The organism is Inquilinus sp. OTU3971, from assembly GCF_038440215.1.
The window spans coordinates 1-49,519 of the sequence record NZ_JASATH010000035.1 but is presented as its reverse complement, the minus strand read 5'-3'; the positions used below and the strand labels follow the sequence as shown (position 1 = coordinate 49,519).

Below are 49,519 nucleotides of genomic sequence, written 5' to 3'. Positions count from 1 at the left end.
TCTGACGGCGGGCGTTTGCGGAGGGCACCTCGATGCCGTCTGAAACGACCGCCCGCGTCGCCATGATCTCCGGCGCCGGCCGCGGCATCGGGGCCGAGGTCGCGACAGCATTGGCCCGCGCCGGCTGGCGGCTCAGTCTCGGTGTCCGCGACCCGGCGCGGCTGACGCCGCCGCCCGACGGCGCCCTGGTCCATCGCTTCGACGCCCGCGACCCGGATTCCGAACGCCTGTGGGTCGAGGCCACGGCCGAGCGGTTCGGCCGGATCGACGCGGTCATCGCCAATGCCGGCATCATGATCCCGAAGACGGTGATCGCGGCCGACGACGCCGACCTCGACGATCTGATCCAGGTCAACGTCAAGTCGCCGCTGCGGCTGGTGCGGGCCGCTTGGCCGCATCTCGTCGCTTCCGGCCACGGCCGGGTCGTCACCATCGCCTCGCTGTCGGGCAAGCGGGTGAAATCGGCGACCTCCGGCCTCTACGCCGTCAGCAAGTTCGCGGCGCTGGCGATGACCCATGCGATCCGCCATGCCGGTTGGGACGAGGGCGTGCGCGCCACCGCGATCTGCCCCGGCTTCGTCGCCACCGACATGGCCGCGGGCCTCGCCAAACGGCCGCCCGAGGCGATGACCCAGCCGCAGGACGTGGCGCGCATCGTCGCCTTCCTGCTGGACCTGCCGGACACGGCGAGCATCGCCGAGATCCCGATCAATTCGACCCTGGAGGACAGCTGGTGAGCCCGATGCGTTTGATCGTCGTGCGGGGAGGCCGCTGATGGGGCTGCAGGTCGACAGCGTCGAGCCGGATGCCGTGCTGCCGCAGCGGGCCGATGTGGTCATCGTCGGCGGCGGCATCATCGGCACCAGCGCCGCCTTGGCCCTGGCGCAGCGCGGCGTCTCGGTGGCGCTGTGCGAGAAGGGTCACATCGCCGGCGAGCAGTCGAGCCGCAACTGGGGCTGGTGCCGCAAGACCCGGCGCGATCCGCGGGAGATCCCGCTGATCATCGAGAGCATGCGGCTGTGGGAGGCCATGAACCAGACGGTGGAGGCCGAGACCGGCTTCCGCCAGAGCGGCATTCTGTTCGCGGTCGAGACCGACAAGGAGATCGCGGAATACGAGGCCTGGCTGGAGCATGCGCGGCCGTACCAGCTCGACGCCCGGCTGATCAGCGCCGCCGAGTTCGACCGGCTGATGCCGGGCGCCGGCGGGCGCTGGAAGGCGGCGTTGTACTCCGCCTCCGATGGGCGGGCTGAGCCGCAGCGCGCCGCCCCCGCCATCGCCCGCGCCGCGCGCCGGGTCGGCGCCGTGATCCTGACCGACTGCGCCGTCCGCGGCGTCGACCGGGCCGGCGGGCGCATCGCCGGCGTGGTCACCGAACGCGGCCGCATCGCCTGCGACAGCGTGATCGTGGCCGGCGGCGCCTGGTCGCGGCGCTTCCTGAAGGATCTCGGCCTGACCCTGCCGCAGCTCAAGGTCCGGGCCAGCGTGCAGCGCACGGCGCCGCTGGAGGGCGCGCCGGAGACCGCGATGTGGTCGAAGGAGTTCGCGCTGCGCAAGCGCCAGGACGGCGGCTACACCATCGCCAACGGCAACTCCAACATCGCCCCGCTGGTGCCGGACAGCGTCCGCTTCTTCAACGACTTCCTGCCGGCGCTGCGCATGGAATGGTCGGGGCTGAAGATCCGGCTCGACGACCGCTTCCTGCAGGAATGGCGCGAGGCGGCGCCGGTGCCGCTGGACCAGGCCTCGCCCTATGAGAAGGTGCGGGTGCTGGACCCGGAGCCGGACCGCCAGGCCAACCGCAAGGCGATGGCCGCCCTGGCGAAGCAGTTCCCGGCCTTCGCCGGGGCCAAGGTGGTGCAGGAATGGGCCGGGCTGATCGACGTCACGCCCGACGCGGTGCCGGTGATCTCGACGGTCGAGGCGGTGCCGGGGCTGGTGGTGGCGACCGGCTTCTCCGGCCACGGCTTCGGCATCGGCCCCGGCGCCGGGCACCTGGCTGCCGACCTGGTGACCGGCGCCCGGCCGATCGTCGACCCCAAGGATTTCCGCTTCTCGCGCTTTACCGATGGATCGAGACCCCGGCCGATGGCCGGGGTGTGAGACGGCCGGGCAGGGAGACGGGCGCAGACCCACCCCCGCCGGGTTTTGGAGGCCACGAACAAGGGAGCTTCACCATGATCGACAAGGATCTTCCGTTCACCCAGACCACCCGTCGCCGCCTGCTGGCCGCGGGACTCGCCGCCGGCACGGCGGTCTGGCTCGGCCCCGGCCAGGGCTGGGTCAAGGCCGCGCGGGCGGCGGGACCGCCGGCCAAGCCGGCCGGTCAGGCCGTGATCGGCCTGTCGCAGGAGCCGACGGTGTTCAACCCGCTGATGCTGCACATCGAGGTCGACGAGGCTGTCTACTTCAATCTGTTCAGCGCGCTGTGGCAGGTCGACCCCAAGGGCCAGTTCATCCCCGATCTCGCCGCCGAAGTGCCGACCCTGGAGAATGGCGGCATCTCGGCCGACGGCCTGACCTGGCGCATCAAGCTGCGCGACAACGTCAAATGGCATGACGGCACGCCGTTCACGGCCGAGGACGTGAAGTTCTCGATCGACCTGATCAACAACCCGAAGTTCCGCGCCGGCCGGCGGGCGGGGCACGAGCTGGTGCGCGACATCACCGTGGTCAGTCCGACCGAGCTGAGCTGGAAGCTGGAGAAGCCCTACGCGCCCTATCCGTCGATCCTGTCCTGGACCTTCATCGTGCCGAAGCACCTGATGGAGAAGGAGGCCGACCCCAACGCCTCGACCTTCGCCAGCAAGCCGGTCGGCACCGGGCCGTTCAAATGGGTCGAGCGCGTGCCTGGCGACCACATCACCCTCGCCGCGCATGAGGGGTACCATTTGGACGGCCCCTATCTCGAGCGGCTGGTCGTCAAGTACATCCCCGACCTGACCGTCCTGTTCACCCAGTTCACCACCGGCGACATCGACTATATCGGCCTGCAGGGCATCACCGCCGACCATTACGAGGAGGCCAAGGGCTTGGCCGACCGTGACGTCTCGCCGGTGCCGCAGGCCTTCATCGAGAACATCGCGCTGAACCTCGGGATGCCGGTGTTCCAGGACCCGGCGGTGCGCGAGGCGCTGTACGCCGCGATGGACAAGCAGAGCATCATCGACAGCATCTATTACGGCCTGCCGACGCCGTCCGAATCCTTCCTGCCGAAGCAGTCCTGGGCGTTCAACCCGGACCTGCCGAAGCAGAGCTACGATCCGGACAAGGCCAAGCAGATCCTGGACGCGGCCGGCTGGGTCCCGGGCGGTGACGGCATCCGCGAGAAGAACGGCGTGCGGCTTGAATTCGTCAACTCCACCACCGCCGGCAACCATGTGCGCGAGCAGGCGCAGCAGCTGCTGCAGCAGAACTGGCTCGACATCGGCGTCAAGATGACCATCAACAACCTGCCCCCTGCGGTGATGTGGGGCGACTACTGGATGCAGTCGAAGTTCGAGACGGCGATGGTCGGGATCTACTTCATGGTCGGCCCCGACCCGGATGCGACCGACTATTTCTCCAGCCGCTCGATCGGCGCCAAGGGCGGCGGCGGCCAGAACACGACGCAATACGAGAGCGCCGATGTCGACAGGCTGCTGGCCGAGGGCGCGTCGACGGTCGATGTCGCCAAGCGCAAGGCGGCCTATCTGAAGATGCAGGAGTTCACGCGCAAGGACCTGCCCTACCTGCCGATCTTCCAATACGCCATGGTCCAGGGCGTGAAGAAGGGGCTGACCGGCTTCACCCCCAACGTCAACGTCCAGGAGAATTGCTGGAACGCCCACACCTGGTACTGGGCGAGCTGAGGCGCCCGCCGCCCGGGGACGGAGAACGCCATGGCGCAATTCCTGTTCGGCCGCGCGCTGCAGAGCCTGCTGCTGCTCTGGCTCGTGTCGATGATCGGCTTCGCCATCCTGCACCTGACCCCGGGCGGCCCGCTGTCGCAATTCGCCCTGGTCCCGGGCATGACCCAGGCGCGGCTGGCAGAGATCGCCCATGAGATGGGCCTCGACCGCTCCCTGCCGGTGCAATACTGGGAATGGGCCAGCCGGCTCCTGACCGGCGACTGGGGGCGGTCCTACCGCGACCAGTCGCCGGTGCTGGCCGTCATCGGCTCGCACCTCTTCGCCACGGTCGAGCTGATGGCGACGGCGATCCTGATCGCGGTGCTGCTCGGCGTCTGGATCGGCGTCATGGGGGCGGTCCGGCGCTATTCCTTCGCCGACATGCTGGCGACGGTCGGCGCCATGGTCGCCTTGTCGATCCCGACCTTCTGGTTCGGCCTGGTCGTGATCTACATCTTCTCGGTGCGGCTGCAATGGCTGCCGGCCGGCAACATGTACACGGTCGGCGACGGATCGCTGGTCGACTTCCTGCACCATCTGATCGCGCCGGCCCTGGTGCTGGCGCTGGTCGAGGTGGCGGTGTGGAGCCGCTACATGCGCGCCTCGATGATCGATGTGATCAACCAGGACTACATCCGCACCGCTCGCGCCAAGGGGCTGCCGGAGAAGCGGGTGCTGATCCGCCACGCGCTGCGCAACGCCCTCCTGCCGATGATCACCCTGGCCGGGCTGGAGCTGCCGACGCTGCTGGGCGGGGCCCTGGTGACCGAGACGGTGTTCACCTGGCCCGGCATGGGCCGGCTGTTCCTCGATTCCCTCGGCTACCGCGACTATCCGGTGGTGATGGGGATCCTGATGGTCTCGGCCCTGCTGGTGCTGCTCGGCAACCTCTTGGCCGACATCCTCTGCGCGGTCGCCGACCCGCGCATCCGGCTGGATTGAGGGGAGGGGAGCATGACCCTGGCCGCCGCCGATCCCAATGCCGCCGCTGCCGAGACCACCCGCCGTACCGGGAACCGCGGCTGGCGCCGCTTCCGCCGGCACCGGCTGGCGATGGTCGGCGTCGCCTGCATCCTGCTGCTGGTGCTGGCCTGCGTCGCCGGACCCTGGCTGCTGCCCTTCGACGATCTGCGCATCGACATGCGGGCCCGCTTCGCGCCGCCGCTGACCGGCTGGCACCTGTTCGGCACCGACCCGCTCGGCCGCGACCTCTGCGCCCGCCTCTTGATGGCCGGGCGGATCTCGCTCTCCGTCGCCTTCGCCGCGATGGTGATCAGCACGATCGTCGGCTCCGCCGTCGGCGTGGTGGCGGGGTATTACGGCCGGGCGGTCGGTGCGGTGCTGATGCGCCTGGTCGACGCCATGCTGTGCTTCCCCGCCGTGTTCCTGCTGCTGACCCTGGCGGCGCTGCTGAAACCCGATCCCGTCACCATCACCCTGATCATCGCCGCGACCAGCTGGATGGAGGTGGCGCGCGTGGTCGAAAGCCAGATCCGCACGCTGCGCGAGCGCGACTTCACCCTGGCGGCGGAGATGATGGGCGCGTCCGACGCCCGCATCATGGTCGACGAGCTGCTGCGCAACGCCATCGGCCCGATCGTTGTCGCCGCCACCCTGACGGTGGCCCGCGCCATCCTGATGGAGGCCTATATCAGCTTCCTCGGCTACGGCATCCAGCCGCCGACGGCGAGCTGGGGCAACATGCTGAACAACGCCCAGCAATACCTGACCTCGGCGCCCTGGCTGGCCCTGGTCCCGGGCATCGCCATCACCCTGGCGGTGACCAGCTTCAACTTCATCGGCGACGGGCTGCGCGACGCGCTCGACGCCCGGCTGGAATCGTGATGACGGATGCCCCGATCCTCGAAGTCCGCGACCTGGCCGTCACCTTCCGCGGCGAAGCCGGGGCGGTGACGGTGGTCAACGACGTCTCCTTCTCCGTCCGGCGCGGCGAGACCCTGGCGCTGGTCGGCGAATCCGGCTCGGGCAAGAGCGTCACCAGCCTGGCGGTGCTGCGGCTGCTGCCGCCGGCGCCGCGCTGCACCATCGCTGGCTCGGTCCGCTTCACCGGGCATGGCGGACAAAGCCGCGAGCTGCTGCAGCTCGACACCGAGGCGATGCGGGCGGTGCGCGGCGACGAGATCTCGATGATCTTCCAGGAGCCGATGACCTCGCTGAACCCGGTGCACCGGATCGGCGACCAGATCGCCGAGGCGGTGACCTACCATCGCGGCCTCGGCCGCAAGCAGGCGCTGGCAAGGGCGGAGGAGTTGCTGGAGCTGGTCGGCATCCCGGAGCCGCGGCGGCGGCTGGCCGCCTATCCGCACCATTTGTCGGGCGGCATGCGCCAGCGCGTCATGATCGCCATGGCGTTGGCCTGCGACCCCAGCCTGCTGATCGCCGACGAGCCGACCACGGCGCTGGACGTGACGGTCCAGGCCGGGATCATCGACCTGCTGAAGTCGCTGCAGGCCAAGACCGGCATGGCCATCATCTTCGTCACCCATAATCTCGGCGTGGTGGCGGAGATCGCGGACAGCGTCATGGTCATGTATGCCGGCCGGATCGTCGAGCGCGGCGACGCCGTCGGGCTGCTGCAGCGGCCGCGCATGCCCTACACCCAGGGGCTGCTGCGCTCGGTGCCGCGGATCGACCGGCTGGATTTCGGCGGCGGCGTGCTGCCGGCCATTCCCGGCAGCGTGCCCGATCCCGGCCGGCTGCCGCCCGGCTGCTCCTTCCACCCACGCTGCTTCCATGCCCGGCCCGGCGCCTGCGACGCCGCGGTGCCGGCGCTGGAGGAGGCGGATGGCCGGGTGGTGCGCTGCCTTCGCTGGCGCGAGATCGAGGCGGGCGCATGATGGCCACACTGCCCCCCATCCTCGAGCTGCAGGATCTCAGCAAGTCCTTCCCGGTCGGCGGCACGCTGTTCGGGCGCGAGCGGCTGCAGGTGCGGGCGGTCGACCGCGTCTCCTTCACGGTGACACAGGGCGAGGTGCTGGGCCTGGTCGGCGAATCCGGCTCGGGCAAGAGCACGCTGGGCCGCACCCTCTTGCGGCTGATGCGGCCGACCGGCGGGCGCGTGCTGTTCGAGGGCACCGACATCACCGATCTCGGCCGCCGTCAGCTGAAGCCGATCCGGCCGCGGCTGCAGTTCGTGTTCCAGGACCCGGCGGCGTCGCTGAACCCGCGCATGACCGTCGGCCGCATCGTCGCCATGCCGCTCAGGGTGCAGAAGGCCGCGCCCCCGGCGGCGGAGCGGGCCGCGCGGGTGGCGGCGGCGCTGGAGACCGTCGGTCTGTCCGCCGGCCATGCCGAGCGCTTCCCGCACGAATTCTCCGGCGGCCAGCGCCAGCGCATCGGCATCGCCCGGGCACTGGTGACCGAGCCGCGGCTGCTGGTGGCGGACGAGCCGGTCTCCGCCCTCGACGTCTCGGTCCAGGCGCAGATCATCAACCTGTTGATGGAGGTGAAGCGGCGGCTGGACCTGACCATCGTCTTCATCAGCCACGACCTGGCGGTGGTGGGCCAGATCTGTGACCGGGTGGCGGTGATGTATCTCGGCCGGATCGTCGAGATCGCCCCGGCCCGGGCGCTGTTCGAGATGCCGCGCCATCCCTACACCGAGGCGCTGCTGTCCGCCGCGCCAATCCCGGACCCGACGCTGCGCCGCCAGCGCATCCTCTTGAAGGGCGAGCTGCCGAGCCCGCTGTCGCCGCCCTCGGGATGCGCCTTCCGCACCCGCTGCCGCTATGCCCTGCCGGCCTGCGCCGAGGCCGCTCCGCCGCTGCAGGCGGTCGGCGACGGCCATCTCAGCGCCTGCATCCGGCCCGAGCTGACCCTGGCCTCGCCGCTGGCGCCGGCCACTGCCTGCGCCGGCTGACCACATTCTGTGCAACCTGCCCCGCGGATGCCGGCAAGAAGGGCGGATCGGGCCGTTTCCGGCCTCTCCACGGCTGGCACAGGCCTTGCTTCGAATTTGAGACGAAAGTGAGGTCCCGCCATGACCGACATCACCACCGTCAAGACCGAACGCAACATCCTGTTCCCGATCGTGCTGGCGCTGGTCGCCGGCGTCGCCACCGGCGTCCTCTGGTGCTACGCCAACCCGATCCAGCTGGTGCCCGGCGTCATCCAGTGGCGCATCTTCGCCTTCCTGCCGCCGCTGGTCGGCATCCTGTTCGGGTTCCGCAGCGGCTTCATCTGCGGCTATGTCGGATCGCTGGTCTGGTCGCTGCTGGCCGGCACCTTCATCCCGGCCCACACGCTGATCGTCGACGGCATCATGGTCGGGCTGACCGGCGCCGTGCCCGGCCTGCTGTTCGACCCGGCCCGCAAGCCGATCGACACCGCCGGCCTGGCGAAGATCGCCGCCACCTGCCTGGTCGTCGGCCTCGCGATGGTCGCCGCCGTGGCGGCCAGCCTGGCGTTCCTCGGCATCTTCCCGTTCTGGTGGGGGCTGCTGTATCTCGGCCTGTCGGACATCGTGCCGATGATCATCGGCACGCCGCTCCTGGTGAAGCCGGCGCTGAAGATCCTGGCCGGGTCGGGCCTGGCCGCCGGCATCACCCGGTTCTGAGGGCCCGCGCCGGACCGTGCTCGAACTCGAAGCGCTGAGCGTGGGCTTCGCCCCGGCGAAGCCCGCCATCCTGCCCACCTCGTTCCGGATCGAACCCGGCGGGCGCCTGCTGCTGTGCGGCGCCAACGGCTCCGGCAAGTCGACCCTGCTGGCCGCGGCCGCCGGGGTGATCCCGAAGCTGGCCCGGCCGCCGCTCCTGGCCGGCTCCGTCCGCCTCGGCGGCGCCGAGCTGGGCGGCCTGCCGCGGACCGAGCTGTTCCGCCGCGTCGGCATCGTGTTCCAGAACCTCGATGATCAGCTCTGGGACCTCGGGGTCGAGGATCTGATCGCCTTCCCGCTGGAAAGCCGCGGCCTGCCGGGCCTGCGGGTGCGGGACCGGGTGCTGCAGCTGGTCGCGGCCCTGTCGCTCGACGCCCTGCTCGGCCGCCGGGTGCTGACCCTGTCCGGCGGCGAACGGCGGATGGTCGCCCTGGCCGCCGCGCTGGCGACGAAGCCGGAGCTGCTGGTGCTGGACGAGCCGACCACCGGCCTCGACCCGGCGGCGCGGCAGCGCCTGGCCGGGCTGCTCGGCCGGCTGGGCCAGGATCTCCCCTTGCTGCTGGCGGCGGAGCAGGACGCCGGCGCGCTGGCCGCGGTCGCCGATGCCGTGCTGCTGCAGAAAGACGGCGCCGCGGGCATGCCGCGGCCGATGGCCGAAGCCGCGGCCGACGACCGGCTGTGGCTCGACCACGGGCTGCTGCCGCTGCGGCGCCGGGCCGGCAGCCGTCGCCGGGGCGCCGGGACCGGCCGGACCCTGGTCGAGGCGACCGGCCTGGTCAGCCGCCTGCGCCGCGGCGACGGCCGGCCGGTGCTGGACGGCGTCGACCTGGCCGTCCGCGCCGGCGAGGTCGTCGGGCTGATCGGGCCGAACGGCACCGGCAAGACCACCCTGTTCCAGTCGATCCTGGGCCTGTCGCCGCTGACGGCCGGGCGCATCGCCTTGGATGGCGAGGATGCCGGCGGCTGGACCGTCGCGCGCCGCGCCCGCCGCATCGCCTATGTGCCGCAGAATGTCCGGCGCATCCTGTTCAACCTGACCGTTCTTGACGAGGCCGCCTTCGCGGTTTCCGGCAATCCACGCGCGGTCGGCGGCGCCGATGTCCGTGCCAAGGCACAGGCGGCGCTGATGCGCTTCGGCCTCGACCGCCGGGCGGGGGACAGCCCCTTCGCCCTGTCGGCGCGCGAGCAGGCGGTGCTGGGCCTGGCCTGCGCCGCGGCGACGGAGGCGGAGCTGGTGATCCTCGACGAGCCGCTGCTGGCGCGCGACCTCGCCGGCCGGGCGCTGCTGGACCGCTTCCTCGACGATCTGCGCGGCCGCGGCGGCGGCGCCCTCCTGGTCTCGCACGATCTGGAGCTGGTCGACGACGTCGCCGACCGGCTGCTGGTCATGGATGGCGGCAAGATCCGCCATGACGGGCCGCCGGAGGCGGGCTGGCGCTCCACCGCCTTCGCCGCGCTGGGCTGGCCGGCACCGCTGCCGGACTCGGTGGAGGCGGTGGCATGAGCCTGCTGCTGCGGCTGAACTTCTTCCTGAAGCTGCTCGCGGCCGCCATCGTTACGGCCATCGCCTGGATCGTCGGCACGCCCGTGCCGGCGCTGCTGCTGATGGCGGCGGTCCTGGCCGTGCTGCTGGCGCTGCGGCTGCCCGGGCTGCGCTTCTATCTGAAGGGCGCGGCGATCCTGTTCGCCCTGGTCTTCGCCACCTGGCTGCTCAATCTCTGGCTGCAGGGCGCGCCGCCGGCCGAGGCCACGGCAACCGCGCTGCGCATGGCGGCGCGGCTGGTGGCGACGACCGGCGCCTTCTTCTTCGTCATGGAGACGTCGAGCCCAGGCTCGATCCTGGCCGCGGCCAGCGCCCTGCGCCTGCCTTCCATGGCGACGCTGGTGCTGGCCCTGATCTTCGGCCTGATCCCGATGCTGCGCGACGAGTTCGAGCGCATCGGCGAGGCCCAGCGCGCCCGCGGCATGGAGCTGGACGACGTGCCGCTGTGGACCCGGCTGCGCTATGGTCTGGCCCGCGGCGTGCCGCTGCTGGTGCAGAGCATCCGCATGGCCCAGGCGATTGCGACCTCGCTGTCGGTCTACGGCTTCGACCCGGCGGTGCGGCGCACGAGCTGGCGCCGGGTCGGGGTGCTGGTGGAGGAGCGGCTGCCGGCCGCCGGGAACGGAGACAGGATTTGACGGAGCAGACCAAGCCGAGCTGGCGCGTCGATGTGGCAGGGTTGGCCGTCGATCTGCCGATCGTGCCGATCAAGCCGGATTTCGCCATCTCGCTCCTGATGGTGATCGATGCCGGCGTCGCCTTCGGCGCCCATATCGGCCGCGCCTTGGCGGAGCGGCTGGCGCCGCTCAAGCCCGATGTCGTCGTCGGTGCCGCCACCCTCGGCATCCCGGTCGCGATCGAGGTCAGCCGCCATCTCGGCCTCGACCGCTACGTCATCCTGCAGAAATCGCCCAAGATCCATCTCGGCGATGCGCTGGTGCAGAGCATCACCTCGATCACCTCGAAGGGCGAGCAGCGGCTGCTGCTGGACCGCGCCGCGGTGCCGCTGCTGGCCGGCAGGCGGGTCGTGGTGGTGGACGACGTGGTCGCGACCGGCTCCAGCCTGGCCGGGTCGCTGGCGCTGGTGCGGGCCGCCGGCGCCGAGGTGGCCGGCATCGGCGTGATCCTGACCGAGGCGCATGACTGGGAACCGGTGCTGGGTACCGACGCCGCCCTGGTCACGGCGCTCGGCCACATCCCGCAGTTCCGCCCCGGAGCGCAGGGCTGGGAGCCGATCCCCGGGACGATGTGAGAAGCGGATTCCGCGGGGCCGACCACCTGACTCGGCTCAGGCCAGATCGCCGCCATCGATGCCGATGACGTGGCCGCTGACATAGGACGCGGCGTCGCTGGTCAGGAACACCACGACGGCCGCGACCTCCTCCGGCGTGCCGGCCCGGCGCATCGGATAGGGCGCGACCAGCTGCTCGGTCGTCACCTGCCAGTCGCGCCGCACCCGCTCCAGCATCGGCGTCTCGATGGCGCCGGGGGCCAGGGCGTTGATGCGCACGTCGCGGCCATATTCCTGGGCCGCGGCCCGGGTCATGTGGATCACCGCGGCCTTGGTGGCGCCATAGGCGACGATGTTCGGGAAGGCGTGGCGGCCGCCGATCGACGCCATGTTGATCATGGCGCCCTTGGCCCGCGCCAGATGCGGCAGCTCGTATTTCATCGCGACGAAGACGCCGCGCAGATTGGTCGCGACCTGGTCGTCGAAGCCGGCGATGTCGGTGTCGGTGATCGGCGCCGGCGGCAGGTCGATGCCTGCATTGTTGAAAGCGATGTCCAGCCGGCCCCAGCGCGTCACCGTCTCGGCGACGAAGCGCTCCATCTGGGCCGCGTCGCGGACATCGGCGCGGGTGTAGGCGACGTCGCCGCCCTCCCAGCGAATGCGCGCCTCGACCTCCTTGCCCAGCGCCTCGCGCCGGCCGTTGAACGCCACCTTGGCGCCGGCCCGCGCCAGAGCGGCCGCGGTCACGGCACCGATGCCGGAGGTACCGCCGGTGACGATCGCCACCTTGCCGGCGAGCATGCCCGGCATCTCGGCGGCCGATGCCGTTGCGGAAAGGGTGGCCCCACCGGCGGCGATCGCCCCGGCCAGGACGGTGCGGCGCGGCAGTGCCGCCGGATCGAAGGTCTCTTCCATGGTCGCCTCCCTGCTGGTTGATGCGGGACAGCCTACCGGCCGCGATTATCCCGAAAAATCGGCGCTGTCTTTCTGAGCTTTTAAGTTTCGATTTATAATCGGCGCATGACCGCGCCCGACCCCTTCACCGGCCTGTCCGCCTTCCTCGCCGTGGCCGAGGCGGGCGGCTTCACCGGGGCGGCGGCGCGGCTCGGCGTGTCGCCGGCGGCGGTCAGCCAGGCGGTGAAGGCGCTGGAGGGCCGGCTGGGGACGCTGCTCTTCGTCCGAACCACGCGCCGGGTCGGGTTGACCGAGGCCGGCGCCGCGCTGCTGGCGCGGGTCGGGCCGGCGACGGCGGAGATCGCGGCGGCGATCGAGGCGGCCGGGGCCATGGGATCGGTGCCGGCGGGGCTGCTGCGCCTGACCGTGCCGCGCATGGCGGTGCCGCTGGTGGTCGAGCCAGTGGTGGCGGCGCTGCGGCGCAGCCATCCCCGCATCGCGGTCGAGATCGCGGTCGACGACGCCGCGGTCGACGTCACCGCCCGCGGCTACGACGCCGGCATCCGGATCGGCGAATATGTCGAGCGCGACATGGTGGCGGTGCGGCTGACCCGCGACATCGCCTGGTCGGTGGTCGGCAGCCCGGCCTATCTCGACGCCCGCGGGCGGCCCGAGCGCCCAGAGGACCTGACCCGGCACGAGGCGATCCGCTACCGCTTCCCGGCCTCCGGCGCGATCTATCGCTGGGAGTTCGAGCGCGACGGCCGCGCCCTGACGGTCGACCCGCCGGGCAGCCTGATCGTCAACGACGGCGGGCTGCTGTTCGCCTTCGCCCGGGCCGGGCTCGGCCTGTCGTATGTCGCCGACATCGCCGTCGCGGCGGAGCTTGCCTCCGGAGAGTTGGAGCAGGTGCTGCGGCCGTTCCTGCCGCGGACGCCGGGCCTGTTCCTGTACTTCCCGCGGCGGGCGCAGGGCCAGCCGAAGCTGCGCGCCTTGATCGACGTGGCGCGGGCGGTGCTGAAGCCGCGACGCTGACGAGGGCAAGGAAAGCGGATCCTGCCGCTTCGCTTCGCGGTTATCGTTCCGCTTCCGAGCTGAAATATCATGAATAGTTTTGATCTATTTTTATCAGCGTGACGGATGCGACCTTATTTCCGTTGTGGTTCCAGGGAATGTCATTTATCGCCAATCAGGCTATGCTTGATGTGTCTTGTGAGTCATTGTCGATTATTTTAACGAAGATATCGTCGATCGCGCACGGTCGGCGGAGGCCGGCGCTTGCCGGTCCATGGGGAGGAAGCGATCCGGTTCCCGCTGTCAAAGGACCTTTGGATCCGCGATGAATGAGCTCAGCCTTTTGCGTTCCGCCCCCCTGCGTTCGGATCATGTGCTGGTGGTCGAAGACGATCCCGGCACCCGGTCCCTGATCGTGCGCATCCTGCGCGAGAACGGGCTGCACGCCACCGGCGTCGGCGACGGCCGCGAGATGTGGCATTCGATCGAGGCGGCGCCGGTCGACCTGCTGATCCTCGACGTCATGCTGCCGGGCGCCGACGGGCTCGACCTCTGCCGCGCCTTCCGGGCCCGAAGCCCGGTGCCGATCATCATGGTCAGCGCCCGCGGCGAGGAGATGGACCGCGTGATCGGCCTCGAGGTCGGGGCCGACGACTACATCAGCAAGCCCTTCGGCCGGCGCGAGCTGCTGGCGCGGGTGCGCGCGGCGCTGCGCCGGGGCGCGGCGCTGGAGCCGTTCCCCGGGCGTCCCGCCCGCGAGGTGCTGCGCTTCGCCGGATGGGCACTCGACCGGCGCCGGCGACAGCTGACCGACCCCGGCGGGACCGAGGTCGAGCTGTCCGGCGCCGAGCACGACCTGCTGGTCAGCTTCCTGGAGCATCCGCAGCGCGTGATCGGCCGCGAGCGCCTGCTGGAACTGTCGCGCACGCGCCTGGGCAGCCCGTCGGACCGCAGCGTCGACGTGCTGGTCAGCCGGCTGCGGCGGAAGCTCGGCGCCGGCGGGACGGAGGGCGCGCTGATCCGCACAATCCGCGGCGTCGGCTACATGTTCGCGGCGGATGTGGAGCACCGGTGACCCGCCGCACCGTCTGGCCGCGCGGCCTGCTCGGCCGCCTCACCCTCGTCGTCCTCTCCGCCGTGCTGCTGCAGTTCGTCGGCGCCTCGGTGCTGCAGGAGGCCGCCGAGCGCTCCAAATCGGGCGATGTCCACGCCGATCACCTGGCCGAGCGTCTCGCCATCGGCGAACGGGCGCTGTCCAGCGTGCCGCCCGGCCAGCGGCCGGGGCTGGCCCGGGCCCTCTCGACCGGGGACCTGATGCTGAGCTGGTCCGACCGCCCGGCCGTCGCCGCAGCGGACGCCCCGGCGCCGTGGCTGCGGAAGGTGGAGGCGCATCTGCTGAAGCAGGATCCCCGCCTGGCCGGGCGCGGCCTCACCCTGACCGTCGGCGGCGACGAGGACGGCGAACAGCCGCACCGCGTCCAGGGCGGGCTTCGTCTCGCCGACGGCTCCGTCCTCAGCTTCGACGTGACCCGGCTGCGGCACGGGCTGCCCGACATCCTGCGCAGCCTGCTCTCGACCGCGCTGCTGGCCAGTTGCCTGCTGATCGCGGCGCCGCTGCTGGTCCGCGCGCTCGGGGCGCCGCTGCGCCAGCTGGTCCGGGCGGCGGATGCGATCGGCCGCGGCCGGCCGGTCCCGGTCGCGGTCGAGGGGCCGCAGGAGGTGCGGCGCCTGGCGCGGGCCCTCAACGCCATGCAAGAGCGGCTGGCCCGGCTGATCGCCGACCAGACCCAGGCCCTGGCCGCCGTGTCGCACGACCTGCGCACGCCGATCGGCCGGCTGCGGCTGCGCACCGACCTGCTGGAAGACCGGTCGCTCCAGGCCGAGCTGCAGGCCGATCTCGACGAGATGGAGCAGATGGTCGGCTCGGTGCTGGCCTATCTCAAGGGCGACGCCGATCCGGAGCCGCCGCGCGCGGTCGACCTCGTGGCGCTGCTGACCACGCTGGTCGACGCCGCCGCCGATGCCGGACAGGACGTCGTCTATCAGGGGCCGGACCGCGCCGTGCTCCACGCCCGGCCGCTGGCGCTGAAGCGCGCCTTCGCCAACCTGATCGACAATGCGGTCGCCTATGGCGGCGCGGCACGGGTCGTGTTGCATTGCAGCGAAGCCGATATGGCAATCGCCGTCTCGGATGATGGTCCTGGCATCCCAGAGGCCGAGCTGGTCCGCGTCCTGGAACCTTTCCAGCGCCTGGAGGGATCGCGCAGCCGCGCGACCGGCGGCGTCGGTCTCGGCCTGGCCATTGCCGTTCAGGCGGTGGAGCGCGAGGGCGGGCGGCTGTCCCTGATCAACCGGCCGGGCGGCGGGCTGACCGCGGAGGTCGCCCTGCCGCGACGCTGAAACACTTTGTCACGAACCGTTTGCACATGCGAAAAACAGGATTCCCATCCTCTCAGTGCACGACCCCTCACCGATGCACTGGAGGCCAAGGATGGACGACCTCTTCCACGGGATGGCGCGATTCCGCGCCGAAGTCTTCCCGTTGCAGCAGCCGCTCTACCAGAAGCTCGCGACCGACGGCCAGCAGCCCCAGGCGCTGGTGATCTCCTGCGCCGATTCCCGGGTGGTGCCGGAGCTGATCACCCAGAGCGGCCCGGGCCAGATCTTCTGCTGCCGCAACGCCGGCAACATCGTGCCGCCCTTCTCCCAGGCCAATGGCGGCGTGTCCTCGGCGATCGAATACGCGGTGGTGGCGCTCGGCGTCCGCGACATCGTCGTCTGCGGCCATTCCGACTGCGGCGCGATGAAGGCGCTGCTGCACCCCGAAGCGCTGCGGGACATGCCGAACGTCGCCGCCTGGCTGCGCCACAGCCACGCCGCCCACCGGGTGGTGTGCGAGGCCTATCCGCCGGACCGCGGCGAGCGCGAGACGCTGCGCTCGCTGGCGCTGGAGAACGTGGTGGCGCAGCTGAATCATCTGCGCACCCACCCCTCGGTCGCATCCAGGATCGCCCAGGGCCGGCTGCGCCTGCACGGCTGGTTCTTCGAGCTCGAGACCGGCGAGATCCATGCCTATGACGGCGCCGCCGGCAGGTTCGGCCGGATCGACGGCGCAGGCGGCCTGCCGGTCGCGCTGCCCCCGATGCCGCGCCTGGCGGCGGAGTAGGCGGCATGGCGCGCTTCCTTCCATCCTCGCTGGCCCGCGACCTGCCGGCCTCGATCGTCGTCGTCCTGGTCGCCCTGCCGCTGTGCATGGGTATCGCCGTCGCCTCCGGCGTGCCGGCGGAGAAAGGGCTGGTGACCGGCATCATCGGCGGCCTCGTCGTCGGCCTGCTGGCCGGCTCGCCGCTCCAGGTCAGCGGCCCGGCCGCCGGCCTCGCGGTGATCGTGTTCCAGCTGGTGCAGGATTTCGGCCTCGCCATGCTGGGCCCGATCCTGGTGCTGGCCGGGCTGCTGCAGCTCGGCGCCGGCGTGCTGCGCCTGGGCAAATGGTTCCGCGCCATCTCCCCCGCCGTGGTGCACGGCATGCTGGCCGGCATCGGCGTGCTGATCGTAGCGGCGCAGCTGCAGGTCCTGTTCGGCCGCACGCCGCTGCCGGACGGGCTGCAGAATCTGGCGGCGATTCCGGCGGCCCTCCTCGGCCTGCTGCCGCTGCAATGGTCGTCCGCCACCGCGGCGGTGCTGGCCGGCGGCGCCACCATCCTGGCGATGGTGCTGTGGGAGAGGCTGCGGCCGCGATCGCTCCGCCTCGTTCCCGGCGCCCTGGTCGGCGTCGTCGCCGGAACCACCCTGGCGGTGATCCTGGCGCTGCCGGTCCAGCGCGTGGACGTGCCCGATGCGATCCTGGCCAGCATATCGGTCCCGACGATGGCCGACCTGTCGCGGCTGGGCGAAAGCGGCATCCTGGCCGCGGCGCTGGTCATCGCCGTGATCGCCAGCGCCGAGACGCTGCTCTCGGCCGCCGCGGTCGACCGGATGCATGACGGCGTCCGCACCGACTACGACCGCGAGCTGTCGGCCCAGGGCGTCGGCAACCTGTTGTGCGGCCTGGCCGGCGCCTTGCCGATGACCGGGGTGATCGTGCGCAGCTCGGCCAATGTCCAGGCCGGCGCCGTCACCCGGCTGTCGACGATCCTGCACGGCGCCTGGATCCTGGCCGCCGTCGCCCTGCTGCCCTGGCTGCTGCGCGAGGTGCCGATGGCGTCGCTGGCCGGCGTGCTGGTGGTCACCGGCTGGCGGCTGGTCAGCCTGAAGCATGTCCGCGAGCTGCTGCATCGGCACGGCGTGCTGCCGGCGGCGATCTGGGCGGCGACCGTGGTCATGGTGGTGGCGACCGACCTCCTGACCGGCGTCCTGGTCGGGTTGGCGCTCTCGCTGTTGGAGGTGGTGCCGCATCTGCGCCGCATGCCGCTGCGCATCCGGCGCCGGGACCTGCCTTCGGGCGAGACCGAGCTGCGGCTGGAGGGTGCGGCCACTTTCCTGCAGCTGCCGGCCCTCTTGCGCGCGCTGGAGGCGCTGCCGCCGGGCACGACCGTGCGGCTCGATGCCGGCGGGCTGGCCCAGATCGACCACACCAGCATGGAGATGATCGCCGACTGGGCCGAACGCCGCACCGCCTCGGGCGCGCGGGTGGAGCTGCACGAGCCGCCGGCCCCGCCGCACGGGCAGCGCCTGGCGGCGGCGCTCGGAGCCTGAGGCTCCTCACCGGCGTGCGATGAGGTCCTTCAGCCCCTGTGCGATCTGCTGCTGCAGGAACGGCTTGCTCCACACCGGTCGGCCGCGATGCAGCAGCTCGATCTCCGCCTCCGACCGGCCGGTGACGAAGGCGAAGGGGATGTTGCGCTCCTCGAGGACGTCGGCGGCGGCGTAGACCTCCGTACCGCCGAGCCCGATGTCGAGGAGTGCTGCGTCCAGCCGCTCCGAGCTGGCGATCCGGACCGCCTCGCGCAGCGTGCTGACCGGGCCGACCACCTCGAGCCCGGCCGATCGGACGATGTCCTCGAGCATCGTGGCGATCCAGGTGTCGTCCTCGACGATCAGGACCCGCGGCAGGGGCTCTCGGCTCTCCATGCCACCTCCTTTCACCCAGCGCCTCGCGCACCGGAACCGGCGGCGAGGACCTTCCTTCCTCTACCAACAGGAGATGAACGGAAACCTATCCACAGCTCGGTTCGCCAAAACGGGACGGGATGACGCGCCGAGGTTGTGATTCAAGTTTCCGGGTCGGAACCGACGGAATGATCGAGGGTTGTTCCTGTAGCCTCATGAGCCGCATGGGAGCACGGCGATGACCCTGAGCGCAGAGGATGTCGCGGCGATCCTCGGCCCGGCCGAGGAGACGCTGGTGGCCGATATCATCCGCACCGGCGCGAGCCGGGAGGAGCTGGCCCAGGCCTGGGCCTGGGTCGGCAGCGACGACGCGATGATCGGCGACGGCCGGCCGCTTCCCAGCGGCAGGGTCGCCGAGCTCGTCGAGCTGCTCGCGCCTGAGGAGGACGACGAGCCGAAGCCTGGCTCCCCGCCCGTCACGACATGATCAGGCCGCCATCGACATTGATGGTCTGGCCGGTGATGTAGGCGGCGTCGTCGCTGGCCAGGAAGGCGACCAGCCCGGCCACGTCCTCGCCGCTGCCGGCGCGGCCCATCGGGATGCCGCGCACCCATTCCGCCATCAGCTCGCCCGGCTTGTAGTCGCCCAGCAGCTTGCCCCAGGCGGCGTCGTTATAGGCCCACATGTCGGTGTCGATGATGCCGGGGCAGAAGGCGTTCACGGTGATGCCTTCCTTCGCCACCTCCTTGGCCAGGCTCTGGGTCACCCCGACCACGCCGAATTTCGAGGCGGCGTAGTGCGGCGTGAAGACGAAGCCCTGGCGCGCCTGGCCGGAGGCGGTGTTGATCAGCCGGCCGCCGCCTCCGTGCTTGCGGATCCGGCGGATCGCCTCCTGGCAGCACAGGAAGACGCCCTTGGTGTTGACCGCCAGCACCTTGTCCCATTCCGCCTCGGTCATGTCCTCGATCCGGGCGATGGTGATGACGCCGGCGTTCTGGATCGAGATGTCGACCTTGCCGAACTGCCGCTCCGCCTCGTCATAGAGGGCCGCGACCTGGGCCGGGTCGGTGACGTCGGCGACGAAGGAGGCGGTGCGGCCGCCCTCGATCCGGGCCGCGGTCTCGGCGACGCTCGGCTCGTTGGCAACCAGCAGCACGGACGCGCCCTCGGCGGCGAAGCGGCGGGCGATGGCGGCGCCGATGCCGCGGCTGGCGCCGGTGATGACGACGGTCTTGTCGGTGAAGCGGGGCATGAGGTCTCTCCCGGATATGTTTCTAGCGGGCGAAGTCGTTGTCGGACTGGGCCAGCAGCTTCTCCGCCGTGAAGCGGTCGGTGATCAGGGTGTTGATGTGGCGGCCCAGCAGGGCGCCGCGGATCGCCGCCACCTTGCGGGTGCCGCCGGCGACGCCGACGATGCGGGGGATGGTGCCGATCTCGTCCAGCGACATCGAGATCACCCGCTCGTCCAGCGGCGTCTGCACCGGGGCGCCATAGGCGCCGAAGAAGCGCAGGCAGATGTCGCCGACGCCGCCGGCCTGGGCCACCGCCTCCAGCTCCTCGCCGGTGAAGACGTTGCCGCTGTTGGCCAGCATCTTCGACGGCTCGACCGCGCCGATGCCGACCAGCGCCAGGGTGATGCGCCGCCACTGCTCGATCGTCGCCCGGACATAGGGGTCGGCCAGCAGCGCCCGCTTGGCCGAGGCCGATCCGGCGACGCCGGGGGCGGGGAGGAGCTGGGGCTGCGACCCGGTCAGCTGGGCCAGGCGGGTGGTCAGGTGGGTGGCGTGGCCCTGCACCGCGGGGTTGCCCATGCCGCCCAGCATCTGCACCACCCGCTCGGCCGCCACCCGCTTCAGCGGATTGATGGCGTCGACCATGCGCAGCAGCGACGCGCTCCAGGACGAGATGCCGATCACCTCGCCCTGGTCCAGCGTCGTCTCCAGGAAATGCGCCGCGGCGTCGCCGATCCCGGCCAGGATCGATTCCTCGCGGTCCTCGCCGCATTCGGCGACGATCGCCTCGGTCAGGCCGAAGCGGTCGCGTAGCCCCGTCTCCAGGTCGACATAGGTGCCGCGCGGCGCGTTGATGGTGATGCGGACGATCGATTCGTCCTCGGCCCGCTTCAGCAGCCGCGAGATGGTGGCCTGCGAGATGTGCAGCCGCTGCGAGATGTCGGACTGCTTCAGCCGGTCGACGTAATACATCTGCGCCACCCGGGTGATCAGGCGAAGCTCGTTGACGCGGCTCATCGGGAGGCTGCCTCGACGGTGGATTGCCCGATCGGCTGATCAGAAAATTTATGCATCACAGTCTGATTATTCAGGCTTTGGCCGGCGCCCGGTCAAGCAGAAGCTGTGCATCATTACGACCCATACTCCAGAATTCTCTCCTAATTTCGCCTGCTCTTTGTCCTTTGGACGAACGTGCGAGCCAAGCGGCTTGACGCAGTTTCGACTCACAGATAGCATGAATTTAAATCTCAGTATGAATAATTATTCAATCCGGAGGAGCGGTGCTCGATCCCAAGCCCTCAATCGTCCTCGACAGGGTCCCCGATGTGGCGCGCATCGCCGCGGCGGATGGGGCCGAGCGGACGCGCCTCCTGGCCGGGGCGGCGGCGGAGATCCGCGGCTCCGTGCTGCGCATGATCGGGCAGGCCGGGCTCGGCCATGTCGGCGGCGATCTCTCGGTGACCGACATCCTGGCGACGCTGTTCTTCGGCGTGCTCGATCTCGACCCCGCCGACCTGGCGCGGCCGAACCGCGACCGCTTCATCCTCAGCAAGGGCCATTGCGCCGCCGCGCTGTACAGCACGCTGGCGCTGCGCGGCTTCATCCCGGCGGATCTGCTGGGCAGCTTCATGGCGCCGCTCTCGGTGCTGAACGGCCATCCGAACCGTCGCAAGGTGCCGGGGGTGGAGGCCAACACCGGCCCGCTCGGCCACGGCCTGCCGATCGGCGTCGGCAGCGCCGTCGCGGCGCGGCTGTCGGACGTATCCTGGCGCACCTTCGTCGTGCTCGGCGATGGCGAGCTGCAGGAGGGCAGCAACTGGGAGGCGGCGATGTCCGCCGGCCACCGCGGCCTGGACAACTTGACCGCCATCGTCGACCGCAACCGGCTGCAGCAGGGCGCCCGCACCGAGGACACCAACCGGCTGGAGCCGCTGGCCGACAAATGGCGCGCCTTCGGTTGGGAGGTGATCGAGCTGGACGGCCACGACCACGCCGCGCTGTGGGCCGCCTTCACCGCCGCGCCGGCCGGCAAGCCGCGCTGCGTCATCGCCCGCACGATCAAGGGGAAGGGCGTGTCCTTCATGGAAGACCGTGTCGAGTGGCACCACAAGGTGCCGTCGCCGGCGCAGATCGAGCAGGCCCTGGCGGAGGTTGCGCGATGAGCGCCGATGTCGTCGCCAAGGCGGGCACCTTCGACTGCCGCAAGGCTTTCGCCGAGACGCTGACCGAGCTGGCGCGGACCGACCGGCGCATCGTCGCCGTGTGCAACGATTCCGTCGGCTCCAGCAACCTGACCGCCTTCGCGGCCGAATTCCCCGACCGGCTGGTCAATGTCGGCATCGCCGAGCAGGCCATGGTCGGCGTCGCCGCCGGCCTCGCCAATGGCGGCTTCGTGCCCTTCGTCTGCGCCGCCTCGCCCTTCCTGACCGGCCGGGCGCTGGAGCAGATCAAGGCCGACGCGGCCTACAGCTACTATCCCATCGTGCTGTGCGGCATGAGCCCGGGCATGGCCTATGGCGAGCTGGGGCCGACCCATCACTCGATCGAGGATTTGGCCTGGACCCGGGCGATCGCCGACCTGACGGTGATGGTGCCGGCCGACCCGGCCCAGACCCGCGCGGCGGTTCGCTGGGCGGCGGGAGCCGGGCGCCCGGTGTTCCTGCGCATCGGCCGCTTCCCGGTGCCGGAGGTGACGCCGGCGGGTTCCGTTTTCGATGGCGGCGCGACGCAGCAGCTGCGCGCCGGTGGCGACGTCACGCTGGTGGCGACCGGCACCATGGTGTCGCGGGCGCTGGAGGCGGCGGAGCTTCTGGCCGGCGAGGGGGTTCAAGCCCGTGTGCTGAACGTCGCCACCCTCAAGCCGCTGGACCCCGAGCCGCTGCTGCGCGCCGCGGCGGAGACCGGCCGCATCGTCACGGTCGAGGAGGCGGTGGTGCAGGGCGGGCTGGGCGGCGCCGTGGCGGAGGTCGTGGTGCAGGGCCGGCCGGTGCCGATGCGCATCCTCGGCGTCACCGGCTTCGCCCCGACCGGCAACGCCGCCTTCCTGCTGGACCATTTCGGGCTGAACGCGGCCGGCATCGCCGCCGCCGCCCGCGAGCTGGTGGCCTGACCATGACCTTCGTCCTCGCCATCGACCAGGGCACCAGCTCCACCAAGGCGCTGCTGGTCGATGCCGCGGGCGCGGTGGTGGCGCGCGGGGCAGCGCCGCTGGGCGAGACGCATCCCAAGCCGGGCTGGGTCGAGCAGGATCCGATGGCGATCTGGGACAGCGTGCGCGCGGCCGTGGCCGCCTGCCTGGACGGGCGGGATCCTCGCTCGGTCGCGGCGGTCGGCTTCAGCACCCAGCGCGAATCCCTGCTGATGTGGGACCGCCGCACCGGCGCGGCCCTGTCGCCGCTGATCAGCTGGCAGGACCAGCGCACCGGCGCCCTGTGCGAGGCGCTGCGCTCGCCCGACACCGAGCGGCTGGCGCGCGAACGCAGCGGCCTGCCGCTCGACCCGATGTTCTCGGCGGCCAAGGCGAAGTGGCTGCTCGACACGCTCGACCCGGATCGCGTCCGGGCGAAGTCCGGCGAGATCTGCCTCGGCACGGTCGATGCCTGGCTGCTCAGCCGCTTCGGCGGCGAGGCGGTGACAGAGGCCGGCAACGCCTCGCGCACCCAACTGCTGGACGTCCGCCGCGCCGCCTGGGACCCGGACCTGATGGCGCTGTTCGGCGTGCCGGAGGCGGCGCTGCCGCAGGTGGTGTCCTCGACCGGCCCGTTCCCGTCGGTCCGCGACCTCGACCCGCTGCCGGACGGCGTGCCGGTCGCCGCGGTGCTCGGCGATTCCCATGCGGCGCTGTTCGCCCATGGCGCCTTCGCCCCGGGCCAGATCAAGGCGACGATGGGCACCGGCTCCTCCGTCATGGGGCTGATCGACCGGGCCGAGGCGCTGGCCCCCGGCCTGTGCCTGACCATCGCCTGGTCGGTCGACGGCCCGGCGCTGGCGGCGGAAGGCAACATCCGCTCGGCCGGGTCGACGCTGCGCTGGGCGGCGGAGCTGCTGGGCCTGTCGACGCAGGATCTGGCGGACCTCGCGGCGGATGCCGCCAGCGACGGCGTCTACCTGGTGCCCGGCTTCAACGGGCTCGGCGCGCCGTGGTGGGACCTGAACGCGGTCGGCCTGCTGGCCGGCTTCACCCTCGGCACCGGCCGGGCCGCCATCGCCCGCGCGGCGCTGGAATCGATCCCGCACCAGATCGCCGACGTGGTCGAGGCGATCGACCGCAGCGTCGGGCAGGTGCGGGCGCTGCATGTCGATGGCGGGCCGACCCGCAACCCGGTGCTGATGCAGGCCCTGGCCGACCTCGCCGGCTGCGAGGTGCTGCGGTCGGACACGGCCGAGCTCTCGGCGCTCGGCGCGGCGCATCTGGCCGGGCTCGGCGCCGGGATCTGGGGTTGGGACCGCCTCGCGGCGCTGCCGCGCGAGCGGCACGGCTTCGCCCCGGCGATGCCGGCGGATCGGCGCCGGGGCGAGCGGGACGGCTGGCGGCGGGCGGTGCGGCGCGCCTCGGGCATGCCGCCGGAGACGGCGGGGCGCTGATCTGCCCCGACTGGTGACACGAAAAGGGATTTGAGGGATGGAAGCGCGCATCGACCGACCGGCCACCAGGACGTTCCTGCCGCGATTCAGCCTGACCAGCGGCGCCCAGGGCCCGCTGATCGGCCTGATCCTGCTCTGCGCGATCTTCTCCTTCGCCTCCGATCATTTCCTGTCGGTCCGCAACGGCCTCAACGTGCTGGACCAGGTCACCGTGCTCGGCATCCTCGCCATCGGCATGACCGCGGTGATCGTGATCGGCGGCATCGACCTGTCGGTCGGCTCGGTCCTGGCGCTGTCGATGATGGTGATGGGCTGGCTGGCGCGCGACATGGAGCTGCCGATGGCGCTGGCCATCCTGCTCGGCATCGGCGCCGGCGCAGTCTGCGGCCTCGCCTCCGGCCTGCTGATCACCATGGCGCGGCTGCCCGCCTTCATCGCCACGCTGACCATGATGTCGGTGGCCCGCGGCCTGGCCAACATCCTGACCGACGGCACCCAGATCGTCGGCTACCCGGACTGGTTCACCGCGCTCGCCACCGTGCGCAACTTCGGCTTCCTGTCGCTGACCGTGGCGCTGTTCCTGGTGCTGGTCGTGGTCAGCTGGCTGTACCTGACCTTCCGGCCCAGCGGCCGCAACCTCTACGCCATCGGCGGCAGCCGCGAGGTCGCCCGCCTGGCCGGCATCCATGTCGGCCGGGTGACGATCGCGGTCTACGCCGCGGCCGGGGCGCTGGCCGGGATCGCCGGCATGGCGCTGGCCTCGCGCCTCGACTCCTCGCAGCCCAGCGCCGGCCTCGGCTACGAGCTCGACACCATTGCCGCGGTCGTGATCGGCGGCGCCAGCCTGTCCGGCGGCGTCGGCAGCATCGGCGGCACGGTGGTCGGCGTCCTGATCATCGGCGTGCTGCGCAACGGGCTGAACCTGCTCGGCGTCTCGCCCTTCGTGCAGCAGGTGGTGATCGGCCTCGTGATCGCCGCCGCCGTCACCTTCGACACCCTCGGCCGGCGCAACCGCTGACCGGGACCACAAAGACGGAAAGACCGTCGCAACAGGAGAGGATCGACCCATGAAGACCCGTATCGCCATTGCCGCGCTGGCGCTCTTGGCCGGCACCGCCCTCGGCTCCCCCGCCTGGGCCAAGGACAAGGTGATCGGCCTGGCCGTCGCCAACCTGCAGGCCGACTTCTTCAACCAGATCAAGCAGTCGGTCGAGGCCTCGGCCAAGGAGCAGGGGATCAAGGTCGTCACCGTCGACGCCAAGGGCGATTCCGCCACCCAGGTCAGCCAGATCCAGGACCTGATCACCCAGCAGATCGACGCGCTGATCTACATTCCGGCCGGCGCCACCGCCGCCAGCGTCCCGGTCAAGGCGGCCAAGGCGGCCGGCATCCCGGTGGTCGCGGTCGACCGCAACCCGGCCGACGCGCCGGGCGACACCTTCATCGCCACCGACAGCGTCGCCGCGGCCCGCACGCTCGGCGAGTACGTCTGCAAGGTCACCGGCGGCAAGGGCAACGTCGCCGTCGTCCAGGGCCAGCTCGGCACCACGCCGGAGCAGGACCGCGACAAGGGCTTCACCGAGGCGCTGGCCAAGTGCCCGGACCTGAAGGTGGTGGCCAAGCAGGCCAGCACCATGTGGATGCAGGATGAGGGCTTCAACATCGCCCAGGACATGCTGCAGCGCGACCCGGACATCTCGGTGTTCTTCGGCCGGGCCGATGCGCTGGCGCTGGGCGCGGCCCAAGCGGTCAAGGTGGCCAATCTCGACCACAAGACCTGGATCTTCGGCTTCGACGGCGACGTCGCCGGGCTGAAGGCGGTGCAGGCCGGCACGCTGGACGCGACCATGACCCAGACCACCCAGCAGATGGGCCGGCTGGCGCTGCAGTCGGCGCTGGAGCTGGCGGACGGCAAGACCGTCCCGGCCGAGCAGCTGCAGGCGGCGACGCTGACGACCAAGGACAATGTCGCCGGCTTCATCGAGAAGCACCCCTGATGGCGGGCGCCGTTCGCGCCGCCGTGGTGGAGAGCCCCGAGGGGCTCTCCATCCGCGGCATCGGCAAGGCCTATGGCGGCATCACCGTGCTGGAGGGCGTCGACCTCGACATCCGTCCGGGCGAGGTGCTGGCCCTGTTGGGCGAGAACGGCGCCGGCAAGTCGACCCTGTCCTCGGTCATCTCCGGCCTGGTGCCACCCAGCGCCGGCACGATGTGTTGGCAGGGCCGGCCCTACGCCCCGGCCTCGCCCGGGGAGGCGATCGCCGCCGGCATCGGCCTGATCCATCAGGAGATGAAGCTGCTGCCGGACCTGACGATCGCGGAGAACGTGTTCGTCGGCCGGCTGCCGACCAGGGGCGGCCGGATCGACCGGGCGGAGATGAACCGCCGCGCAGGCGAGCAGCTGCATCGCCTGGGCCTCGACATCGCCCCGACGAAGCTGGTGCGCGAGCTGCGGGTGGCGGCGCAGCAGCAGGTCGAGATCGCCAAGGCCCTGACCCTGAACTCCCGGCTGCTGATCCTGGACGAGCCGACCGCGGCGCTGGGCGGCGAGGAGACCGAGCGGCTGTTCCAGCAGATCGAGCGGCTGAAGCGCGACGGCGTCTCTTTCATCTATATCAGCCACCGGCTGGACGAGATCGCCCGCATCGCCGACCGCGTCGCGGTGCTGCGCGACGGCCGCCTGGTCGCCACCCATGAGACGGCGCAGGTGCCGGTGAAGACTCTGGTCGAGCAGATGGTCGGCCGCAGCGTCGACCGGATGTTCCCGTCCGTCTCGGTGCCGGAGCAGCAGGCGCGGCTCGAGGTCTCCAACCTCACCGCCGCCGACGGCGCCTTCCGCGACATCAGCTTCACCGTGCGGGCGGGCGAGGTGTTCGGTATCGCCGGCATCGTCGGCGCCGGGCGGACCGAGCTGGTGCGCGGCGTCGTCGGCGCCGACCCGGTGGCGACCGGCCGGGTGACGGTGGATGGAAGGCCGGTCGATCTGCGCGGCCCGTCCGACGCGATCCGCGCCGGAATCATGCTGGTGCCGGAGGACCGCAAGCTGCAGGGCGTGGTGCTGGACCATTCGATCGCCGACAACATCGCCTATGCCAATTTCGACCGCATCGCCCCGGGTGGTTGGATCAGCCCCAGCCGGGTGCGTGGCTTCGCCGCCGAGTTGATCGCGCGGATGGGGGTGAAGGGCACGCCGGGCCAGCGCGCCGGGAATCTCTCGGGCGGCAACCAGCAGAAGGTCGTGATCGCGAAATGGATCGCGCGCGACCCCAAGGTGTTCATCCTGGACGAGCCGACGCGCGGCATCGATGTCGGCGCCCGGGCCGCGATCTACGACGTGATCGCCGGCCTCGCCGCGTCCGGCATGGCGGTGGTGGTGGTCAGCTCCGACCTTGACGAGGTGCTGGGCCTGTCGCACCGGATCATGGTGCTGGCCCGCGGCCGCAACCAGGGCATTCTCGACCGCGACCAGGCCAGCCGCGTCGCGGTGATGGAACTCGCAACCCGCTGAACCAAGGGGAACCCGTGCAGCTCTTCCGGCTCGATGATCAGATCGCCTTCGTCACCGGCGCCGGCAGCGGCATCGGCCAGCGCATCGCCGTTGGCCTGGCCGAGGCCGGCGCCGACGTCGCCTGCTTCGACCTGCCGGCGTCGGAGGCCGGCCTCGCCGACACCGCCGGCCGCGTTCGGGCGGCGGGCCGCCGGGCACTGACCCTGACCGGCGACGTGACCCAGGCGGCCGACCTGGCCGCGGCGGTGGACGCGGTCGAGGCTCAGCTCGGCGAACTCACCGTCGCGGTGAACTGCGCCGGCATCGCCAACGCCACGGCGGCGGAGGATCTGCCGGAGGCGCAATGGCAGCGCACGATCGACGTTAACCTGACCGGGGTCTTTCTGTCCGCACAGGCCGAAGCCCGCGTGATGCTGCAGCGGGGCCGCGGATCGATCGTCAACATCGCCTCGATGTCGGGCTCGATCGTCAACCGCGGCCTGCTGCAGGCGCATTACAACACCTCCAAGGCCGGGGTGATCCACCTGACCAAGAGCCTGGCGATGGAATGGGCCGACCGCGGCCTGCGGGTGAACGCGATCAGCCCCGGCTACACGCTGACGCCGATGAACCTGCGGCCCGAGGTGGCCGAGCAGCGCAAGATCTTCGAGCGCGACACGCCGATGGGCCGGATGGCGTCGGTGGACGAGCTGGTCGGCCCGGCGGTGTTCCTGGCCAGCGCCGCGTCGTCCTTCTGCACCGGCGTGGACCTGATCGTCGACGGCGGCTTCGTCTGCTGGTGAGTGGGAGAAGGGGAGGGCGGGCGAACCGCCCTCCCTATTTCACCGCGCCCGCGGTCAGGCCGCGGATGATGTAGCGCTCGAGGAAGATGCCGATGACGGCAAGCGGCGCGATCGCCGCGGTCGACAGCGCCGCCATCGCCCACCAGTTGATGCCCTGCGACCCGGTCTGGCTGGCCACCATCACCGGCAGGGTCTTGGCGTCGGTGCTGGTCAAGAGCGCGGCGAAGAAATACTCGTTCCAGCACAGCACGACCGACAGGATGAAGGCCGCCACCATGCCGGGCAGGGCCAGCGGCAGCACGATGCGCAGGAAGGCCTGCCAGACGGTGGCGCCGTCGACCCGCGCCGCCTCCTCCAGCTCGATCGGGATCGTGGCGAACTGGTCGCGCATGATCCAGATCACGATCGGCAGCACCATCAGCGCATAGATCAGGATCAGCCCGATCCGGGTGTCCAGCAGCGCCAGCTCCTTGTAGAGCACCAGGAACGGCATCGCCAAAACCACTGGCGGCAGGATCAGCTGCGACAGGAACCAGAAGGAGATGTCCTTGTTCCGCCACGGCCCGAACCGGTAGCGGAAGCGGCTGAGGCCATAGGCGGCGAGCGAGCCGATCACGACCGCCAGCACCGAGGCGCCGACCGAGACCACGATGCTGTTCTCGAAGCGCAGCAGGAACTCCTCGCGCACCGTCGAGGTCGATCCGATCGTGTCCGGCGACAGGCCGAGCGAGCGCCAGCCGCGCCAGTCCGGCTGGAAGTCGATCCAGGGAATCAGGTGGCCCCTGGTGACGTCGGCCGCGGTCTTGAACGAGGTCGTCACCGTCCAGTAGATCGGGAACAGTGAGATGAAGGCCCACAGCAGCGCCGCGGCGTAGAGCAGCGTACGGCCCGACAGGCGCTTGGCGCGCCAGGTCATGGCGCCGTTCATGTCAGCCGCCGCATCCAGCGGCTGACCAGGTTGAGCAGCGCGGTCACGAAGATGATGATCATAATGAAATAGACCTGCGCCAGCATGGTGCCGTAGCCGACATTCGATCGGTCCCGGTACTCGCGATAGATGAAGCTCGACACCGTGTCGGTGGCGCCGCCGGGCCCGCCCGACGTCACGTTGATGACGATGTCGGCCAGCTTGAGCTCGAAGATGATCCTGAGGATCACCGCGGTGACGCTGACCGGCAGCATCAGCGGGAAGGTGATCTTCCAGAACGACTGCCACGCCTTGGCGCCGTCGATCCGCGCCGCCTCCAGGATGTCGTTGGGTATGGCCTGCAGCCCGGCCAGCAGCAGGATCATGACGAAGGGAATCCAGATCCAAGCGTCCATCGCCATGATGCTGAGCCGCGCCATCCAGGGCGAGGCGAAGAAGGCGGGGTTCTCCCAGCCCAGGAACCGGGCCAGCGACGCCGCCGGGCCGAAGCGGTACTCCATGATCGACTTGCCGATCATCCAGCTGACCGCGACCGGGCTCAGCATGAACGGCAACAGGAAGGCGACGCGGAAGAACTTGCGGGCCCGGATCTCGGCGTTCAGCAGCAGGGCCAGGCCGAAGGCGATGGCGTATTGCACCAGCACCGCCAGCACGTACCAGACCATGTTGCCGAGCGCGTTCCAGTAATAGGGATCGGCCCACAGGGTGCGGAGGTTGTCGAGGCCGTTGAGCTGCCGGCCGGCGAAGGAGCTGAGGTTCCAGTCGGTGAAGGCGATGTAGAGCCCGAAAACGGTCGGGAAGATCACCATCGACACGGTGAACAGCACCGCGGGCAGCAGGAACAGCGCCCGGTGGCCGGCCTCGCCCCGGATCATCACCTGACCGGCGCCGAGCGCTACCGCCCAGGCCAGATAGGTGTAGAGCAGGGGGCGCCAGGTCTCGAAGCCGATCGCGACGATTTCGGCCGAGTCCAGCACTTGCAGCAGCGCCATCGCCGCCAGGCCGATTGTGGCGAGTCCGATCAGCCATCGCCCCGCCGCCTTGCGGCCGGCGGGGATGTGCGACGAGACGGGCTTGATGCTGTGATCGCCGGCGAGGGCGCCTATCTCCGCTTCGCTCATGCTGACTCGTAAAGTGCCGTGCGGACTGAAGTAAAGACTGTCCCCCCTCCCCCTGCGGGAGGGGGGTAGGGGGAGGGAGCTGTCGATCGAAGAGAGCCGCGGCGCCCGGACCGATGCTTCACCGCATGACAACTGTGCGAATTCCAGCCTGGCGGCACGAACCCCCTCCCCCTACCCCCCTCCCGCAAGGGGAGGGGGGACAAGGAAAGGAGCTGCCCCAGCATTGCTTCGATCACCCGGGACGTCACAACCCGAGCGATGCCCTGTACAGGGCGAGCTGCTTGTCCCGGCCGATCTGGTCGGTGAGCTTCTCCCAGGCCGCGGCGATGGCGTCGGCGCCTTGCTGGGCGCTGTTCTGGCCGGCGAAGGTCTTGGCCAGCTCGTCCTCGGCGATGCTGTAGTACTGGAAGATGCCGGGGATGCGCGGTTCGACCGCGGCATTCGGGTGGTTGTAGGAGGTCGACTGCGAGTTCAGGTAGGAACTGGTATAGGCCTCGTCATACCCGGCGGCGACCCATTCCGGGATGTTGAAATGGCTGTTCCGGTAGGGCTGAAAGCCGGAGGGATAGGCCGCGGTCCACAGCGACAGGTCCTTGCCGCCGAGATGGGCCGCGGCGCTCCAGGCCGCCTTGTGCTTGGCCGGATCGCTGTCGACCCGGGCCATGACATAGACACCCCAGCCGATATAGGCCATGTTCGGCGCGTAGTTCGGGCCGCTCGGCAGCTTCTCCCATGCCCCGGTCTTGGCGTTGTAGACGTCGTCCGAGCCCGGCAGGATGCTGAAGCCGCAGACGTCGCCGACCACCGAGGAATCGCTGGTGTTCGCCATCGATCCCACATCGCCCCACCAAGCCAGCATCGACCCGGTCCCGGCCAGGAATTGCTGGAAGGCGGTGGTGTTGGGGTCGGCGCCGAGCTGGTCGGCCGGCTCCGATGGCAAAGCGTCGATGACGTCCTGGATCGCCCGCACCCAGGCTGCGTTGTTGACGCGCGGCTTCATGGTGTCGACATCGAACAGCCAGGCCTTATCGTCCGGGTGCTTGGCATAGGCCGAGGCCCGGCTGCCCAGGAAGTAGAACATGAAGCCGCCCCAGGCCTTGGGCGCGTCGAGATAGCCGTAGACGTCCTGGCCGCCGACCTTCTTGCCCTTGAGGAACTTGGTCACCGCCTGGACCTGCTGCCAGGTCTTCGGCACGCCCCATTCGCCCTGGCCGCCGGCCTCCTTCCAGGCCGTAGCCAGGTCGGCGTCGGAGAAGACGTCGGTGCGGTAGTTGAAGTTGTGACAGTCGCCGTCGACCGAGATGCGGTAGGTCTTGCCGTTCCAGGTGCCGACCGGGGCCTTCAGATAGGCGACATAGTCGTCCATCTCGATCTGGGTCTTGACCCAGTCCGGCATCTCCGAGGCCAGGCCCTTGCCGCAGACATCGCCCTCGAACGGAGCGCCCATCTCGAGGATGTCGAAGTCCATCGTGCCGGTGGCGATCGACTGCTGCAGCCGCGGATTGTAATCGGCCTGGGCCAGGTCGATCCAGGTGATCTTAGCGCCGGTGTAAGTCTCCCAGGGCCGCAGGAAGCCGCGGAACAGCAGGTTGTGCAGGTTCTGGTTGTTGATACCCATGAAGGTCAGCTGGACGCCCTTGAACTCGCCCTCCTTCACCATCGCCTTGGTCGGGCCCAGGCACAGCTCGCCGACCTTCTGCCAGTCAGCGTCGGTCGGCGATCCCTTACCGACCCCTGGGATCTGCAGGATCTGGGCGCGCAGGTCGCCCTGCGCCAGCGCGGTCGAGGAAAGGGGGCCGAGCAGGCCCGTCGTGCCCAAAGCGGCGCCGAGCCCGGCCGCACTCTTCAGAACAGTGCGCCGGCTGGCCTGTGCCGCGACGATGCGGTCGTAATCCCGTAGCTTCACCGCGAATCTCCCTGTGGTCTTTTCGTTGTTGCCACCTTCGACCGGTCCGGAACCGCAACGGCCGCATCGCCCGATCGTTCCGACCCCAAGGTCGTGAAACGTTTCATGGCAGCGTTGCCAACTTTGCGATTTCGGCGGGTGCCGAAGTCGATCCTGAGTATGATGCGGCGACGAAAGGGGTGCAAGGGAGCGGCCGGGGAGCCGCATCCGCCCCGAAGCAGGGAAGGACGCGGATGGTGGGTGCGGGCAATTTCCAGCGGGTGTTCGGCGACACGAAGCCGGTGATCGCCATGGTGCATTTCGGGGCCCTGCCGGGCGCGCCGCTCTACGACTCGGCGGCCGGGCTGGACGGGCTGCTGGAGGGCGCGCGGCGGGACCTGCAGGCGCTGCAGGCGGCCGGCTTCGACGCCGTGATGTTCGGCAACGAGAACGACCGGCCCTACGAGTTCAAGGTCGATACGGCCTCGACCGCGACCATGGCGTACCTGATCGGCCGGCTGCGGCCGGAGATCACGGTGCCGTTCGGCGTCAACGTGCTGTGGGATCCGGCCAGCTCGGTCGCGCTGGCCGCCGCCACCGGCGCCGCCTTCATCCGCGAGATCATGACCGGCACCTACGCATCGGATATGGGGCCGTGGAACCCCGACGCCGGCGCGGCGATGCGGTATCGCAACCGGCTCGGCCGCGGCGACCTGGCGATGCTGTACAACATCTCGGCCGAATTCGCCTGGTCGCTGGACCGCCGCGACCTGGCCGACCGGGCGCGCAGCGCCGTGTTCTCCAGCATCCCCGACGCCATCCTGGTCTCCGGTGCGATCACCGGCGAGGCGGCGGCGATGTCGGATCTCGAGGCGGTGAAGCAGGTGCTGCCGCACACCCCGGTCCTGGCCAACACCGGGGTCAAGCACGAGACGGTCGCCGACGTGCTGCGGGTGGCCGATGGCTGCATCGTCGGCTCGTCGCTGAAGGTCGACGGCCACACCTGGAACGCGGTGGATCCCGACCGGGCGGCGGAGTTCATGCGCCTGGCGCGGGCGGCGCGGAAGGGCTGACGGCGATGGCGACGGATCTGTCCGACCCGGTCAAGCAGCGCCTCCGCGGCCTCGTGTCCGAGCTGATGCTGATCCCCGGCCTCAGCGGCCATGAGGGGCGGGTGCGGCGGCATCTCGCCGGGCTCCTGTCCGGGCTCGGCATCGCCTCGCGCTCCGACCGGCTCGGCAACCTGATCGCGACCGTCGATGGCACGGTCGCGGGGCCGAGCGTGATGCTGTTCGCCCATATGGACCAGCTCGGCCTGATCGTCCGCAAGATCGAACCCGGCGGGCTGGTGCGGGTGGAGCGGCTGGGCGGGGTGCCGGAGAAGGCGCTGGCGTCGCAGGCGGTGGTGTTCTGCGTCGGCGCCGGCCGCGACGTGCCGGGGGTGATCGCCAACAAGAGCCACCACGCCACCTCGCAGGAGGAGAAGTACCGGGTCCTGCCGTATCCGGAGATCTATATCGACGCCGGCTTCGACAGCGCCGCCGCGGTGCTGGCCGCCGGCATCGACATCGGCGCGCCGGTGGTCTACGCGCCGAAGGTGGTCGATCTGGCCGGCGACCGCATCGCCGGCACCGCGGTCGACGACCGCGCCGGCTGCGCCGTGATCGTCGAGGTCGCCCGGGCGCTGCTGGCGGCGCCGCGCCGGCCGACCGTGCATCTGGTGTTCTCGGTGCAGGAGGAGTTCAACCTGCGCGGCGCGGTCACGGCGGCGCAGGCGCTGGCGCCGGACATCGCCATCCAGCTCGACATCGTCCTCGCCACCGACACGCCGGACATGGCCCAGCGCGGCGACGTCCGGCTCGGCGGTGGCCCGGCGATGAGCCTGTACAGCTTCCACGGCCGCGGCACGTTGAACGGCACCATCCCGCATCCGGCGCTGGTCGCCCTGTTCGGCGAGGCTGCGCGCGGCGAGGGCATCCCGCTGCAGAAGAGCGCCCATGTCGGGCTGCTGACCGACTCCTCCTATGTCCAGCTGGTCAACGCCGGCGTCGCCTCGATCGACCTCGGCTTCCCGGCCCGCGGCACCCATTCCTCGCTCGAGATCTGCGACCTGTCCGACCTGGCCGGGCTGGCGCGCCTGCTGGCCGCCGGCATCGGCCGCATCGACGAAAGCTTCAGCCTGGACCGCGACCGGTACGAGACATGACCCATTATCTCGGCATCGACATCGGGACCTTCGAATCCAAGGGCGTGCTGGTGGCGGCGGATGGCAGCATCGCCGCCATGGCCGCGAAACCGCACAAGCTGATCGTGCCGCAGCCGGGCTGGGCCGAGCACCGGCCGAAGGAGGATTGGTGGGACGATTTCACCGTCCTCTGCCGCAAGCTGCTGGCCGACAGCGGCGTGCCGGCCGCGTCGATCCGGGCGGTCGGCACCAGCGCCATCGGGCCGTGCATGCTGCCGGTCGATGCGGCCGGCGAACCGCTGATGAACGGCGTGCTCTATGGTGTCGACACCCGCGCCCATCAGGAGATCGCCGACCTCACGGCCCAGATCGGCGAGGATGTGCTGCTGGAGCGCTGCGGCAACGCCCTGACCTCGCAATCGGTCGGCCCCAAGATCCTCTGGCTCAAGCGCAACCGGCCGGAGATCTTCGCCCGCACCGCCAAGATCCTGACCTCGACCTCGTTCCTGGTGCGCAAGCTGACCGGGCGCTTCGTCATCGACCATTACACCGCGGCCAATTCCAGCCCGTTCTACCTGGCCGACGCGCTGGCCTGGAGCGACGAGCTGGCGCCCGGCATCGTCGATCTCGGCCAGATGCCGGACCTGGCCTGGAGCACCGACATCGTCGGCACCGTCACCCGGCAGGCGGCGGCGGAGACCGGGCTGGCCGAGGGCACGCCGGTGATCGCCGGCACCATCGACGCGGCGGCGGAGGCGGTCAGCGTCGGCGTGCTCGACAGCGGCGACATGATGGTGATGTACGGCTCGACCATCTTCACCATCCTGCTCGGCGACACCCGGCTGCGCGACCCGCGGCTGTGGTGGGCGCCCTGGCTGATGCCGGGCCAGCACGCGGCGCTGGCCGGCCTCGCCACCAGCGGCACGCTCAGCCACTGGTTCCGCGACCAGTTCGCCCGCGAGCTCGACCCGGCCTCGGCGATTCCGGCGCTGGTGGCGGAGGCGGAGCAGTCGCCGCCCGGGGCGCGGGGGCTGGTGCTGCTGCCCTATTTCTCCGGTGAGCGCACGCCGATCCACGACCCGCAGGCCAAGGGCGTGCTGTTCGGCCTGAACCTGACCCACACCCGCGGCGACATCTGCCGGGCGGTGTTCGAGGGCATCGCCTGCGGCACCGCCCATATCGTCGAGACCTATCGCGAGGCGGGGCAGGTGCCGCGCACGGTCTTCGCGGTCGGCGGCGGCACCAGGAACCGGGTCTGGTCGCAGGCGACCTCCGACATCTCCGGCCATCCGCAGATCCTGCGGCAGAAGACCTTCGGCGCCAGCTATGGCGACGCCTTCCTGGCCGCACTGGCCGTCGGCGACGTGAAGCCGGGCGACATCCGGGCGTGGAACCCGACCGAATCGGAGATCACACCCGACCCGTCCCAGGCCGAGCTCTACCGGCGGCAGTTCGGGGTGTTCAAGGACCTGTATCCGGCGACGCGCGACCTGATGCGGCGGCTGGACGGGTGAGGGCAAGCATCAGCAAAAAGCCGTCATGGCGAGGAGCGAAGCGACGTGGCCATCCAGGGCGCGGTGCCGCTGGATGGCCACGCCCCTTCGGGGCTCGCCATGACGAATTTAGGGAACGTTCTGTCTATTAAGACCCGGCGTTGGCCTGCTGCTGGGGCAGTGGCTGCACCGGCATGCCGGGGTAGAAGATCTTCTGCGTGTTGCCGGTGATGACGCGGTCGCCCTCGGCCAGGCCCTTCTCGATGGCGACCAGCGGGCCGTCCGTCGGGCCCAGCGTCACCAGGCGCTGCTCCGCCTTGTTGTCCTGGCTGACGACATAGACGTAGCGCCCGAACTGGCTGGCGGCGACCGCCACCTGCGGCACCATCAGGGCGTCCGGCTGCGGCTGCAGATGGACGCGCACGCGGACATACTGGCCGGGCAGCAGGCCGAAGTCGCCGTTGCCGACGGTGGCGCGCGCCAGGATCGTCCCGGTCTGGTTGTCGACGGCGTTGTCCAGGAAGGTCAGCTCGCCGCGGTGCTTCGCCTCGGTCTCGCCCGGCAGCAGCACGTCGATCATGACCTTCCCCGCGGCCTGGGCGGCCCGGATCTTGCCCAGCTCGGTCTCGCTGGGGTTGAAGGTGACGTAGATCGGGTCGAGCTGCACCAGGGTGTTGAGGGCGGCGCTGCCGCCGACGTTGACCAGAGTTCCCACCGGCGCCTGGTTGCGGCCGAGCCGCCCGGCGAAGGGGGCCCGGATCTCGGTATAGCCCAGGTTCAGCTCGGCCTGGCGCTGCGCCGCCTGGTCGCTGGCCAGGGTGGCCTGGGCCTGCTTCAGATTGCTCTCGCGCTGGTCGAAGGTGTCCTTGTTCAGCCAGCCATTCTTGCTCAGCTCGCTGCCGCGATCGTAGTTCGAGCGCAGATAGTCGATGTTGGCCTGGTCGCGCTGCAGCTGGGCGTTGGCCTGGTCCAGAGCGGCCTGGAAGTCGCGCGGGTCGATCTTGTACAGCAGATCGCCCGGCTTGACGTCGGTCCCGTCGGTCGCCGGCTGCGCCTGGATATAGCCGGACACCTTGGCCTGCAGGCTGATGGCGGCGATCGATTCGGTGCGCGCGGAGTAGTCGAGATAGATCGGCAGCGACCGCTTGAGCACCGCCTGCACCGGCACCGGCATGGCGGGGGGAGGCCCGGCGGCGGGCGCGGCTTCGGCGTGCGCCGTGTCGCCGCCCAGCGCCAGCAGTGCCGGGGGAAGACGGCCGGTCTGGTACAGGCCGGCGACGACGGCGGCAGCCACGACGATCGATCCCAGGACGACGGTACGGACGCGCATGGCGCGATTCTCCACTCTATTCGGCCGGGCCGGCCTTCGGCTCGAGCCGATGGCCGTCGGTGGCATGGGGGCTCTCCGTGCCGCCGCGGCGTTCACGGAAGGACTCGATCACGGCGTAGAACACAGGCACGAAGATCAGGGTCAGGATGGTGGCGGCCAGCATGCCGCCGAACACGGTGGTGCCGATCGACTGGCGGCTGGCGGCACCGGCGCCGGTGGCGATCATCAGCGGCACCACGCCCAGGATGAAGGCGAAGGCCGTCATCAGGATGGGCCGGAGACGCAGCCGCCCGGCTTCCGCCGCCGCCTCGACGATGCTGTGGCCTTCCTCGCGCAGCCGCTTGGCGAACTCCACGATCAGGATGGCGTTCTTGGCCGCCAGGCCGATCAGCATGACCAGGCCGATCTGCGAATAGACGTCGATCTGCATCTGCCGGGCCCACAGCGCCGCGAACGCCCCGAACAGGGCCAGCGGCACCGCCAGCAGCACCATGAACGGCATCGACCAGCTTTCGTACTGGGCCGCCAGGATCAGGAACACGAAGACGATGGCGAGGCCGAACACCAGGGCCGCCACCGACCCCGCCTGCAGTTCCTGGAAGGTGATGCCGGTCCATTCATAGGCGAAGTCGCGCGGCAGCGCCGTGGCGGCCGCCCGCTCCATCGCCGCGATCGCCTGGCCCGAGCTGAAGCCGGCAGCGGGGGCGCCGTTGATCTTGGCCGAGGTGTAGTTGTTGTAGTGCGGCACCGTGTCCGGCCCGGCGATCGGCTTCAGGTCGCCCAGCGTGCTCAACGGCACCATGCCGCCCGCCGAATTGCGGACATACAGGCGCGAGATGTCGGTCGCCGATCCGCGGGCGTCCTTGTCCGCCTGGATGGTGACGCGGAAGGTGCGGCCGTACAGGTTGAAGTCGTTGACGTAGAGCGACCCCAGATAGATCTGCAGCGTGTTGAACACGTCGGGCAAGGTCAGGCCCAGCATCTTCGCCTTGTTGCGGTCCAGGTCGTAGTTGTATTGCGGGGTCGTGGTGCTGAAGCTGCTGAACAGCTGGTGCGGGTCGAGCTCCGGCTGCTTCCGCGCCTCGGCCAGAACCGCCTGGGTCGCCGCGTTCAGGGCGCCGACGCCCTGGCCCGACAGATCCTCGATCTGGAACTCGAAGCCGCCGGTGGTGCTGATGCCCGGGATCGACGGCGGGTCGAAGGCCAAAGCGAAGGCGTCGGGGATCTGCATCAACTGCGCGCCCACCTTCTGGGCCAGGGCCGACGCACTCTGGTCCGGCCCGCGCTCGGACCAGGGCTTCAGGATGGCGAACTGGGCCGCGGAGTTCGACTGGGCGGCGCTGGTCAGGAAGTTCAGGCCGACGATCTCGCCGACCGTCTCGATCCCCGGCGTCGCTTCCAGGATCGCGCGGGTCTTCTTCGCCACCGCCTCGGTGCGCTCCAGCGATGCGCCGTCGGGCAGCTGGATGACGACGAAGAAATAGCCCTGGTCCTCGACCGGCAGGAAGGTCGAGGGCAGGCGCGTCGACACCCAGTAGGTCAGGCCCAGCCCGGCCACGAACAGGATCATGACCAGCCAGCGGATGCGGATCAGGAAGCGCACCAGGGCCGCATAGCCATGCGACAGCGCATTGAAGCCGGCGTTGAACCAGCGGAACAGGATGAAGGGAGTGTGCGCCCGGTGCCGCAGGAACGCGGCGCTCAGGGCCGGGCTCAGCGTCAGCGAGTTGAAGGCCGACAGGCCGACGGAGATGGCGACGGTCAGCGCGAACTGGTTGTACAGGCGGCCGGACACGCCGGGGATGAAGGCGACCGGGATGAACACCGCCATCAGCACCGCGGTGGTGGCGATGATCGGGCCGGTCACCTCGGTCATCGCCTTGCGCGTCGCCGCCAGGGGCGGCAGCCCGGCCTCCAGCTGCCGCTCGACATTCTCGACCACGACGATGGCGTCATCGACCACCAGGCCGATCGCCAGCACCATGCCGAGCAGACTCAGCATGTTCAATGAGAAGCCCATGCCCTCCATGACCACCAGGGTCGCGATCAGCGACACCGGGATGGCGATGACGGGAATCAGGGTGGTGCGCCAGTTCTGCAGGAAGACGAAGACCACCAGCACGACCAGCGCCAGCGCTTCGAGCAGCGTCTTCAGCACGTCTTCCATCGCCGCCGACACGAAGCGCGTGGTGTCGTAGCGGATGCCGTATTCGATGCCCGTGGGGAAGCGCTGCTTCAGCTCCTCCATCTTGGCCTGGACGGCCTCCTGCAGCGCCAGCGCGTTCGATCCCGGCTGCTGGAAGACGGCCACGACCACGGCCGGCCGGCCGCCGAAATAGCCCGAGGACGAGTATTGCAGGGCGCCCAGCTCGATCCGGGCGACATCGCGCAGCCGCACCACCGACCCGGTCGCCGGGTCGGCGCGAACGACGATGTCGCCGAACTGGGCCGGGTCGCTCAGGCGGCCGGCGGCGTTGACCTGCAGCTCGAACGCGGTGCCCTCGGGGGCGGGCGACTGGCCGATCTTGCCGGCCGCCACCTGCACGTTCTGCTCGGCGACCGCGTTCTGCACGTCGACCGCGGTGACGCCCAGATTGGCCAGCTTGTCCGGGTCCAGCCAGATGCGCATGGAATAGCGTCGCTCGCCGAAGATCTGGACGTTGCCGACGCCGGGCAGCCGCTTGATCGGGTCGACGATCTGCAGATAGGCGTAGTTGCTCAGCTCCACCGGGTCGACCGACCCGTCGGGCGAGGTCAGGTCGACGATCAGGACGAAGTTCGGGTTCTGCTTCTGGATCGTGATGCCGCCCTGGTTGACGATCGCCGGCAGCGACGAGGCGGCCTGCGACACCCGGTTCTGCACGTCGACCGCGGCGATGCTCAGCGGGTAGCCGACCTCGAAGGTGACGGTGATGTTCGAGGTGCCGTCGTTCGACGAGGTCGACGACATGTACATCATGCCCTCGACGCCGTTGATCTGCTGCTCCAGCGGCGTCGTCACGGTGTCGGCCACGACCTGGGCGCTGGCGCCCGGATAGGTGGCCTGGACCACGACCTGGGGCGGCGTGATGTCGGGGAACTGCGAAACCGGCAGCAGGAAGTACGAGATGCCGCCGGCCAGCACCATGATCACCGCGATCGCCGAGGCGAAGATCGGGCGCTGGATGAAGAAGCCGATCATGACCGGGTCGCCCGCGCCGCGGTCCGGCCGAACAGACGGCACTGCATCGCGCCGCCGTCGCGCGCACCGCAGGAAATTGCCGAGGCCGACCCCCAGGCCATGGTAAACCTCTTGGTTAAGTTAACTTTGTGGTTGATTATCGTCCCGGCGGGCCGTCGTCAAGCGGAGCTTCGACCCCAACACCCCTGGCTGGGTCGGATCTTGACCTGATCCTGCTAGGGTGTTACCGGTAAGTAACAGAATAATTGATGCAGTGCAATGATACCGTCAAGGGCAAATCAGGTGCTATGACGACCATCACACCCCCGAGGCTGGAGGGTCTTTCAGGGCCCAGCTGCGAGCTGCGGCCGCGCGACCGGATCCTCGGCACCGCCCGCGACCTGTTCCACCGGCACGGTTATCGCGGCGTCGGCGTCGACACCATCGCCGAGGCGGCCGGCACCAACAAGATGACGCTGTACCGGCATTTCGGGTCGAAGGACGACCTGATCGTCGAATGCCTGCACGGCCTGGCCGAGGAGGCCGACGCCATCTGGGCGGGCTTCGAGGAGAAATACCTCGGCGACCCGGTGGCGCAGCTGCATGCCTGGGTCCAGGCCGGGGCGGACTGTGCGATCGCGGATGCGCGCGGCTGCGACATGGTCAATGCCGCGGTCGAGCTGACCGAGCCCGGCCATCCGGCCCGGCGCGTGATCGAGGATTTCAAGACGGCCCAGCGCGACCGCTTGGTGCGGCTGTGCCGGGCCGCCGGCGCCACCCAGGCGGAGCTTCTGGCCGACACGCTGTGGCTGCTGCTGGAAGGCGCCCGGGTGAGCCGGCAGAGCGTCGGCGCCGAGGGGCCCAGCGCCCGCTTCATCCGCATGGCCGAGGCGATCATCGCCGCCTTCCTGCCGCGCGAGACCGCCGGCGCCCCCTGAGCCCGGCAGCGACCACGAGCTGCTGTCCGCCCTGCGGCCGACGCCTTGCTCGTGCTCTTAACACATTGTTTGCTTGTATTAATCTGCGACTCTGTTCATGCTATGTTCCATGAACAAGGCGCAGACCGATCCGATGCCGGACAGCCCGGCCGCTCCGCAGGAGGAGCGGGCGGCGGATCTGTGCGTGGTGGCGGAGCTGGTCGAGATCCAGATGTCGATCGCCCGGGCGACACAGCGGGAGGCGCTGCAGGCGCCGCAACCCGGCGTCGACTATTGCCAGCGGATCGCCACCGTCTCGCGCGCCGTGCGGCTGACCCTGCTGCTCAAGGACAAGCTGTCGCGTCAGGCCGAGGAGCGGCGCAAGGCCGCGGTGCAGCGCGAAGCCGCCCAGGAGGACTGGCACGAGCTGCGGGTGAAGCTGGCGATGCAGGCGGCGGTCTACGAGTCGTCCGAGGACGGTGAGGAGGATCGCCGCGTCGACGAGCTGAGCGAGCGGCTGGAGCGGCCGGAGGTGGCGGAGCTGATCGAGGCCAGCCGGGCCGAGGTCGCGGTGGCGGCGCTGTGCCGGCGCTGGGGCTATCCGGTGCAGGTGAAGCAGTGGCTGGAGATGGCCGACGAGGCCATGGAGGAGCTGGGCTTCCTGCCGTCGCAGGACGGCGAGGACGACGAGGATCCGCCCGAGCCCCGCTCCGCGGCTCCCCGCCGCCGCAAGCCGCAGCCGCCGGACACGGGGTGAGCCGCTCGCGCACTCACTGCCTTCACCACCACATTCAGCATTCGCGAGCGCAGCCTTCCACACTCCCCCTCCCCTTGCGGGAGGGGGTTGGGGGAGGGGTCTGCGCGCGTCCGCGCGCGAATGCGCAGAGGACGGGTCTCGCCGTCGGCCGAAGCGTCAGAGTTCAGGCCGGCCTTGATGGTGAAAACCCCCTCCCCCTGCCCCCTCCCGCGAGGGGAGGGGGAGAGTAGAAGGGATGGATTGGCTCGAACGGCGGTTTTCTGAAAAGGCCTCGCCCTGCGGGAGGGACCGGAGGCGCTTGCGCCTCCGGGTGAGGGGAGGGCGTCGAGGCCGGGATCCGCCCTCACCCGGTCTCGCTGCGCGAGCCCGACCTCTCCCGTACGATATCTGTCAGGCCCTGTCCGAAGGCACCGACCTCACCCGACCTCACCCGATCCGCTGGCGGCGGCGATCGGCGTGCCGTCCGGCGCCCCGGCCTGGCTGTTCAGCGCCGCCATGGCCGCCGCGACCCCGCCGGCGCGATGCGGCACGCCGGCCGCCGCCAGCCCCATCTCGACGCCGGTCAGGGCGCCCATCAGCACCAGCTCGTTGCAGGCGCCGAGATGGCCGATGCGGAACACCTTGCCCGCCAGCCGGCCGAGGCCGGAGCCGAGCGACATGTTGAAGCTGTCCAGCACCAGCTTGCGGAACCGGTCGGCGTCGTGCCCCGGCGGCAGCAGCACCGCGGTCAGCACCGGCGAATACTCGGCCGGCTCCAGGCACAGCACCTCGAGCCCCCAGGCGCGCACGGCCGCGCGGGTCGCCGCCGCCAGCCGCCTGTGGCGCGCGAACACGGCGTCCAGCCCTTCCTCCTGCAGCATGGCCAGCGCCTCGCGCAGCCCGTACAGCAGGTTGGTCGCCGGGGTGTAGGGGAAGAAGCCGCCGGCATTGGGCTTCAGCATCTCGGCCCAGTCCCAGTAGGAGCGCGGCATCCGGCTGGCCTTCGACGCGGCGATCGCCTTGTCGGAGATCGCGGTGAAGCCGAGGCCCGGCGGCAGCATCAGGCCCTTCTGCGAGCCGCTGACGGTGACGTCGGCCCGCCATTCCTCATGGCGGTAGTCGACCGAGGCCAGCGACGAGATGGTGTCGACCAGGAACAGCGCCGGATGGCCGGCGGCGTCGATGGCGCGGCGGATCTCGGCGATCCGGCTGGTGGCGCCGGTCGAGGTCTCGTTGTGCACCACCATCACCGCCTTGACGGCGTGGCCGCGGTCCTCCGCCAGCTTGGCCTCGATCGCGGCGGGATCGGCGCCGTGGCGCCAGTCGCCGGGGATGAAGTCGACCTCGACGCCCCAGCGCGCCGCCATCTGCCGCCACAGCGTGGCGAAATGGCCGGTCTCGGCCATCAGCACGCGGTCGCCGGGCGACAGGGTGTTGACGATCGCCGCCTCCCAGGCGCCGGTGCCGGAGGAGGGATAGATGATCACCGGGCCGGAGGTCTTGAACACCGCCTTGCAGCCCTCCAGCACCTCCTGGCCGAGCCGGGCGAAGTCCGGGCCGCGATGGTCGATGACCTGCCGGCTGATCGCCCGCAAGATGCGCTCCGGCACCGGGCTCGGCCCCGGGATCTGCAGGAAATGCGGCCCGCTGCTGCTGGTCATGATCCCTCCCTGAAGGCTGTTGCCGCGCCGATGGGATGGGGTTTGGATAACACAATAGTGCGGAGTCGCGGCACAGTCGGGCGGAAAGGGAGTCCGATGGCGGGTCTGGACCAGAAGCTGCGGGCCGAGATCGACGGCGATGTCCTGTTCGACGCGTTCAGCCGCGGCCGCTACGCCACCGACGCCTCGCATTACCAGATCATGCCGGCCGGCGTGGTGGTGCCGCGCAGCATGGATGCGGCGGTTCGGGCCCTGGCCCTGGCGCGCGAGGCGGGGGTGCCGGTCACCGCCCGCGGCGGCGGCACCTCGCAATGCGGCCAGACCATCAACCGCGGCCTGGTGGTCGACGGCTCGAAGCACCTCAATCGCATCCTGTCGCTCGATGTCGAGGCCCGGCGCTGCACGGTCGAGCCGGGGATCGTGCTGGACGAGCTCAACCGCCGGCTCAAGCCGCACGGGCTGTGGTTCCCGGTCGATGTGTCGACCGCGTCGCGCGCCACCATCGGCGGCATGGTCGGCAACAACTCCTGCGGCGGCCGCTCGCTGCGCTACGGCACCACCCGCGACAATGTCGCGTCGATCGACGCCGTCCTGGCCGACGGCAGCGCGATGCAGTTCGGCGAGGTCGCGGCCGACGCGGTCGACGGCATCAACGACCCGCGGGCGCGGGCCCTGGCACAGCGGCTGCTGGCGATCGGCGCGCGTGAGTCGGCCGAGGTCGCCGCCCGCTTCCCGAAGGTGCAGCGCCGCGTCGGCGGCTACAATCTCGACGCCCTCGACCCCGCCCGCGGCCGGGTCAACCTGGCCCATATCCTGGTCGGGTCGGAGGGGACCCTGGCCTATTCCACCGCGGTCGAGCTGAAGCTGTGGCCGCTGCTGGGCCGCCGGGCCCTTGGCGTCTGCCATTTCGGCTCCTTCCATGCGGCGATGGATGCGGCCCAGCACCTGGTCAAGCTGAAGCCGATCGCGATCGAGCTGGTCGACGCCACCATGATCGCGCTGGCGAGCGAGATCGCGATGTTCCGGCCGACCCTCGACGCCCTGCTGCGCGGCGAGCCGGCAGCGCTGCTGTTGGTCGAGTTCGCCGAGGACGAGGCGGAGAACGCGCGGCGGCTGCAGCAGCTCGGCGAGTTGATGGGCGATCTCGGCTACGCCTTCGACCATGATCGGGCGCGCTGGGGCGGAGTGGTCGAGGTGCTGGACCCGGCGCTGCAGGCGGCGATCACCGATCTGCGCACCTCCGGCCTCAACATCATGATGTCGATGAAGGAGCAGGCGAAGCCGATCTCCTTCGTCGAGGACTGCGCCGTGCCGCTGGAGCATCTGGCGGAATACACCGACAGCCTGACCCGGGTGTTCGAGAAGCACGGCACCCGCGGCACCTGGTACGCCCATGCCTCGGAAGGCTGCCTGCATGTCCGGCCGGTGCTGAACCTGCGGCTGGAGCAGGACGTTAAGGCGATGCGCGCCATCGCCGAGGAGGCCTTCGCCCTGGTCCGCGCCTACAAGGGCTCGCATTCCGGCGAGCATGGCGACGGCATCGTCCGCAGCGAGTTTCACGAGGCGATGTTCGGGTCGCGGCTGGTGCGCGCCTTCGAGGAGGTGAAGCAGGCCTTCGACCCCGACGGCGCGCTGAACCCCGGCAAGATCGTGCAGGCGCCGCGCTTCGACGACCGCTCGCTGCTGCGTTACCCGCCCGGCTACCGCGCGGAGGAGCTCGCGCCGCGGCTCGACTGGTCGGCCTTTCCCGGCGCCGCGGGCGGGCTGCTGGGCGCGGTCGAGATGTGCAACAACAACGGCGCCTGCCGGAAGCTCGAGGGCGGCGCCATGTGCCCGTCCTACCGCGTCACCCGCGACGAGCGCCACGTCACCCGCGGCCGCGCCAACAGCCTGCGCCTGGCGCTGACCGGCCAGATCGGCCGCGACGCCTTTGCCTCGGACGAGATGGCCGAGACGATGAAGCTGTGCGTGTCCTGCAAGGCCTGCAAACGGGAATGCCCGACCGGCGTCGACATGGCGCGGATGAAGATCGAGATGCTCGCGGCACGAGCCGCCCGAAACGGCTTCTCGCTGCGCGACCGGCTGGTGGCGACCCTGCCGCGCTATGCCCGCTTCGCGGCGATGGCCGCGCCGCTGCTCAACCTGCGCGACCGGATCCCGCCGCTGGCCCGGCTGTCGGAACGGCTGCTCGGACTCAGCGCCCGCCGCCGGCTGCCGGCATGGCGGCGCGACCGCTTCCGGGCGCCGGCCGCCGCGGTCGGCCCCGAGGGCGGGAAGGAGGTCGTGCTCTGGGCCGACAGCTTCAACGCCGCCTTCGAGCGCGAGGCCCTGGATGATGCGATCACCGTGCTCACTGGCGCCGGCTATCGCGTCCATCTCCCCCGGCCGGCCGACGGCTCTCGGCGGCCGCTGTGCTGCGGCCGGACCTTCCTGTCGGTCGGCGATGTCGACTCCGCCCGCGCCGAGATGACCCGCAGCCTGGCGGCGCTGCGGCCGTTCCTGGAGCGCGGCGTGCCGGTGGTCGGGCTGGAGCCGAGCTGCCTGTTCACCTTCCGCGACGAGGCCGTGGCTTTGCTGCCGGGCGACGAATCGCGCCGCGCCGCCGCCCATGCCCTGCTGTTCGAGGAGTTCGTCGCCCGCGAGGCCAAGGCCGGGCGCTTCGCGCCGGCCCTCGCGCCGGTTGCAACCAGGGCGCTGCTGCACGGCCATTGCCACCAGAAGGCCTTCGGCGCGATGGGCGCGGTGCAGGCGGCGCTGGGGCTGATCCCCGGCCTGGAGGTCGAGACCGTCGAATCGAGCTGCTGCGGCATGGCCGGCGCCTTCGGCTACCAGGCGGAGACGATCGACGTCTCGCTGGCCATGGCCGAGCTGTCGCTGCTGCCGGCGGTGCGTCAGGCCGCGCCGGACACGGTCGTGGTGGCGGACGGCACCTCCTGCCGGCACCAGATCCGCGACGGCGCCGGGCGCGAGGCGATGCATGTCGCACGGCTCCTCGCCGCCAGCATGGCGGCGGCCGCCCGCCGGTCCTAAAAGCGCGGGCTTAGGCGGGCCGGTCCGGGTCGGTGTTCGGCTCCAGCGGGCCTTCGGCCTCCTCCTCCTCGGGCAGGATGTCGCCATGCACCGGCAGCGGCGTCCCGATCCAGACCGGGTCGACCAGATGGTCCCGGCGCGGATTGCTGGTGTTGGGATGGATCAGGATGCTCAACCCGTCATGGTTCAGCATCAGCCAGGGCACCAGCGTCGCGAACAGCTCGGTGGCGAAGGAGACCTGGAACATCGCCTGGTCATGCGGCCCGACCCTGACCTCGTGCCAGCGGCCGAGGCGGACGCGGAAGCGTTCGCCGATCCAGCCGCGCAGCCGCTCGGCCCGGTCGCGGGTCGCCGCCGGGTCGAAATAGACATGGGCGTGGTAGCTGGCGATCTCCGCCACCGGCCGCGGCGCTTCCCTGGAGTCCATCGCGCGTCTCCCGCTCTCGTCGTCCGACTGTAGCGCAGGACGGGAGAAAGCGGGGGCCTCACACTGCGCCGAGCCGCAGCAGGATCCGGGCCAGGGCGTCGAAATGCTCGCCCGGGACGGCCTCGCCGATCTTGCCGTCGGCATGCAGCTGCCGCGCCAGCAGGGGCGCCGTCTCCATCGGCACATTGGCCATGCCGCCCTTGAACGACTTGCCGACCAGCATCGGCACCGAGGTCTCGCCGGGAACGAAGCGGATGCCGACGGTGACCTCGCCGTCGGTGATGAACAGGGTCGGCATCGAGGACCCGCCTTCGCCGCGGGCCAGGCCGCGATGCAGCTGCCGCCGGGTGCTGCGGATGAACGGGTCGCCCTCCTGCTCCTTGCGCTCGCGCTTCATCTCGCTGCGGGTCATCCGCTGGTCGCGCTGGAACAGCCAGCGCTGCAGCAGCATGTCGATCAGGGCGAAGACCAGCAGCACCGCGATGATGCCGATCAGCACCGGCTTCAGCGTCGCCACCAGCACCAGGCCGATGCAGTCGCGGCCGCATTGCGGCGTCACCAGCACCGCCCGCAGCGCCCCGAGGGCGAGCAGCCCGATCACCCCCAGGAGGGTGCAGGCCTTCACCACCGCCTTGGCGAATTCCAGCAGGTTGCGCAGGCTGAACAGCCGCTGGAAGCCGCTCACCGGGTTGATCTTGTCGCCGCGCGGCACCAGCGGGTCGAACGAGAACGGGATGCCGCGCAGGAAGCCGACATTGGCGAGGATGCTGGCGACGACGATCACCAGCACCAGCGGGGCGACGATCCTGGCTGCGAGCGACAGCAGGGTCGGGATGATGGTGTAGCTCTGGTCGAACGGCTTGGCCGTCAGGGCGATCGGCTCGGTCAGGATGGCGCGGAACGCCTCCATGATCGCCGGCCCCTCGACTCCGAGATAGAGGAAGCCGGCGACGAGGGCGACCACCGTGACCAGGTCGCGGCTGTGCGCCACCTGGCCCTTGCCCCGGGCATCCGCCAGCTTCTTGGCGCTGGCGGGGAGGCTCTTGTCTTCGCTGGTCTGCTGGCTCACGGCAGCACCGTCCGGGCGAGGTCGAGCACGCCGCGCATCGAGCCCAGGCTGTCGTTGAAATAGGGCACCAGGAAGATGGCGTAGATCGGCAGCACCAGCACCAGCGCCGCCGACTTTACCGACAGCGACAGGTCGAAGACGTTGAGCTGCGGCGCCATCCGGCCGATCACGGCCAGCGCGATGTCGGCCAGCAGCATCACGATCACCAGCGGCACGGCGAGCAGCAGGCCGAGCCGGACCACATGGTCGAGCAGGCCCAGCAGCAGGGTCGGCGTCTCGCCGGTGAAGGGCGGCAGCAGCTCGGTCACCGGCCACAGGGCGTAGCTGGAGTAGAGCGCCTCGGCTACCACCCCGAGGCCGTTGCCGGCGAAGAACAGAGCCAGCAGCACCAGCACGAACAGCGTGCCGACCGGTGAGGCCTGGCCCGAGGCGTTGGGGTCGAGCAGATAGGCGCCGTTGACGCCGCGCTGCATGTCGATCAGCTCGCCCGCCGCCTCCACCGCCCAGAAGGGCAGGCCGAACAGCAGGCCGAGCAGGAGGCCGATCACCGCCTCCTTTGCCACCAGCATCAGCATCTGGCCGGGCTGCAGCGGCGTCAGCACCCCCAGCTCCGACGTCACCTGCGACACCATCGGCAGAGCGATGGCGATCATCACCGCGTTGCGCAGGATGCCGGTGAGGCCGAGCCAGGCGAACATCGGCAGCACCGCGGCCAGGGCGACCGGGCGGGCGATGGCGATCGAGACGGCGGTGACATAGGGCCCGATCAGCTCGGCCAGCAGCCGGAAGGATTCGATCATCAGGGCGGCCTGGCATCCGCCGGGATCGCGCCGCGGGTGATCGCCGGGAAGTCGGTGAAGATGCGGTCGGTGTAGCGCACCAGCGGGCTGGCCAGCATCGGGCCCAGCAGCACCAGGGCCAGCACCACGGCGATCACCTTGACCGCCATCGGCAGGGTCTGGTCCTGGATCTGGGTCACCGCCTGGAACAGGCCGACCAGCAGGCCGACCGCGGCGGCGATGGCGAGCGCCGGCAGCGACAGCAACAGCGTCAGGGTCAGCGCCTCCTGCAGCAGATGCGAGATCACCGCCTGGTTCATGAGCGCGCGTCTTCCGACAGGAGGGCCACCGGAATCACGTTTCGGCGGGGTGGCTCCTTTCTAGTCCCCCCTCCCCTTGCGGGAGGGGGGCAGGGGGAGGGGGCTGGGGGGGGGGGGGCGGGGGGCGGGGGGGGG

Annotated in this window: 44 protein-coding genes; 30 read left to right on the top strand and 14 right to left on the bottom strand. The window is 70.4% G+C overall.

Translation table 11 applies throughout. The features are described 5' to 3' along the window. Nucleotides 1-32: 32 nt before the first annotated feature. The 11 genes from AAHM41_RS11705 to AAHM41_RS11655 all read left to right on the top strand — a co-directional run bounded on the left by AAHM41_RS11705 (nucleotide 33) and on the right by AAHM41_RS11655 (nucleotide 11,300). Nucleotides 33-737, top strand: a complete 705-nt coding sequence (locus AAHM41_RS11705; RefSeq protein ID WP_342236715.1) for an SDR family NAD(P)-dependent oxidoreductase — start codon at nucleotides 33-35, stop codon at nucleotides 735-737. A gap of 37 nt (nucleotides 738-774) precedes the next feature. Then, nucleotides 775-2,103: an NAD(P)/FAD-dependent oxidoreductase gene (locus AAHM41_RS11700; RefSeq protein WP_342236714.1), complete on the top strand. Its 1,329-nt coding sequence runs from the start codon at nucleotides 775-777 to the stop codon at nucleotides 2,101-2,103. 74 nt (nucleotides 2,104-2,177) lie between these two features. Further along, nucleotides 2,178-3,851, top strand: a complete 1,674-nt coding sequence (locus AAHM41_RS11695; RefSeq protein WP_342236713.1) for a peptide ABC transporter substrate-binding protein — start codon at nucleotides 2,178-2,180, stop codon at nucleotides 3,849-3,851. A 30-nt stretch (nucleotides 3,852-3,881) separates the two neighbouring features. Then, entirely contained in the window at nucleotides 3,882-4,832 is a 951-nt protein-coding gene (locus tag AAHM41_RS11690; protein WP_342236712.1) for an ABC transporter permease, read from the top strand. Between the two features lie 12 nt (nucleotides 4,833-4,844). After that, the gene (locus tag AAHM41_RS11685) at nucleotides 4,845-5,735 is read left to right on the top strand and encodes an ABC transporter permease (RefSeq protein WP_342236711.1); all 891 of its coding nucleotides are present in this window, start codon (nucleotides 4,845-4,847) and stop codon (nucleotides 5,733-5,735) included. Beyond that, a complete protein-coding gene (locus AAHM41_RS11680; protein WP_342236710.1) occupies nucleotides 5,735-6,748 on the top strand; it encodes an ABC transporter ATP-binding protein in 1,014 nt (337 codons plus the stop codon). The genes AAHM41_RS11685 and AAHM41_RS11680 overlap by 1 nt, the downstream gene beginning before the upstream one ends. Continuing rightward, entirely contained in the window at nucleotides 6,745-7,770 is a 1,026-nt protein-coding gene (locus AAHM41_RS11675; RefSeq protein WP_342236709.1) for an ABC transporter ATP-binding protein, read from the top strand. The genes AAHM41_RS11680 and AAHM41_RS11675 overlap by 4 nt, the downstream gene beginning before the upstream one ends. A 120-nt stretch (nucleotides 7,771-7,890) precedes the next feature. Then, nucleotides 7,891-8,466 (top strand): hypothetical protein, encoded by a 576-nt coding sequence (locus tag AAHM41_RS11670; RefSeq protein ID WP_342236708.1) that lies wholly within the window; start codon nucleotides 7,891-7,893, stop codon nucleotides 8,464-8,466. A 16-nt stretch (nucleotides 8,467-8,482) separates the two neighbouring features. Next, nucleotides 8,483-10,009, top strand: coding sequence for an ABC transporter ATP-binding protein (locus tag AAHM41_RS11665; protein WP_342236707.1), 1,527 nt, complete (start codon nucleotides 8,483-8,485; stop codon nucleotides 10,007-10,009). Beyond that, nucleotides 10,006-10,686 carry an energy-coupling factor transporter transmembrane component T family protein gene (locus tag AAHM41_RS11660; RefSeq protein ID WP_342236706.1) on the top strand — a complete coding sequence of 227 codons (681 nt, stop codon included), beginning with the start codon at nucleotides 10,006-10,008 and terminating at the stop codon, nucleotides 10,684-10,686. Before AAHM41_RS11665 ends, AAHM41_RS11660 begins: the two co-directional genes overlap by 4 nt. Beyond that, nucleotides 10,683-11,300, top strand: a complete 618-nt coding sequence (locus AAHM41_RS11655) for a phosphoribosyltransferase family protein (RefSeq protein ID WP_342236705.1) — start codon at nucleotides 10,683-10,685, stop codon at nucleotides 11,298-11,300. Before AAHM41_RS11660 ends, AAHM41_RS11655 begins: the two co-directional genes overlap by 4 nt. A 36-nt stretch (nucleotides 11,301-11,336) precedes the next feature. Here AAHM41_RS11655 and AAHM41_RS11650 read toward each other — a convergent pair whose 3' ends face one another. Next, nucleotides 11,337-12,194, bottom strand: coding sequence for an SDR family NAD(P)-dependent oxidoreductase (locus AAHM41_RS11650; RefSeq protein ID WP_342236704.1), 858 nt, complete (start codon nucleotides 12,192-12,194; stop codon nucleotides 11,337-11,339). Nucleotides 12,195-12,299: 105 nt separating this feature from the next. Here AAHM41_RS11650 and AAHM41_RS11645 point away from each other — a divergent pair, with 105 nt between their 5' ends. The 5 genes from AAHM41_RS11645 to AAHM41_RS11625 all read left to right on the top strand — a co-directional run bounded on the left by AAHM41_RS11645 (nucleotide 12,300) and on the right by AAHM41_RS11625 (nucleotide 17,882). After that, nucleotides 12,300-13,208: a LysR family transcriptional regulator gene (locus AAHM41_RS11645; RefSeq protein WP_342236703.1), complete on the top strand. Its 909-nt coding sequence runs from the start codon at nucleotides 12,300-12,302 to the stop codon at nucleotides 13,206-13,208. Between the two features lie 358 nt (nucleotides 13,209-13,566). Then, on the top strand, nucleotides 13,567-14,262 hold the full coding sequence (locus AAHM41_RS11640) for a response regulator (protein WP_446719443.1): 696 nt from the start codon (nucleotides 13,567-13,569) through the stop codon (nucleotides 14,260-14,262). Next, a complete protein-coding gene (locus AAHM41_RS11635; protein WP_342236701.1) occupies nucleotides 14,259-15,587 on the top strand; it encodes an ATP-binding protein in 1,329 nt (442 codons plus the stop codon). The genes AAHM41_RS11640 and AAHM41_RS11635 overlap by 4 nt, the downstream gene beginning before the upstream one ends. A gap of 91 nt (nucleotides 15,588-15,678) precedes the next feature. Further along, nucleotides 15,679-16,353, top strand: coding sequence for a carbonic anhydrase (locus AAHM41_RS11630; RefSeq protein ID WP_342236700.1), 675 nt, complete (start codon nucleotides 15,679-15,681; stop codon nucleotides 16,351-16,353). Nucleotides 16,354-16,358: 5 nt separating this feature from the next. Beyond that, nucleotides 16,359-17,882, top strand: coding sequence for a SulP family inorganic anion transporter (locus AAHM41_RS11625; RefSeq protein ID WP_342236699.1), 1,524 nt, complete (start codon nucleotides 16,359-16,361; stop codon nucleotides 17,880-17,882). Between the two features lie 6 nt (nucleotides 17,883-17,888). Here the strand turns inward: AAHM41_RS11625 and AAHM41_RS11620 are convergent, their stop codons facing one another. Then, nucleotides 17,889-18,257: a response regulator gene (locus AAHM41_RS11620; RefSeq protein WP_342236698.1), complete on the bottom strand. Its 369-nt coding sequence runs from the start codon at nucleotides 18,255-18,257 to the stop codon at nucleotides 17,889-17,891. Nucleotides 18,258-18,474: 217 nt separating this feature from the next. On the opposite strand from AAHM41_RS11620, the gene AAHM41_RS11615 reads away from it, so the two are divergent. After that, the gene (locus AAHM41_RS11615; protein ID WP_342236697.1) at nucleotides 18,475-18,723 is read left to right on the top strand and encodes a hypothetical protein; all 249 of its coding nucleotides are present in this window, start codon (nucleotides 18,475-18,477) and stop codon (nucleotides 18,721-18,723) included. Here the strand turns inward: AAHM41_RS11615 and AAHM41_RS11610 are convergent. Together AAHM41_RS11610 and AAHM41_RS11605 are read right to left on the bottom strand one after the other, a co-directional pair. Next, nucleotides 18,713-19,489, bottom strand: coding sequence for a glucose 1-dehydrogenase (locus AAHM41_RS11610; RefSeq protein WP_342236696.1), 777 nt, complete (start codon nucleotides 19,487-19,489; stop codon nucleotides 18,713-18,715). The two genes, AAHM41_RS11615 and AAHM41_RS11610, sit on opposite strands and share 11 nt — an antisense overlap. A 22-nt stretch (nucleotides 19,490-19,511) precedes the next feature. Next, nucleotides 19,512-20,486: a sugar-binding transcriptional regulator gene (locus tag AAHM41_RS11605; RefSeq protein ID WP_342236695.1), complete on the bottom strand. Its 975-nt coding sequence runs from the start codon at nucleotides 20,484-20,486 to the stop codon at nucleotides 19,512-19,514. 263 nt (nucleotides 20,487-20,749) lie between these two features. On the opposite strand from AAHM41_RS11605, the gene AAHM41_RS11600 reads away from it, so the two are divergent. Genes AAHM41_RS11600 through AAHM41_RS11570 form a run of 7 tightly spaced genes read left to right on the top strand, consistent with a single transcriptional unit; the run spans nucleotide 20,750 to nucleotide 28,343 of the window. Further along, entirely contained in the window at nucleotides 20,750-21,631 is an 882-nt protein-coding gene (locus AAHM41_RS11600) for a transketolase (RefSeq protein WP_342236694.1), read from the top strand. Then, nucleotides 21,628-22,578 (top strand): transketolase family protein, encoded by a 951-nt coding sequence (locus AAHM41_RS11595; RefSeq protein ID WP_342236693.1) that lies wholly within the window; start codon nucleotides 21,628-21,630, stop codon nucleotides 22,576-22,578. The genes AAHM41_RS11600 and AAHM41_RS11595 overlap by 4 nt, the downstream gene beginning before the upstream one ends. Nucleotides 22,579-22,580: 2 nt before the next feature. Further along, nucleotides 22,581-24,053, top strand: a complete 1,473-nt coding sequence (locus AAHM41_RS11590; protein WP_342236692.1) for an FGGY-family carbohydrate kinase — start codon at nucleotides 22,581-22,583, stop codon at nucleotides 24,051-24,053. A 37-nt stretch (nucleotides 24,054-24,090) separates the two neighbouring features. Further along, nucleotides 24,091-25,071 (top strand): ABC transporter permease, encoded by a 981-nt coding sequence (locus AAHM41_RS11585; RefSeq protein WP_342236691.1) that lies wholly within the window; start codon nucleotides 24,091-24,093, stop codon nucleotides 25,069-25,071. Nucleotides 25,072-25,120: 49 nt separating this feature from the next. Next, a complete protein-coding gene (locus tag AAHM41_RS11580) occupies nucleotides 25,121-26,050 on the top strand; it encodes a sugar ABC transporter substrate-binding protein (RefSeq protein ID WP_342236690.1) in 930 nt (309 codons plus the stop codon). After that, the gene (locus tag AAHM41_RS11575) at nucleotides 26,050-27,561 is read left to right on the top strand and encodes a sugar ABC transporter ATP-binding protein (RefSeq protein WP_342236689.1); all 1,512 of its coding nucleotides are present in this window, start codon (nucleotides 26,050-26,052) and stop codon (nucleotides 27,559-27,561) included. The genes AAHM41_RS11580 and AAHM41_RS11575 overlap by 1 nt, the downstream gene beginning before the upstream one ends. 14 nt (nucleotides 27,562-27,575) lie before the next feature. Continuing rightward, nucleotides 27,576-28,343 carry an SDR family oxidoreductase gene (locus AAHM41_RS11570; RefSeq protein WP_342236688.1) on the top strand — a complete coding sequence of 256 codons (768 nt, stop codon included), beginning with the start codon at nucleotides 27,576-27,578 and terminating at the stop codon, nucleotides 28,341-28,343. 34 nt (nucleotides 28,344-28,377) lie between these two features. Here the strand turns inward: AAHM41_RS11570 and AAHM41_RS11565 are convergent, their stop codons facing one another. The 3 genes from AAHM41_RS11565 to AAHM41_RS11555 form a co-directional block, all read right to left on the bottom strand. Next, nucleotides 28,378-29,271: a carbohydrate ABC transporter permease gene (locus AAHM41_RS11565; RefSeq protein WP_342236687.1), complete on the bottom strand. Its 894-nt coding sequence runs from the start codon at nucleotides 29,269-29,271 to the stop codon at nucleotides 28,378-28,380. Next, a complete protein-coding gene (locus tag AAHM41_RS11560) occupies nucleotides 29,268-30,392 on the bottom strand; it encodes a carbohydrate ABC transporter permease (protein ID WP_342236686.1) in 1,125 nt (374 codons plus the stop codon). Before AAHM41_RS11560 ends, AAHM41_RS11565 begins: the two co-directional genes overlap by 4 nt. A 244-nt stretch (nucleotides 30,393-30,636) precedes the next feature. Further along, a complete protein-coding gene (locus AAHM41_RS11555; RefSeq protein WP_342236685.1) occupies nucleotides 30,637-32,298 on the bottom strand; it encodes a hypothetical protein in 1,662 nt (553 codons plus the stop codon). 233 nt (nucleotides 32,299-32,531) lie between these two features. Here AAHM41_RS11555 and AAHM41_RS11550 point away from each other — a divergent pair, with 233 nt between their 5' ends. The 3 genes from AAHM41_RS11550 to AAHM41_RS11540 are packed head-to-tail and all read left to right on the top strand — an operon-like array spanning nucleotide 32,532 to nucleotide 35,976. Continuing rightward, complete coding sequence (locus AAHM41_RS11550) at nucleotides 32,532-33,350, top strand: BtpA/SgcQ family protein (RefSeq protein WP_342236684.1); 819 nt, start codon at nucleotides 32,532-32,534, stop codon at nucleotides 33,348-33,350. Nucleotides 33,351-33,355: 5 nt separating this feature from the next. After that, nucleotides 33,356-34,483, top strand: coding sequence for a M42 family metallopeptidase (locus AAHM41_RS11545; protein WP_342236683.1), 1,128 nt, complete (start codon nucleotides 33,356-33,358; stop codon nucleotides 34,481-34,483). Continuing rightward, nucleotides 34,480-35,976 (top strand): FGGY-family carbohydrate kinase, encoded by a 1,497-nt coding sequence (locus AAHM41_RS11540; RefSeq protein WP_342236682.1) that lies wholly within the window; start codon nucleotides 34,480-34,482, stop codon nucleotides 35,974-35,976. Before AAHM41_RS11545 ends, AAHM41_RS11540 begins: the two co-directional genes overlap by 4 nt. Nucleotides 35,977-36,103: 127 nt before the next feature. Here AAHM41_RS11540 and AAHM41_RS11535 read toward each other — a convergent pair whose 3' ends face one another. Together AAHM41_RS11535 and AAHM41_RS11530 are read right to left on the bottom strand one after the other, a co-directional pair. Next, nucleotides 36,104-37,285, bottom strand: a complete 1,182-nt coding sequence (locus AAHM41_RS11535) for an efflux RND transporter periplasmic adaptor subunit (protein WP_342236681.1) — start codon at nucleotides 37,283-37,285, stop codon at nucleotides 36,104-36,106. Nucleotides 37,286-37,301: 16 nt separating this feature from the next. Beyond that, nucleotides 37,302-40,466 (bottom strand): efflux RND transporter permease subunit, encoded by a 3,165-nt coding sequence (locus tag AAHM41_RS11530; protein WP_342236680.1) that lies wholly within the window; start codon nucleotides 40,464-40,466, stop codon nucleotides 37,302-37,304. 287 nt (nucleotides 40,467-40,753) lie between these two features. Between AAHM41_RS11530 and AAHM41_RS11525 the strand changes: the two genes are divergently transcribed. Both AAHM41_RS11525 and AAHM41_RS11520 read left to right on the top strand, forming a co-directional pair. Next, complete coding sequence (locus AAHM41_RS11525) at nucleotides 40,754-41,383, top strand: TetR/AcrR family transcriptional regulator (RefSeq protein WP_342236679.1); 630 nt, start codon at nucleotides 40,754-40,756, stop codon at nucleotides 41,381-41,383. Nucleotides 41,384-41,492: 109 nt separating this feature from the next. After that, a complete protein-coding gene (locus AAHM41_RS11520; RefSeq protein WP_342236678.1) occupies nucleotides 41,493-42,119 on the top strand; it encodes a hypothetical protein in 627 nt (208 codons plus the stop codon). A 416-nt stretch (nucleotides 42,120-42,535) separates the two neighbouring features. Here the strand turns inward: AAHM41_RS11520 and AAHM41_RS11515 are convergent, their stop codons facing one another. Then, entirely contained in the window at nucleotides 42,536-43,759 is a 1,224-nt protein-coding gene (locus AAHM41_RS11515; protein WP_342236677.1) for a pyridoxal-phosphate-dependent aminotransferase family protein, read from the bottom strand. A 96-nt stretch (nucleotides 43,760-43,855) separates the two neighbouring features. Here AAHM41_RS11515 and AAHM41_RS11510 point away from each other — a divergent pair, with 96 nt between their 5' ends. Further along, entirely contained in the window at nucleotides 43,856-46,789 is a 2,934-nt protein-coding gene (locus tag AAHM41_RS11510) for an FAD-binding and (Fe-S)-binding domain-containing protein (RefSeq protein WP_342236676.1), read from the top strand. Between the two features lie 10 nt (nucleotides 46,790-46,799). On the opposite strand, the gene AAHM41_RS11505 is transcribed toward AAHM41_RS11510, so the two are convergent. The 4 genes from AAHM41_RS11505 to sctS are packed head-to-tail and all read right to left on the bottom strand — an operon-like array spanning nucleotide 46,800 to nucleotide 49,384. Beyond that, nucleotides 46,800-47,216 carry a DOPA 4,5-dioxygenase family protein gene (locus AAHM41_RS11505; protein WP_342236675.1) on the bottom strand — a complete coding sequence of 139 codons (417 nt, stop codon included), beginning with the start codon at nucleotides 47,214-47,216 and terminating at the stop codon, nucleotides 46,800-46,802. Nucleotides 47,217-47,274: 58 nt separating this feature from the next. Then, complete coding sequence (locus AAHM41_RS11500; protein WP_342236674.1) at nucleotides 47,275-48,285, bottom strand: EscU/YscU/HrcU family type III secretion system export apparatus switch protein; 1,011 nt, start codon at nucleotides 48,283-48,285, stop codon at nucleotides 47,275-47,277. Next, nucleotides 48,282-49,085 carry a type III secretion system export apparatus subunit SctT gene (gene sctT / locus AAHM41_RS11495; RefSeq protein WP_342236673.1) on the bottom strand — a complete coding sequence of 268 codons (804 nt, stop codon included), beginning with the start codon at nucleotides 49,083-49,085 and terminating at the stop codon, nucleotides 48,282-48,284. Before sctT ends, AAHM41_RS11500 begins: the two co-directional genes overlap by 4 nt. Next, nucleotides 49,085-49,384, bottom strand: coding sequence for a type III secretion system export apparatus subunit SctS (gene sctS / locus AAHM41_RS11490; RefSeq protein WP_342236672.1), 300 nt, complete (start codon nucleotides 49,382-49,384; stop codon nucleotides 49,085-49,087). The genes sctT and sctS overlap by 1 nt, the downstream gene beginning before the upstream one ends. Nucleotides 49,385-49,519: the final 135 nt, after the last annotated feature.

Excerpts from the sequence above, each read along its gene's own strand:
- AAHM41_RS11705 (WP_342236715.1), top strand. The coding sequence starts at position 33 with ATGCCGTCTGAAACGACCGCCCGCGTCGCCATGATCTCCGGCGCCGGC.
- AAHM41_RS11700 (WP_342236714.1), top strand. The coding sequence starts at position 775 with ATGGGGCTGCAGGTCGACAGCGTCGAGCCGGATGCCGTGCTGCCGCAG.
- AAHM41_RS11695 (WP_342236713.1), top strand. The coding sequence starts at position 2,178 with ATGATCGACAAGGATCTTCCGTTCACCCAGACCACCCGTCGCCGCCTG.
- AAHM41_RS11690 (WP_342236712.1), top strand. The coding sequence starts at position 3,882 with ATGGCGCAATTCCTGTTCGGCCGCGCGCTGCAGAGCCTGCTGCTGCTC.
- AAHM41_RS11685 (WP_342236711.1), top strand. The coding sequence starts at position 4,845 with ATGACCCTGGCCGCCGCCGATCCCAATGCCGCCGCTGCCGAGACCACC.
- AAHM41_RS11680 (WP_342236710.1), top strand. The coding sequence starts at position 5,735 with ATGACGGATGCCCCGATCCTCGAAGTCCGCGACCTGGCCGTCACCTTC.
- AAHM41_RS11675 (WP_342236709.1), top strand. The coding sequence starts at position 6,745 with ATGATGGCCACACTGCCCCCCATCCTCGAGCTGCAGGATCTCAGCAAG.
- AAHM41_RS11670 (WP_342236708.1), top strand. The coding sequence starts at position 7,891 with ATGACCGACATCACCACCGTCAAGACCGAACGCAACATCCTGTTCCCG.
- AAHM41_RS11660 (WP_342236706.1), top strand. The coding sequence starts at position 10,006 with ATGAGCCTGCTGCTGCGGCTGAACTTCTTCCTGAAGCTGCTCGCGGCC.
- AAHM41_RS11650 (WP_342236704.1), bottom strand. The coding sequence starts at position 12,194 with ATGGAAGAGACCTTCGATCCGGCGGCACTGCCGCGCCGCACCGTCCTG.
- AAHM41_RS11645 (WP_342236703.1), top strand. The coding sequence starts at position 12,300 with ATGACCGCGCCCGACCCCTTCACCGGCCTGTCCGCCTTCCTCGCCGTG.
- AAHM41_RS11630 (WP_342236700.1), top strand. The coding sequence starts at position 15,679 with ATGGACGACCTCTTCCACGGGATGGCGCGATTCCGCGCCGAAGTCTTC.
- AAHM41_RS11625 (WP_342236699.1), top strand. The coding sequence starts at position 16,359 with ATGGCGCGCTTCCTTCCATCCTCGCTGGCCCGCGACCTGCCGGCCTCG.
- AAHM41_RS11620 (WP_342236698.1), bottom strand. The coding sequence starts at position 18,257 with ATGGAGAGCCGAGAGCCCCTGCCGCGGGTCCTGATCGTCGAGGACGAC.
- AAHM41_RS11615 (WP_342236697.1), top strand. The coding sequence starts at position 18,475 with ATGACCCTGAGCGCAGAGGATGTCGCGGCGATCCTCGGCCCGGCCGAG.
- AAHM41_RS11610 (WP_342236696.1), bottom strand. The coding sequence starts at position 19,489 with ATGCCCCGCTTCACCGACAAGACCGTCGTCATCACCGGCGCCAGCCGC.
- AAHM41_RS11605 (WP_342236695.1), bottom strand. The coding sequence starts at position 20,486 with ATGAGCCGCGTCAACGAGCTTCGCCTGATCACCCGGGTGGCGCAGATG.
- AAHM41_RS11595 (WP_342236693.1), top strand. The coding sequence starts at position 21,628 with ATGAGCGCCGATGTCGTCGCCAAGGCGGGCACCTTCGACTGCCGCAAG.
- AAHM41_RS11590 (WP_342236692.1), top strand. The coding sequence starts at position 22,581 with ATGACCTTCGTCCTCGCCATCGACCAGGGCACCAGCTCCACCAAGGCG.
- AAHM41_RS11585 (WP_342236691.1), top strand. The coding sequence starts at position 24,091 with ATGGAAGCGCGCATCGACCGACCGGCCACCAGGACGTTCCTGCCGCGA.
- AAHM41_RS11580 (WP_342236690.1), top strand. The coding sequence starts at position 25,121 with ATGAAGACCCGTATCGCCATTGCCGCGCTGGCGCTCTTGGCCGGCACC.
- AAHM41_RS11575 (WP_342236689.1), top strand. The coding sequence starts at position 26,050 with ATGGCGGGCGCCGTTCGCGCCGCCGTGGTGGAGAGCCCCGAGGGGCTC.
- AAHM41_RS11565 (WP_342236687.1), bottom strand. The coding sequence starts at position 29,271 with ATGAACGGCGCCATGACCTGGCGCGCCAAGCGCCTGTCGGGCCGTACG.
- AAHM41_RS11560 (WP_342236686.1), bottom strand. The coding sequence starts at position 30,392 with ATGAGCGAAGCGGAGATAGGCGCCCTCGCCGGCGATCACAGCATCAAG.
- AAHM41_RS11550 (WP_342236684.1), top strand. The coding sequence starts at position 32,532 with ATGGTGGGTGCGGGCAATTTCCAGCGGGTGTTCGGCGACACGAAGCCG.
- AAHM41_RS11545 (WP_342236683.1), top strand. The coding sequence starts at position 33,356 with ATGGCGACGGATCTGTCCGACCCGGTCAAGCAGCGCCTCCGCGGCCTC.
- AAHM41_RS11540 (WP_342236682.1), top strand. The coding sequence starts at position 34,480 with ATGACCCATTATCTCGGCATCGACATCGGGACCTTCGAATCCAAGGGC.
- AAHM41_RS11535 (WP_342236681.1), bottom strand. The coding sequence starts at position 37,285 with ATGCGCGTCCGTACCGTCGTCCTGGGATCGATCGTCGTGGCTGCCGCC.
- AAHM41_RS11530 (WP_342236680.1), bottom strand. The coding sequence starts at position 40,466 with ATGATCGGCTTCTTCATCCAGCGCCCGATCTTCGCCTCGGCGATCGCG.
- AAHM41_RS11525 (WP_342236679.1), top strand. The coding sequence starts at position 40,754 with ATGACGACCATCACACCCCCGAGGCTGGAGGGTCTTTCAGGGCCCAGC.
- AAHM41_RS11520 (WP_342236678.1), top strand. The coding sequence starts at position 41,493 with ATGAACAAGGCGCAGACCGATCCGATGCCGGACAGCCCGGCCGCTCCG.
- AAHM41_RS11515 (WP_342236677.1), bottom strand. The coding sequence starts at position 43,759 with ATGACCAGCAGCAGCGGGCCGCATTTCCTGCAGATCCCGGGGCCGAGC.
- AAHM41_RS11510 (WP_342236676.1), top strand. The coding sequence starts at position 43,856 with ATGGCGGGTCTGGACCAGAAGCTGCGGGCCGAGATCGACGGCGATGTC.
- AAHM41_RS11505 (WP_342236675.1), bottom strand. The coding sequence starts at position 47,216 with ATGGACTCCAGGGAAGCGCCGCGGCCGGTGGCGGAGATCGCCAGCTAC.
- sctT (WP_342236673.1), bottom strand. The coding sequence starts at position 49,085 with ATGATCGAATCCTTCCGGCTGCTGGCCGAGCTGATCGGGCCCTATGTC.
- sctS (WP_342236672.1), bottom strand. The coding sequence starts at position 49,384 with ATGAACCAGGCGGTGATCTCGCATCTGCTGCAGGAGGCGCTGACCCTG.